At 57.7% G+C, this 57,167-nt stretch carries 57 protein-coding genes, 1 tRNA gene and 1 pseudogene (2 of these 59 cut by a window edge); 37 read left to right on the forward strand and 22 right to left on the reverse strand.

The features are described from left to right. Together pepN and D3791_RS16030 are read right to left on the reverse strand one after the other, a co-directional pair. Positions 1-1,029, reverse strand: the start of a protein-coding gene (gene pepN, locus D3791_RS16025; protein WP_246242207.1) for an aminopeptidase N. It extends 1,620 nt beyond the left edge of the window; 1,029 of the gene's 2,649 nt are visible here — the first part of the coding sequence; it begins with the start codon at positions 1,027-1,029; its stop codon lies beyond the left edge, outside the window. A 45-nt stretch (positions 1,030-1,074) separates the two neighbouring features. Further along, the gene (locus D3791_RS16030; RefSeq protein WP_246242217.1) at positions 1,075-1,398 is read right to left on the reverse strand and encodes a FadR/GntR family transcriptional regulator; all 324 of its coding nucleotides are present in this window, start codon (positions 1,396-1,398) and stop codon (positions 1,075-1,077) included. A gap of 21 nt (positions 1,399-1,419) precedes the next feature. Between D3791_RS16030 and D3791_RS16035 the strand changes: the two are divergent. Continuing rightward, a pseudogene (locus D3791_RS16035) lies at positions 1,420-1,830 on the forward strand (N-acetylmannosamine-6-phosphate 2-epimerase); the annotation flags it as partial. Between the two features lie 75 nt (positions 1,831-1,905). Next, positions 1,906-2,469 carry a hypothetical protein gene (locus tag D3791_RS16040; RefSeq protein WP_061952195.1) on the forward strand — a complete coding sequence of 188 codons (564 nt, stop codon included), beginning with the start codon at positions 1,906-1,908 and terminating at the stop codon, positions 2,467-2,469. On the opposite strand, the gene D3791_RS16045 is transcribed toward D3791_RS16040, so the two are convergent. Continuing rightward, positions 2,466-3,878, reverse strand: a complete 1,413-nt coding sequence (locus D3791_RS16045; protein ID WP_172512794.1) for an aminotransferase-like domain-containing protein — start codon at positions 3,876-3,878, stop codon at positions 2,466-2,468. The genes D3791_RS16040 and D3791_RS16045 overlap by 4 nt on opposite strands. On the opposite strand from D3791_RS16045, the gene D3791_RS16050 reads away from it, so the two are divergent. The 3 genes from D3791_RS16050 (at position 3,877) to D3791_RS16060 (ending at position 6,401) form a co-directional block, all read left to right on the forward strand. After that, a complete protein-coding gene (locus D3791_RS16050; protein ID WP_172512795.1) occupies positions 3,877-4,842 on the forward strand; it encodes a DMT family transporter in 966 nt (321 codons plus the stop codon). The two genes, D3791_RS16045 and D3791_RS16050, sit on opposite strands and share 2 nt — an antisense overlap. 47 nt (positions 4,843-4,889) lie before the next feature. Then, positions 4,890-5,804 (forward strand): dihydrodipicolinate synthase family protein, encoded by a 915-nt coding sequence (locus D3791_RS16055; RefSeq protein ID WP_172512796.1) that lies wholly within the window; start codon positions 4,890-4,892, stop codon positions 5,802-5,804. Positions 5,805-5,960: 156 nt separating this feature from the next. Then, entirely contained in the window at positions 5,961-6,401 is a 441-nt protein-coding gene (locus D3791_RS16060; protein ID WP_172512797.1) for a VOC family protein, read from the forward strand. Between the two features lie 64 nt (positions 6,402-6,465). Here the strand turns inward: D3791_RS16060 and D3791_RS16065 are convergent, their stop codons facing one another. Then, entirely contained in the window at positions 6,466-8,481 is a 2,016-nt protein-coding gene (locus D3791_RS16065) for an acyl-CoA dehydrogenase family protein (RefSeq protein WP_172512798.1), read from the reverse strand. 47 nt (positions 8,482-8,528) lie between these two features. Then, positions 8,529-9,197 (reverse strand): TetR/AcrR family transcriptional regulator, encoded by a 669-nt coding sequence (locus tag D3791_RS16070; RefSeq protein ID WP_246242219.1) that lies wholly within the window; start codon positions 9,195-9,197, stop codon positions 8,529-8,531. 63 nt (positions 9,198-9,260) lie between these two features. On the opposite strand from D3791_RS16070, the gene D3791_RS16075 reads away from it, so the two are divergent. Genes D3791_RS16075 through D3791_RS16085 form a run of 3 tightly spaced genes read left to right on the forward strand, consistent with a single transcriptional unit; the run spans position 9,261 to position 12,754 of the window. Then, positions 9,261-10,556: an acetyl-CoA C-acetyltransferase gene (locus D3791_RS16075; RefSeq protein WP_172512799.1), complete on the forward strand. Its 1,296-nt coding sequence runs from the start codon at positions 9,261-9,263 to the stop codon at positions 10,554-10,556. Beyond that, positions 10,556-11,893 (forward strand): 3-oxoacyl-ACP reductase, encoded by a 1,338-nt coding sequence (locus D3791_RS16080; protein ID WP_172512800.1) that lies wholly within the window; start codon positions 10,556-10,558, stop codon positions 11,891-11,893. Before D3791_RS16075 ends, D3791_RS16080 begins: the two co-directional genes overlap by 1 nt. Then, positions 11,894-12,754, forward strand: a complete 861-nt coding sequence (locus D3791_RS16085) for a MaoC family dehydratase (protein ID WP_172512801.1) — start codon at positions 11,894-11,896, stop codon at positions 12,752-12,754. It begins immediately after the preceding gene. Positions 12,755-12,807: 53 nt separating this feature from the next. On the opposite strand, the gene D3791_RS16090 is transcribed toward D3791_RS16085, so the two are convergent. The 5 genes from D3791_RS16090 to D3791_RS16110 all read right to left on the reverse strand — a co-directional run bounded on the left by D3791_RS16090 (position 12,808) and on the right by D3791_RS16110 (position 17,468). Beyond that, entirely contained in the window at positions 12,808-13,998 is a 1,191-nt protein-coding gene (locus tag D3791_RS16090; protein WP_172512802.1) for a glycosyltransferase, read from the reverse strand. 66 nt (positions 13,999-14,064) lie between these two features. Further along, positions 14,065-15,042, reverse strand: a complete 978-nt coding sequence (locus D3791_RS16095) for an alpha/beta fold hydrolase (protein WP_172512803.1) — start codon at positions 15,040-15,042, stop codon at positions 14,065-14,067. 100 nt (positions 15,043-15,142) lie between these two features. Next, positions 15,143-15,227: transfer RNA gene (locus tag D3791_RS16100), tRNA-Leu, on the reverse strand. 230 nt (positions 15,228-15,457) lie between these two features. Further along, a complete protein-coding gene (locus D3791_RS16105; RefSeq protein WP_172512804.1) occupies positions 15,458-16,105 on the reverse strand; it encodes an NADPH-dependent F420 reductase in 648 nt (215 codons plus the stop codon). A gap of 79 nt (positions 16,106-16,184) precedes the next feature. Next, positions 16,185-17,468, reverse strand: coding sequence for an Nramp family divalent metal transporter (locus D3791_RS16110; RefSeq protein WP_172512805.1), 1,284 nt, complete (start codon positions 17,466-17,468; stop codon positions 16,185-16,187). A gap of 242 nt (positions 17,469-17,710) precedes the next feature. On the opposite strand from D3791_RS16110, the gene D3791_RS16115 reads away from it, so the two are divergent. From D3791_RS16115 to D3791_RS16135, 5 genes are all read left to right on the forward strand, one after another. After that, positions 17,711-18,379 (forward strand): response regulator transcription factor, encoded by a 669-nt coding sequence (locus D3791_RS16115; protein WP_172512806.1) that lies wholly within the window; start codon positions 17,711-17,713, stop codon positions 18,377-18,379. Further along, the gene (locus tag D3791_RS16120; RefSeq protein ID WP_172512807.1) at positions 18,376-19,809 is read left to right on the forward strand and encodes a sensor histidine kinase; all 1,434 of its coding nucleotides are present in this window, start codon (positions 18,376-18,378) and stop codon (positions 19,807-19,809) included. The genes D3791_RS16115 and D3791_RS16120 overlap by 4 nt, the downstream gene beginning before the upstream one ends. Then, positions 19,802-20,776, forward strand: a complete 975-nt coding sequence (locus D3791_RS16125; RefSeq protein ID WP_172512808.1) for a TAXI family TRAP transporter solute-binding subunit — start codon at positions 19,802-19,804, stop codon at positions 20,774-20,776. Before D3791_RS16120 ends, D3791_RS16125 begins: the two co-directional genes overlap by 8 nt. Before the next feature lie 87 nt (positions 20,777-20,863). Beyond that, on the forward strand, positions 20,864-22,174 hold the full coding sequence (locus D3791_RS16130) for a M20/M25/M40 family metallo-hydrolase (RefSeq protein ID WP_172512809.1): 1,311 nt from the start codon (positions 20,864-20,866) through the stop codon (positions 22,172-22,174). Positions 22,175-22,214: 40 nt separating this feature from the next. Then, positions 22,215-23,354, forward strand: a complete 1,140-nt coding sequence (locus tag D3791_RS16135; protein ID WP_172512810.1) for an acyl-CoA dehydrogenase family protein — start codon at positions 22,215-22,217, stop codon at positions 23,352-23,354. Between the two features lie 10 nt (positions 23,355-23,364). Here D3791_RS16135 and D3791_RS16140 read toward each other — a convergent pair whose 3' ends face one another. After that, entirely contained in the window at positions 23,365-23,604 is a 240-nt protein-coding gene (locus D3791_RS16140) for a DUF5703 family protein (RefSeq protein WP_172512811.1), read from the reverse strand. 44 nt (positions 23,605-23,648) lie between these two features. Between D3791_RS16140 and D3791_RS16145 the strand changes: the two genes are divergently transcribed. From D3791_RS16145 to mshC, 3 genes are all read left to right on the forward strand, one after another. Then, positions 23,649-23,858, forward strand: coding sequence for a hypothetical protein (locus tag D3791_RS16145; RefSeq protein ID WP_022875100.1), 210 nt, complete (start codon positions 23,649-23,651; stop codon positions 23,856-23,858). A gap of 78 nt (positions 23,859-23,936) precedes the next feature. Next, the gene (locus tag D3791_RS16150; RefSeq protein ID WP_022875101.1) at positions 23,937-24,761 is read left to right on the forward strand and encodes an undecaprenyl-diphosphate phosphatase; all 825 of its coding nucleotides are present in this window, start codon (positions 23,937-23,939) and stop codon (positions 24,759-24,761) included. 128 nt (positions 24,762-24,889) lie between these two features. After that, the gene (gene mshC / locus D3791_RS16155) at positions 24,890-26,152 is read left to right on the forward strand and encodes a cysteine--1-D-myo-inosityl 2-amino-2-deoxy-alpha-D-glucopyranoside ligase (RefSeq protein WP_172512812.1); all 1,263 of its coding nucleotides are present in this window, start codon (positions 24,890-24,892) and stop codon (positions 26,150-26,152) included. A 48-nt stretch (positions 26,153-26,200) separates the two neighbouring features. On the opposite strand, the gene D3791_RS16160 is transcribed toward mshC, so the two are convergent. Beyond that, positions 26,201-27,109, reverse strand: a complete 909-nt coding sequence (locus tag D3791_RS16160) for a proteasome assembly chaperone family protein (protein ID WP_172512813.1) — start codon at positions 27,107-27,109, stop codon at positions 26,201-26,203. Between the two features lie 82 nt (positions 27,110-27,191). Here D3791_RS16160 and D3791_RS16165 point away from each other — a divergent pair, with 82 nt between their 5' ends. The 16 genes from D3791_RS16165 (at position 27,192) to D3791_RS16240 (ending at position 45,979) form a co-directional block, all read left to right on the forward strand. Further along, positions 27,192-27,905, forward strand: coding sequence for an HAD family hydrolase (locus tag D3791_RS16165; protein WP_061952162.1), 714 nt, complete (start codon positions 27,192-27,194; stop codon positions 27,903-27,905). Beyond that, a complete protein-coding gene (locus D3791_RS16170; protein WP_172512814.1) occupies positions 27,902-29,029 on the forward strand; it encodes a site-2 protease family protein in 1,128 nt (375 codons plus the stop codon). Before D3791_RS16165 ends, D3791_RS16170 begins: the two co-directional genes overlap by 4 nt. A 43-nt stretch (positions 29,030-29,072) precedes the next feature. After that, the gene (locus tag D3791_RS16175) at positions 29,073-30,128 is read left to right on the forward strand and encodes a tRNA (adenine-N1)-methyltransferase (protein ID WP_172512815.1); all 1,056 of its coding nucleotides are present in this window, start codon (positions 29,073-29,075) and stop codon (positions 30,126-30,128) included. A 222-nt stretch (positions 30,129-30,350) separates the two neighbouring features. After that, the gene (gene arc, locus D3791_RS16180) at positions 30,351-31,988 is read left to right on the forward strand and encodes a proteasome ATPase (protein WP_081638093.1); all 1,638 of its coding nucleotides are present in this window, start codon (positions 30,351-30,353) and stop codon (positions 31,986-31,988) included. Then, entirely contained in the window at positions 31,985-33,601 is a 1,617-nt protein-coding gene (gene dop / locus D3791_RS16185) for a depupylase/deamidase Dop (protein WP_172512816.1), read from the forward strand. The genes arc and dop overlap by 4 nt, the downstream gene beginning before the upstream one ends. Before the next feature lie 66 nt (positions 33,602-33,667). After that, positions 33,668-33,853: a ubiquitin-like protein Pup gene (locus D3791_RS16190; protein WP_022875110.1), complete on the forward strand. Its 186-nt coding sequence runs from the start codon at positions 33,668-33,670 to the stop codon at positions 33,851-33,853. Positions 33,854-33,929: 76 nt separating this feature from the next. Beyond that, a complete protein-coding gene (pafA, locus tag D3791_RS16195; RefSeq protein WP_061952153.1) occupies positions 33,930-35,303 on the forward strand; it encodes a Pup--protein ligase in 1,374 nt (457 codons plus the stop codon). Positions 35,304-35,421: 118 nt separating this feature from the next. After that, complete coding sequence (locus tag D3791_RS16200; protein WP_028268513.1) at positions 35,422-36,360, forward strand: FKBP-type peptidyl-prolyl cis-trans isomerase; 939 nt, start codon at positions 35,422-35,424, stop codon at positions 36,358-36,360. Positions 36,361-36,393: 33 nt separating this feature from the next. Further along, positions 36,394-36,789, forward strand: coding sequence for an FKBP-type peptidyl-prolyl cis-trans isomerase (locus tag D3791_RS16205; protein WP_022875113.1), 396 nt, complete (start codon positions 36,394-36,396; stop codon positions 36,787-36,789). A gap of 93 nt (positions 36,790-36,882) precedes the next feature. Then, positions 36,883-38,880: a helix-turn-helix transcriptional regulator gene (locus tag D3791_RS16210; RefSeq protein WP_172512817.1), complete on the forward strand. Its 1,998-nt coding sequence runs from the start codon at positions 36,883-36,885 to the stop codon at positions 38,878-38,880. 3 nt (positions 38,881-38,883) lie between these two features. Next, on the forward strand, positions 38,884-39,243 hold the full coding sequence (locus tag D3791_RS16215; RefSeq protein WP_172512818.1) for a hypothetical protein: 360 nt from the start codon (positions 38,884-38,886) through the stop codon (positions 39,241-39,243). Positions 39,244-39,275: 32 nt separating this feature from the next. After that, entirely contained in the window at positions 39,276-39,491 is a 216-nt protein-coding gene (tatA, locus tag D3791_RS16220; protein ID WP_022875116.1) for a Sec-independent protein translocase subunit TatA, read from the forward strand. Positions 39,492-39,565: 74 nt separating this feature from the next. Continuing rightward, complete coding sequence (tatC, locus tag D3791_RS16225; RefSeq protein WP_052165213.1) at positions 39,566-40,366, forward strand: twin-arginine translocase subunit TatC; 801 nt, start codon at positions 39,566-39,568, stop codon at positions 40,364-40,366. Between the two features lie 29 nt (positions 40,367-40,395). Continuing rightward, positions 40,396-43,179: a DEAD/DEAH box helicase gene (locus D3791_RS16230; protein WP_172512819.1), complete on the forward strand. Its 2,784-nt coding sequence runs from the start codon at positions 40,396-40,398 to the stop codon at positions 43,177-43,179. A gap of 63 nt (positions 43,180-43,242) precedes the next feature. After that, a complete protein-coding gene (locus D3791_RS16235) occupies positions 43,243-44,841 on the forward strand; it encodes an amidohydrolase (protein ID WP_172512820.1) in 1,599 nt (532 codons plus the stop codon). 409 nt (positions 44,842-45,250) lie between these two features. Then, the gene (locus D3791_RS16240) at positions 45,251-45,979 is read left to right on the forward strand and encodes a polyprenol monophosphomannose synthase (RefSeq protein WP_022875120.1); all 729 of its coding nucleotides are present in this window, start codon (positions 45,251-45,253) and stop codon (positions 45,977-45,979) included. A 179-nt stretch (positions 45,980-46,158) separates the two neighbouring features. Here D3791_RS16240 and D3791_RS16245 read toward each other — a convergent pair whose 3' ends face one another. From D3791_RS16245 to zapE, 6 genes are all read right to left on the reverse strand, one after another. Beyond that, positions 46,159-46,506, reverse strand: a complete 348-nt coding sequence (locus D3791_RS16245) for an RNA polymerase-binding protein RbpA (protein WP_022875121.1) — start codon at positions 46,504-46,506, stop codon at positions 46,159-46,161. Positions 46,507-46,688: 182 nt separating this feature from the next. Continuing rightward, the gene (locus D3791_RS16250) at positions 46,689-47,630 is read right to left on the reverse strand and encodes an SPFH domain-containing protein (protein WP_022875122.1); all 942 of its coding nucleotides are present in this window, start codon (positions 47,628-47,630) and stop codon (positions 46,689-46,691) included. A 54-nt stretch (positions 47,631-47,684) separates the two neighbouring features. Beyond that, a complete protein-coding gene (locus D3791_RS16255; RefSeq protein WP_172512821.1) occupies positions 47,685-48,161 on the reverse strand; it encodes an NfeD family protein in 477 nt (158 codons plus the stop codon). Positions 48,162-48,264: 103 nt separating this feature from the next. After that, on the reverse strand, positions 48,265-49,116 hold the full coding sequence (locus D3791_RS16260) for a putative RNA methyltransferase (RefSeq protein ID WP_022875124.1): 852 nt from the start codon (positions 49,114-49,116) through the stop codon (positions 48,265-48,267). Then, on the reverse strand, positions 49,116-49,757 hold the full coding sequence (gene def / locus D3791_RS16265; protein WP_172512822.1) for a peptide deformylase: 642 nt from the start codon (positions 49,755-49,757) through the stop codon (positions 49,116-49,118). The genes D3791_RS16260 and def overlap by 1 nt, the downstream gene beginning before the upstream one ends. Further along, positions 49,754-50,803, reverse strand: coding sequence for a cell division protein ZapE (gene zapE, locus D3791_RS16270; RefSeq protein ID WP_172512823.1), 1,050 nt, complete (start codon positions 50,801-50,803; stop codon positions 49,754-49,756). The genes def and zapE overlap by 4 nt, the downstream gene beginning before the upstream one ends. 318 nt (positions 50,804-51,121) lie before the next feature. On the opposite strand from zapE, the gene D3791_RS16275 reads away from it, so the two are divergent. Beyond that, positions 51,122-51,484, forward strand: coding sequence for an ArsR/SmtB family transcription factor (locus D3791_RS16275; RefSeq protein ID WP_172512824.1), 363 nt, complete (start codon positions 51,122-51,124; stop codon positions 51,482-51,484). A 567-nt stretch (positions 51,485-52,051) separates the two neighbouring features. Next, positions 52,052-52,513 carry a DUF3817 domain-containing protein gene (locus tag D3791_RS16280; RefSeq protein ID WP_172512825.1) on the forward strand — a complete coding sequence of 154 codons (462 nt, stop codon included), beginning with the start codon at positions 52,052-52,054 and terminating at the stop codon, positions 52,511-52,513. A gap of 134 nt (positions 52,514-52,647) precedes the next feature. Here the strand turns inward: D3791_RS16280 and D3791_RS16285 are convergent, their stop codons facing one another. Beyond that, positions 52,648-53,595 carry an arsenic resistance protein gene (locus tag D3791_RS16285; RefSeq protein WP_172512826.1) on the reverse strand — a complete coding sequence of 316 codons (948 nt, stop codon included), beginning with the start codon at positions 53,593-53,595 and terminating at the stop codon, positions 52,648-52,650. A 99-nt stretch (positions 53,596-53,694) separates the two neighbouring features. Here D3791_RS16285 and D3791_RS16290 point away from each other — a divergent pair, with 99 nt between their 5' ends. Beyond that, entirely contained in the window at positions 53,695-54,150 is a 456-nt protein-coding gene (locus D3791_RS16290; RefSeq protein ID WP_246242229.1) for a DUF3054 domain-containing protein, read from the forward strand. Here the strand turns inward: D3791_RS16290 and D3791_RS16295 are convergent. Both D3791_RS16295 and D3791_RS16300 read right to left on the reverse strand, forming a co-directional pair. Further along, positions 54,130-54,561, reverse strand: coding sequence for a hypothetical protein (locus D3791_RS16295; protein ID WP_172512827.1), 432 nt, complete (start codon positions 54,559-54,561; stop codon positions 54,130-54,132). The two genes, D3791_RS16290 and D3791_RS16295, sit on opposite strands and share 21 nt — an antisense overlap. A gap of 111 nt (positions 54,562-54,672) precedes the next feature. Then, positions 54,673-55,269, reverse strand: coding sequence for a sigma factor-like helix-turn-helix DNA-binding protein (locus D3791_RS16300; RefSeq protein WP_028268521.1), 597 nt, complete (start codon positions 55,267-55,269; stop codon positions 54,673-54,675). 161 nt (positions 55,270-55,430) lie between these two features. Between D3791_RS16300 and D3791_RS16305 the strand changes: the two genes are divergently transcribed. Then, positions 55,431-55,712, forward strand: coding sequence for an Lrp/AsnC family transcriptional regulator (locus D3791_RS16305; RefSeq protein ID WP_022875133.1), 282 nt, complete (start codon positions 55,431-55,433; stop codon positions 55,710-55,712). Between the two features lie 82 nt (positions 55,713-55,794). On the opposite strand, the gene trpD is transcribed toward D3791_RS16305, so the two are convergent. Beyond that, positions 55,795-56,862: an anthranilate phosphoribosyltransferase gene (gene trpD, locus D3791_RS16310; protein ID WP_281350614.1), complete on the reverse strand. Its 1,068-nt coding sequence runs from the start codon at positions 56,860-56,862 to the stop codon at positions 55,795-55,797. 286 nt (positions 56,863-57,148) lie between these two features. On the opposite strand from trpD, the gene ctaE reads away from it, so the two are divergent. Next, positions 57,149-57,167, forward strand: the beginning of a protein-coding gene (gene ctaE / locus D3791_RS16315; protein ID WP_022875135.1) for an aa3-type cytochrome oxidase subunit III. It continues 620 nt past the right edge of the window; the window shows 19 of its 639 coding nt (coding positions 1-19); the start codon lies at positions 57,149-57,151; the stop codon falls past the right edge of the window.

Here is a 57,167-nt window from a genome sequence, read left to right on the forward strand (position 1 = left end):
GGCGAAGGATTCCTTCAGCCACAGGTCGTCCCACCACTTCATGGTGACCAGGTCGCCAAACCACATATGCGCCATCTCGTGCATGATGGTGTTGCCGCGCTGCTCGTACTGGCCTTCGGTGGCATGGGAAGTGAATACGTAGCGTTCGGTGAAGGTCACCAGGCCAGGGTTCTCCATGGCGCCGAGGTTGTATTCAGGCACGAATGCCGAGTCGTACTTGCCCCAAGGGTAGGGGTAGTCGAAGAGTTCGTGGAAGTAGTTCAGGCCTCGGCTGGTGAGATCGAGGATCTCCTGGCCGTCGAAGTGCTCAGCCAGGGAAGCGCGGCAGGTGGCGGCCAATTCGATGACCAGCTCTTCGCCGTCGGGAAGTTCCTGGACGTGCTCGCCGCGCTCTACATGGTACGGGCCAGCCAGCACCGCGGTGATGTAGCTGGAGATCGGCGGAGTGGGGGAGCAGGCCACCGTTTTGGTTCCGTCATCGTGGAAGACTTCGTCCACGATGGGCTGGTTGCTGGCAAGGTGCCAGGCTGAGGGGCCGGTCAGGGTGAAGCGGAAGCTGGTTTTCAGATCCGGCTGCTCAAAGCAGGCGAAAACCCGTCGAGCCTCGGAAGGTTCGAACTGGGTGTAGAGGTAAGTTTCGCCGTCCTGCGGGTCGACAAAACGGTGCAGTCCTTCGCCCGAGCGGGAGTACAGGGCCTGGCCGGTGACCTTGACGGTATTGGGCACGTCGGTGCGCAAGTTCTCGAGATAGATGCGCGAGTCCAGCACTGCGGCCGACAAGTCGATGGCTGTGCCGTTGACCAATACTTCCTCAACGGATTCGTGGATGAAGTCGATGAAGGTTTCGGAGCGCGCGGAGGAAAAATTGAGCGTCGTGACCGAGCCGAAGCTGGTGGCCGAGGGCTGCGGGGCATTGCCCAGATCCAATTGCACTTCGGCGAAGTGCCACGTGATATTTTCGGCGCGCCAAGCCGCTTCATCGCGTCTCAGATTTTCATTTGGTGCATAGCGTTCTAGAGTGTCCACCATCCCAGCTTAGCTGTGAAATGAATGTTTGAGACCTTGAAGCGATAATTAATTCGCTCTCCCGTCCTGCTCAACTTGGCGGTTGGCCAGCAGCGCGCGGATCCCGTGGAAGTGCTCCGAAATCAGTTCGCTGGCTTTCTCGATGTCGCGATCGCGCACGGCGTTGAGGATATCGCGATGATCCTGCGCGGTCTTCACCGGCTGCGTGATGGCCAGATCGGTGTCGATGGCGTCGTAGATGGTCCGGTAGACATCCCAGAAGACCCCGAGAAGATTGGTCAGCAGCTGGTTGCCCAGCGGTTCGAAGAGGATGCGGTGGAAAGCCTTGTCCTGCTCGACGAAGGTCTCATCACGTGAGGCATGGTCTTCCATTTCGCCAACGACTTTTTCCAGGCAGGGGCGCATATTGTCGCTTTGGACGGCACCCGGCGACAGCGACCCGATCAAAAGAGCCTGGCCGAAACGATCAGCGCCGTTCACGAACGCAGCAGCGCGCTGGTCATGGCTGACTGCGGCTCCCTGGATGATGCCTTAGCGGCGGCCGAGGCGGGAGCCGATTTGATCGGGACCACTCTGGCCGGATATACGGGCGAGCGGAATAAGACCGAGGGGCCGGACCTGGAACTGATCGAGCAGATCGCCGCGGCCAACCTGGGCCTTCCGCTGATTGCTGAAGGCAGGATCCACACCCCGGCGCAAGCCCGTGCCGCGATGGATGCCGGAGCCTTTGCCGTAGTGGTGGAGACCGCGATCACCCACCCGGCGAGCATCACCGGGTGGTTCGATGCGGCCTTGCGAGGTTAGCGTTTTTCCTTGGCCGGGCAATCTGACCTAGGGTTAAGGCTGAATCCAGCAAATCCTTAGCATCGGAGAAAGCCAATGGACACCTTCATCAAGGGCCCTTCCAAGCGTGACGTCGCCGGCATGAAAGCCGCCTTTGGCGCCATTGAAGCTTCCGAAGTCATTTCGGTGTTGTACAAGACCGAACGCTTCGGAAATTTCCTCGTGACCGGCGCTGCCCACACCACGGTCCTGGATGATGTGATGGTTGGCGGGCTGAACGCGGCGGCGGCCAAGAAGAAGGCCAAGGCCTCAGATGGTTCAGAGGTGATGCAGCGGCAACCGGATAAGGACGTGCGAGCATTCCCGGCCCAGTTCGAAGGCGAATTCTCGCCTGAGGATGTCGAAGTCTCGCAGCTGGGCCACGGCGATCTGGTGGTGGCTTCCTTCAGCCAGGAACCCTACGGCGACTTTGTGATCACCGGGGTGGTGACCGAAGCCGAAAACGACCGCTCCTACCTGATGGTGGGCCCGTGGATCCTGCAGACCGCCCAGGGCAATGCTCCGCGCCTGCTCAATGTCCAGCTCGTTGCCGGTAACGGGACCCACATTGCGCCGGTGCCTACCCGCCGCGGCTTGGTGGAAGTCGACGGCCTGGCCTAGCGGCTGATGGCCTGCAAGGCCTCAGCCAAGATCCGTCCTGCCTCGTCGAAAGCGCCCGGATTCGGTCCGGAGTAGTTCAGCCGCAGGTATTGACCGGATTCCTCGGCAGGGAACCAGGTGGCACCCGGCGCAATCGCCAGGCGGCGCGCCTCGCACTCCCGTTCTAAACGGCGAAGATCAGTCCCATCGGGAAGCTGAACCCACAGGTTCAAACCTCCCGGTGGGATTTGTTGCAGATGGGCTTCGGGGACATGGCGCGCCAGGGCATCAATGAGCAGATCACGGCGGTTTTCCAGCTGTTGGCGCAGCGATCGCAGGTGGGTTCGCCAGCCGGGCTGGCTGACTACATCCAAGGCCACTGCCTGTAGCGGGCCGCTGACATACATCGATTGCGCCTGGTTGTCCGCCAAGATCCGCTCGCGCGCCGGCCCGCGGACGATGAGCCCGGCGACTCGCACCGCAGGGGAGACGCTTTTGGTCAGCGACCGCAGGTAGATCACGTGCCCGCTATCCTCTCGCGCCGCGAGCGCAGATGAATCGGCGTTGACCCCGAAGTCCTTGGCCCAGTCATCTTCAATAAGGAATGCGCCGCGTTTCTTGACGATTTCAAGCACCCGTTCGGAGACTTCCGGACTCCACTGAACCCCAGTGGGATTGGCGAAGTTCGGATGGGCATAAAACGCCCTGGCTCCGGTGCGTTCAAAGGCACGATCAAGTTCTTGGGTATCAGGACCGTGGGGTCCTGCCGGAATGGGAATCAGGTTTACGCCGACCTGCGCGGCGGCGAGAATGGCTCCCCAGTAGGTCGGCGATTCGATGAGCATCGGGTGCCCTTCGCCAACCAGCGCTCTGAAGATTGATCCAAGTCCGCTTTGGCTGCCCGGCAGGACAATGACGTCCCTTGCGGTTGGCGCGCTGAGGCCCGGAAGTGTTTGTTCTGCGAGCTCCTGGGCAAACCATGACTGGAGTTCTGGCAGTCCTGCCGGTTCTGTCCTTTGGAGCACGGATTCACTGCGTGCTACCCGGCTGAAAGCGGCCTTGACCAGTCTTTCGGGCAGCAGTTCGCGATCCGGATATCCCGAATGGAGCGTGATGAAGTCGTTGGGCAGCGTGCGTTGGCTGGCGTGTACCTGCGGGAGCTTTTGCCGGGGGATTCCCAACGCGGCAGTTTGCCATCCGTAGTCGTACGGTCTGGCGATCGGCGCGGCGCGGACAAAAGTTCCGATGCCGGGGCGCGACTCGATCAGACCTTGGGCGATCAGTGTCCGCAGGGCTTTTTGCACGGTCACCGGACTGAGCGAATGTTGCGCAACCAGTTGTCGAGTCGATGGCAGCTGGGTCCCCGCAGGAGCCTGCGTGATCCAGTCCCGCAGTATCAAAACGAGGTTTTCACTGCTACTGTTAATCATGAAGCATCATAGTACCGCTACTCTCACTTTGTGGCAACCGCTACTGAATACTCCAGCCGGGTTGCTCTGGGGTTCGCTCGGGGTTCTCGCCTTTTCATTCACGGTTCCCATGACCCGCGTTGCCGTGGCGAATGAGGGCATGGACCCGATATTTGTCGGCGCCGGACGGGCGGTCATCGCCGCCATCCTTGCCGCGATCGCACTTTGGACTGCGAAACAAGAACGCCCGAATACCTCTCAATGGCTGCGCCTGTCGGTGGTTGCTTTCGGAGTGGTGCTTGGCTTCCCGCTGCTGACTTCGTTTGCCATGGCCAGCGTGGCAGCGAACCATGGAGCCGTGGTCATCGCCATCCTTCCGGCAGCTACAGCGGTGGCCGCGGTAATTCGCACGAAGGAACGTACCAAGGCATCTTTCTGGTGCGCAGCAGCTATCGGGGCGCTGGCAGCCATAGTCTTCGCAGTGATCAGTGGCGGGGGACTGGCAGGACTCCAACCCGCGGATCTTCTGCTCTTGGCTGCGGTGGTGGTGTGCGGCATCGGTTATGCCGAAGGCGGACTGCTCGCCCGTGAACTAGGTGCATGGCAGACGATTTCCTGGGCCTTGGTCCTTGCCTCACCACTGATGCTGGTCCTGAGTTTGATCGGTCTTCATCACCAAGCTCCTTCCAGCGGTCCAGCTGGATGGGGTGCCTTCGCCTATTTGGGTTTCGTCAGCATGTACTTGGGTTTTGTCGCCTGGTACCGCGGATTGGCCATCGGACCGATGTCGCGGGTCAGCCAGGTGCAACTGGTGCAGCCGGTGCTGACAATCCTTTGGGCCGCGTTGCTGCTGGGTGAAAACATCGGCTGGAGCACAATAGCTGGAGGCGCTGTGGTCATCTGTTGCGCACTGCTCGCTATCCGTTCAAGGGCCACGAGTGCCAGCACCGATACGTCCGACACCATGCCCGCTTCGGCAAAGTAGACATGTGCATCTGCCACGATAAGAACATCCGAACTTGAGAGGTGCCCATGAACACTTTTACCGGCTTGAGCGCATTTCCGCTCACTCCTTTGCATGATGACCAAGTGGATGAGCCTTCGTTCATCGCCATGGTCCAGCGGCTTTGCGCCGCTGGAGTCGATTCGATCACTGCTCTTGGTTCAACTGGCTCCTACATGTATCTGAGCCGAGAAGAACGAGCACGAGTTGCAGAACTCGCGGTAGAACATTCGACCAATGTTCCAGTGATCATCGGCGTAGGCGCAATGCGTACCTCTCAAGTGCTGGCGAATATCGACGATGCCAAGGCCGCAGGAGCCGAAGGCGTCTTGCTTGCTCCTGTGGGCTATCAGAAGATGAGTGATTCAGAAGTTCTCGACTTGTATCGTGCTGCTACTGACCACAGCGAGTTGCCGGTGATCGTCTATGACAATCCGGGGACTACGCACTTTGCTTTCACCAAGGACCTTTATGCGCGAATTGCCGCGCTGCCGGGAATCGCGTCAATCAAGGTTCCAGGAGTGCCCGATGATCCCGGGAAAGCCAAGGACCATATTGCGGCGATTCGCAGCGTCTTGCCCGCGCACGTCACCATTGGTGTTTCCGGTGATGCCTTAGGCGCCGCGGGACTGATTGCCGGATGCGATGCCTGGTATACCGCGGTCGGCGGGATACTTCCACAACCCATGATGGCGATTACCCGTGCAGCTCAATCGGGTGATCACCACAGAGCTCTGGCGGCATCCCGTGATCTTCAGCCGTTGTGGTCGCTATTCACTGAATTCGGCGGAAGCCTGAGGGTCAGGGCGGCGATAGCAGAGCACTTCGGCTTGGCGCAATTCGACTGCTTGCCCAAGCCTATTCGAGGCTTGGATGATGCCCAACGCCAGAAGCTGATCAAGGTTCTGCTGGACCTGGGATTGGATGAGACGGTCCCCGGATAGGGACATAAGCCGATCGTTGAGGCTAAGTTGTCCGATCATAGTCTTTTCCGTGCCCGGCAACTATTAGTGGAGCGTCGCCTATAGCAGGAACGCAGACACGCTCGTAGCATGAGAACGGATGAATGAGACAACGATCCGAGGCGCAAGGAGTTGGGCATGGGACGGATCAAGAGGTTTGATCACATCGGTGTTACCGTGGCGAATCTCGACGAAGCCACCAGATTCTTCGTCGCATTGGGCCTGCACGTCGATGGGCAAGCCGATGGCCTTGAAGGCGAATTCCTGGAAACCGTTTGCGGCATCCCGGACTCCCGCACGAACATCGTGATGTTGAAAGCCCCGGATAGCGATGTGGGAATCGAGCTTTCCAGTTTTGAAAGGCCCGTGCATGGTCCCGGGCAGCCCGAGGCCATGGCCAACGAACCGGGATTGCGATCCCTGGCCTTCGAAGTGGACAACCTGAGGGCTGCGGTGGCCGAACTGGAAAGCCAAGGTTATGGACTGATCGGCGGGATTGGCGAATACGAAGAGGTCTGGGCCATGGCTTATATCCGTGGCCCTGAAGGGCTCATCGTCGCACTGGCGCAGCGCAGGTGATAAGTCGTTAAAGAATACTGGCGTCCGATGCCTTTCAAGGGACATCGGACGCCAAAGTTTTTGGTTAGGCGGAGGCTTTCTTCAGCGATTTCTCACTGATGGGAGCATTGTCGCTGGCGCGCAGCTTCCGGAAGTACTCCATGGCTTCGTCCTGGCGTTCTGCTTCACCGCCGGAGGAAATGTCGGCCCGCAGGTGGTCCTGGGTATAGCCGAAAGCATCAACCAGGTCCTGCGCGTGTGGACGCAGGCGGGCGAGCAAGCGGTTGATATAGCCAGGAAGCGTCCGTGCACGCTGCATCGACAGGTGGCCGTTGGCCAGGAACCAGCCGAGGTCCTCTTCAATGAGGGTCAGCGTGAACACGTCGCGCAGCCAAGTCAGCACTTCTGCGGTTACCGGGTCCGAGATCTTCTCCAGCGCAGCGGTAAATGCTTCCCACCGCAAAAGCTGGCCGTGGTCGCGAGCCGCGGAAATCAGCAGTTCCTGGTTGTCGTTGAAGGCCTGTGCGGACTTGACTGGATTCTTTCCAGCGGCGCGAAGCGCGTTGGCCACTTCGGCGACCTTGGCATTGATCCGGTCGGTGAGCAATGCGCGCTGATTGGCTGGATCCTTGAAGAAGTTCGCGCTCTTTCGTTCATCTGAGATATCGACCAGTGCTTGGCCGACACTGCGCAGACCCGAACGGTGCAAGGCGGTGTTGCCAACCTGCTTTGCTGCATAAAGGGCCATGGCTCCGGTATCCAGCTTGCGGAATTCGGAAGCGTAGTCGGTGAGCAGGCGCTTTCCCACGAGCTGCAACAGCACATTGTTGTCGCCTTCGAAGGTGACGTAGACATCCAGATCCTGGTAGAGCTGGGTGAAACGGTTCTTGGCTATGAAACCGGAGCCGCCGCAGGCTTCACGGCATTCCTGCAACGTATCCAGGGCATCCCACGTGCTCAATGGCTTCAAGGCAGCCGCAAGAGTTTCCAAATCCTGGCGGTCGTCATCGCTATCGGCGCGTCCCGAGAAGACGGCGTCAAATTTATCCAGCAGTCCGTCATGGGCGAAGGAGGAAGCGTAGGTGCGAGCCAGACGGGTGATCAAGCGCCGCTGGTGACGCTGGTAATCCAGGAGCGTGGTTTCCTCGGTGTCCGACGTCGAGTTGAACTGCCGACGCTGATTGCCATAGGTCACAGCAATCTGCAGGCCGATCTTCGAAGCGCTGGTTGCGGCACCATCCAGGGAAACTCGACCCTGCACCAATGTGCCGAGCATGGTGAAGAAGCGGCGGCCTGGCGAAGGGATAGGCGAGCTGTAGGAACCGTCAGCGGTGACATTGCCGTAGCGGTTGAGCAGGTTGGTGCGTGGAACACGCACATTGGTGAAGTGCAGGCGTCCGTTGTCAATGCCGTTCAGCCCGCCTTTGAGGCCATCGTCTTCGCCGCCGACGCCTTCCAGGAAGTTGCCGTCCTCGTCGCGGATCGGCACGTAGAAGCAGTGCACGCCATGGTTCACGCCCTTGGTGATCAGCTGGGCGAAGACGGTTGCTGCCTTGCCGTGCAGCGCGGCGTTGCCCAGATAGTCCTTCCAGGCGGCCTTGAACGGGGTGTGGATGACGAATTCTTCGGTTTCCTCGTCGTAGGTTGCGGTGGTGGCCACCGAAGCAACATCCGACCCGTGGCCGATCTCGGTCATGGCGAAAGCGCCAGGGGTCTCCAGGCTCATGGCATCTGGAAGCCACTTGGCGTGGTGCTCTTCGGTGCCCAGGTGCAGGATGGCTCCGGCGAAGAGTCCCCATTGGACACCGGCTTTGATCTGAAGGGAAGGGTCGGCGGCAACTAGCTCCTCGAAAGAGGCGATGGACCCGCCGTGGTCGTCATAGCCACCGAATTTTGTCGGGAATGCCCGCTGAACGGCTTCTTCTTCAACTAGGAGGCCGAGCTGGCCTAAGACACGTTCGCGGTGCTCGTCCATGCCCAGCAGCGGATCACGCTGAAGCTCCGGTCGGGCGGCGCGAGCACGGGAGGCCTTGCGGATTTCGGCGTAAGGGCCGAGCAGCTGTTCGGCCAGATCGGTGACGTTGATGCGGTTCTCGCTCATGACGTGCCTTTCATTCTGTGTTGAGTCGGATGTTGATGCGTTGTTTTTCATGCGTTTTTCACATCGGAAGTCGATGCGATGCCGTAGGCCAACCAATTGGTCAATTCCTGGGCCATGGTTTCGAGGCTCGGCTTTGAGTCTGATTCCGGTTGGCGCAGCCATTGTTCTCCAGCCGCTCGGACCATGCCGAGGGCAGCTCGTGGCCAAAAGCTGAGGGCGGCAGCCGTGGCTTTTTGGTCGTAGAGTTTCAGCAGCCGGACACTGATCAGTTCCGAGGCTTCATCGAAAAAATCGTTGAGTGCCCCTGCGGATTCGTCATCGGCCGAGCGCTGAGCACCGGTGACGAAGTAGTAGAGGTTGGGGCTGTTGGTAGCCAGTTCAAGGTAGGCCGTGACCATCGCGTGCAAGGAACTGAGTTCCTGGTCCTTGGCCAGTGCCGCGGCGATGACGCGGTCGCGGAAATCGTTGATGACCTTGGCGCTCAGAGCCTGGCGCAGTCCTTCTTTGTCTCCGAAGTACCGGTAGTAGACGGGTTTGGATGTTTTCGCGTGGCTGGCGATGTCCTCCATGGATACCTGAGGCCCCAGCTTGTGCACGGCCTTGCGTGCGAGCTTGAGCAGTTCCTCGTGGCGGGCAGTGCGATGCGCGTGCCAGCGCACGGCTCGGCCGTCAGTTTCACCGTCTATAACTTCCGTGATCTTGTTCACGTTACTCACAGTATCATGTACTCTTGGTTACAGTAATAGGAGTCACAACAATCCATGTAGGAGTTTTTGAACATGACCCAGCAGTCCGTGCGCAATGCCGTGATTATCGGTGGCAATCGCATCCCCTTTGCTCGTTCCAACACCGCCTACGTCAACGCGTCGAACCAAGACATGTTCACCGCCGCACTTGAAGGCCTCGTCGCCCGTTTCGGATTGCAAGGCGAGCGCATGGGCGCTGTCAGCGGCGGCGCCGTGCTGAAGCATTCCAAGGATTTCAACCTCATGCGCGAATCCGTGCTCGGCTCTTCACTGGACCCGGCAACTCCCGCCTACGATGTGCAGATGGCCTGCGCCACCGGCATGGAGGCCATTGGCTCGCTGGCCAATAAGATCAAGCTGGGCCAGCTGGAGTCGGCTATTGGCGGCGGCGTTGATACCACGTCAGATGCGCCGATCGCAGTTTCAGAATCCCTGCGTGCAATCCTGCTGGAACTTTCACGCGCACGCAGCACGAAGGATAAGTTGAAGGCGCTGGCTAAGATCCGCCCTGCGCACTTGGCCCCTTCGGCCCCTGGTACCGGCGAGCCGCGCACAGGATTGTCAATGGGCGACCACCAGGCGTTGACCACCAAGGCTTGGGGAATCACCCGCGAAGCACAGGACGAACTGGCCCTGGCCAGCCACAAGAACCTCGCGGCGGCCTATGACCGCGGCTTCTTCAACGATCTTGTCACTCCTTTTAATGGCCTGGCCAAGGACAACAACCTTCGTGCGGATTCAACCCTGGAGAAGCTGGGCAAGCTGAAGCCAGCGTTCGGCAAGAACCTTGGCGATGAAGCAACAATGACTGCCGGCAACTCGACCCCGCTGACCGATGGCGCCTCGGCGGTCCTTCTGGGCAGCGAAGACTACGCGCGCAGCCACGACCTTCCGATGCTCGCCAACTTTGTTGATTTTGAGGCTGCGGCCGTGGATTTTGTCCATGGCGCCGAAGGGCTGCTAATGGCACCGGCCTATGCCACGGCCCGGATGCTGCAACGCAATAACCTCACCTTGCAGGACTTCGATTTCTACGAGATCCATGAAGCCTTCGCAGGGACTGTGCTTTCAACGCTCAAGGCATGGGAAGACGAAGAATTCTGCCGTGAAAAGCTTGGACTCGACGCTCCGCTGGGAGCAATCGACCGGGCCAAGCTGAACGTCAACGGTTCATCGCTGGCCGCGGGACACCCATTCGCCGCCACCGGTGGACGCATCATCGCCAGCACCGCAAAGATGCTTCATGAGAAGGGTTCGGGCCGTGCGCTCATTTCTGTTTGCGCGGCAGGCGGACAGGGCGTTGTCGCAATCTTGGAGGCTCGTAGCTAATGGCTGATAAGTACATGGAGATAGTGAACTCCGGAGCCACGAAAAAACTGGCCAAGCTCTTGGGCCTTCCTCGTCCGCCACGCCTGCGGCGCTATGCGCCAGGAAGCCCGTTGCTGCCTGGCCCGTTGCTGGTGCTTGGAGCGTCGACCCACGCACAAGAATTAAGCGACGTCCTGGTCTCTTGGGGGCTGGATGTTCGTCGTCATGACGCGGGAGATGCGAAACTCGGCGGCATCTTATTGCTGCTTGATGAGATGGACCATCCGCAGTCGCTGTCGCCAGTGATGCTCAGCGCTGGTCGTGCGCTTCGCCAGCTCTTGCCAGGAGCGCGAGTGGTTTCCATTTCGCGTCCGGCCAAGGCTCAAGACGCTCCGGAGGTCGCCGCCGTGCGACAGGGCATCGATGGAGCCATCCGTTCGCTCGGTCGTGAAATGCGCGGTGGTTCCACCGCAAATGGCATCGTGCTTGAAGAATCCACCACGCCGGTCAGCCCCAGTGCGTTGGCAGCGTTGCACTTCTTCTTCTCGGGGCGCAGCGCCTATATCGATGGCCAGTTCCTGACGGTCCGCACCGAGGACGGGGCACTGCCGTCAGACGTCGCGCAGCCGTTGGCAGGGAAAGTCGCAGTGGTCACCGGTGCGGCGCGTGGAATCGGCGCTGCAATCGCCCGCACCCTGGCCCGTGATGGCGCCCAGGTTGTTGTAGTGGACATGCCGCAGGCCGGAGACTCGCTGGCCAAGGTCGCGAACACCATCGGCGCCACAACCCTCCAATTGGATGTCACCGCACCAGATGCGGCGCAACAGATCATGGATCACGCAATCGGGCGTCACGGTTCGCTGGACATCGTGGTGCATAACGCAGGCATCACCCGGGATAAGTTGCTGGCCAATATGGACGCTGGGCGGTGGGACTCGGTGATCGCCGTGAACATCACCTCGCAATTGCGCATGAATGAAGCGTTCCTGGCAGCCAAGCTGCCTAACTTGCGCATTGTCTCGCTGGCATCCACCTCCGGCATCGCAGGCAACCGAGGACAGGCGAACTATGCCGCTTCCAAGGGCGGCGTCATCGGAATGGTGCGATCAAGCGCCAAGCTGTTCGCTGAACAGGGCGGGTCCATTGCCGCAGTGGCACCAGGATTCATCGAAACCGAGATGACAGCCAAGATTCCATTGGGCACCCGCACGGTGGCACGCATGGTCCTTCCATCGCTGATGCAGGGCGGCCTGCCGGAAGACGTGGCCGAGGCGATTAGCTTCCTCGGTTCAGATGCAGCTGCAGGCCTGAATGGGCAGGTGCTTCGAGTGTGTGGCCAGTCGCTGGTTGGTGCGTAAATGAGCGCGCTGATCGTTTCCGAAATCCCTTCGATGGCCTCGGTTTACGCCAAGGCGGCCAAAACGCTGGGACGCAAGCCTAAGAACCCGGTGCTGCCTGAAACAGTGTTGGTATTCCAAGGCGCGCAGGCGCAGCATGGCAAGCTCAACGAGTTCCGCAGGGCCGTGGGAGCACCGATGAATGCGGTGCTGCCCAGCCTCTATGTGCACTCCTTGGCATTCCCGCTGGCCATGTCCTTGATGCTGCGTGATGATTTTCCGTTGCCGCTATTGGGCATGATCCATTTGGGCAACCAGGTGGACGTGGCTCAGCCTCTGAGTGAGGACGAGGTCTTTGACATCGAGGTCCACAGCGAGAATCTGAGTGCACACGCAAAAGGCGTCACCTGCGATCTGGTGATCCGCATTGTCGTCGACGGCCAGGACCGCATGGTCCTGCGCAGCACATTCCTGGCCAAGGGCGTGAAGCTCCCGGGTGAAGAGCCGATCCGAAGCGAACGCACAGTCTTCGACGCTCCGGTTCGCACCGCCCACTGGAAACTTGATGCGGGCACCGGTCGGCGGTGGGCCAACGTTGCAGGGGACTATAACCCGATCCACTTGTCGGCTTTGAGTGCCAAGGCACTTGGAATGCCTGCCGCGATTGCCCACGGCATTTACCTGGCAGCGCGCGCCTTGGCCGGTATCGAGCCCGCGCAGCAGAGCTACTCGTGGACAGTTGAATTCAAGACGCCGGTGGTCTTGCCGGCTGCCGTCGACTTGGCCTTTGAACCAACCGCGGATGGTTTCCTCGTGAATGCGTGGCATGCGCGCAAGGGCAAGCCGCATTTCGAATTGGAGCTCACTCGCACCGGTTCGTAGAGTGATCGGTTCTGGTCTTCAATCAGCGATGGTTGAAGGCCAGAACTTTTTAATCAGTGCTGGAGCTGCGACTGGGCAATCCGGTAGCTGGCGAGAGTGGCTACCGCAGCGCGCTCCCACGTGAACAGCCCAGAATGCTCCAAGGCTCCATGGCCAGCGCTCGTTACCTCATCAGGATTCTGGGCAAGCTCGACAAGCCTGCGAGCCCACAGGGAAGCATCCGGTTCGGGCATCAGCCACCCGGATTCTCCGTCGTTAACGGCGTAGGCGAGCCCGCCGACTGCGTTGGCCAGTACTGGTGTACCGCAGGCCTGGGCCTCTGCCGCCACCAGGCCGAACGTCTCGGACAATGAAGGAACAGCGACAATGTCAGCGTTGGCAAAGACCAGGGCGAGCTTGGCCGGTTCCAAGGGCTCGTAGAATCGGACGACGTCGCTCAGATCCTGCTTCTTGGCGAGGGATTCCAAGTCGTAGTCGGCAGATCCCGACATCGCACCGAACAGCGAAGCGGTAATGCGCAATTCCGGATGGCTGCGCCGGGCGATCCCCATTGCTTCAAGCAGCAAGTGTGCTCCCTTCAGCGGCTGCATGCGACCTGCATAAACCAGATGCAGGTCATCCTCGCCAAGGGGCCTGCGCAATTTGTCCTGGTCCGGGTGGAAAATCCGGTGATTCACCCCTGGCAGTACGACATCCAATTTGTTGGACTCCACGTCGTAAAAGCGTGCCAATTGCTTGGCTTCAACGGGAGTATTGGCGATGATGCGTGCGCAGTCAGCAAGCAGCAGCTTCTCGGCCTCTTTGCGATTACCAGGCTCGGCGATACCCGACTCATGTTCCTTGGCGGCGGCCGAGGTATGCATCGAAACCAACAGGGGCGCGGACCACCGCTCAGCGAGCTGGAGCCCGACCATTCCCGACAGCCAATAATGAGCGTGAACGATATCGAACTCCAGCCCCTGCAGATGTGCGGAGACTTCTTGCACAGCAGGGGCAATGATCTCCGGGAGCTGTTCCTTCGACAAGGCCTGACCAGCGGCGACCTGGACCTCATGCATCCACACGCCTTCGCCGACTTGAAGAGACTGTGATTCCGAAGCGGTCCGCGTAATCATGTGCACTTCGTGGCCCAAAGCCCCCAACGCGTAGGAGAGGTTCTGAATGTAGACGTTCATGCCGCCGGCATCGCCTGAGCCTGGTTGCTGCATCGGTGAAGTATGCAGGGAAAGCATGGCAATGCGCATGTGTTTGGCTCCAGGAAATGTCGGGGGAGACGGGTTACTCGGCATGGATATCCAGAATTGATGCTATCAAGACGCAAGCCCTAGCACCGTAGAATTTGCAGCCGTCCACCGCTCAACCATCGTTGCGCCGCCATGCGCGTCGTTTTCGCAAATCTGCAGTTGCGATCCAGGCCAGGCCCGGTGCAGCTTCCACGCGGTCGCCACCGGGCTGGAAACGTCATGTCGCCCATGGATGAAGATGGCCGGCAGGTGCTTCACGCGGTCGATCTGCTGCAAGATCGGCGGATCGCAGAAGCCTGCGTTAGACCAGAAGTGCGTCGTGAGACGGTTCATCGAATGCCGGAAATCCTGGTCATTCCAGCGTGGATCGCGAATCACTGACTCGCTGCCCAGGGAGATATGCGTATCTTCCCAAAGTGCCCACTCCAATGATGCGGCATCACGAAGGCCAGGATCTGAATTCGCCAGTAACCGCGCATAGGAATCGATCAGGCTTTCTGCGCCAGATTCGTATTCCGGAACGTGGTCGCGAGCAAATTTATCAAGGCGTTCCCAGGCCTCGGGGAAAATCGCGCCGACGGTTTCGGTGATCCATCGGACTTCTTCCCGGCTGGTGGTAGTAACGGCAAAGAGCACGAGGCCGTGAACCCGTTCTGGATGTGCTTGGGCGTAAGCCAAAGCCAGAGTTGATCCCCATGACACACCGTTCAGGATCCATTTGTCGACGCCGCGGGCGATGCGCAGGGCTTCAATGTCTTGGATCATTTTCTGCGTCGTGAAGTGATCTGAGGGAACCCCGAGGTCGGCTGCCGATGGTGTCGATCGTCCGCAACCTCGTTGTTCAAACCCAATCAGCCTGGTGCGGGGCAGATCCCATCGCTGGCGATACCCGGAGTTCCCGAGAGTTCCACCCGGTCCACCGTGTAAATGCAAAGCAGGGATTCCATCGGGAGAGCCAAATTCTTCCCAATACAACCTGTGGCCGTCGCTCACCGGGAGAAAGCCCTGCTCGCGGGGATGATTGAAATGAACCGAGGAATCCATATCTGAACCTTATGGGAAGCACACGTGATTGGCGGTATTTTTTGGGTGGCTAATAAAAAGAAATTCCCGGTTGACCAAAGTCAACCGGGAATTCTACCTGTGCGCGAAAGGGGACTTGAACCCCTACCCTCTTATCGAGGACTAGCACCTCAAGCTAGCGCGTCTACCTATTCCGCCACCCGCGCAGGTTACTTGTTGTTCGCGTTGTTATCGCTGGCAACGAAGTAAAACTTTACCATCCCTTTCGAGTGAATTCCAATCGGGCGGCTCTGGGGTGGCGGGACCGAAAATTCCCGGAAACTCGGGGAAAAATCGGGTTTGAGTAGTAATTTAAGGAGAAAATTTCATCATTCAGTGGCAAGGGTCACATGAATTATCTGCGATTTGCCTAGTGAAGAGTTGGTTTCGCACATGTTCAACGTGCCGTTTCCTCGCTAATCCTCTGGATCAGATCCTCTGCCCCGAGTACCTCGTTGAAGATTCTTCCCGAGGGCTCCAAACTCCGTCCTTGGGCCAAATCGGCAAGTTGGACCGGAGTGAAACCCAGCTGGCTAATCAAGCACGCCACGACTGCAGTATCGCCAGGACTATCTGTCGCTATCGCTAGGGCGCGCTGGGCTTCAGCCTTGACGGCCCGATCTGCATCAAGATCCCAATGGCTGATGTGGTTTAAGGCCTTGGCCACGCGCGACTGGCTGAAATGCTCGGCGATCGCCTCGGAGCTGGACAGGCCACGATCCAACGAGTCCTGGAACCAGGCAGGCAAGGGTTCGTCCTCCCAGCGATTTGTCGCGTCAATCAGCAGAACTCCAGCCAAGGAATCCGTATCAACGTCATCCAAATCCTCTTGGGGAACCATGAGCGCTACGAGCTCGACATCTTCGGCGATTTCGCCAGCGCCCACCGCGAGCGCGTGCGGCGCGTACTGCATCAGATGGTATTTCATTTGGCGCGCAGGACGGGTGCCCGCGATCTTCACTTGAATGCCGGCGGATGCCGCTGCCCTCGCCAGCGCGGTGCCTGCCCGGCCTGCTCCGAGGATGCCGATCTTCTTGATTCTCATGACACCAGCGTAAACGCCAGGGCCGCCGCCTCGAGCGCAAATTGCGCACAAGGCAGCGGCCCTGAAATTCAGCTAATTACTATCCAGCCCACAATGGCGAGAGTGCCTTATAAAGCTGCTGCACGCCAAGGATGATGAACAGGATTGCGGTGATGGCCAGGGCCGTGTTGGTGTGCCAGCGGTTGGCCCACTGCTTCGGGATTCGATGGCCATTGAGCAGCCCAAGCAGGGTCACGGCGAGGAAAGGCATGAATAGCGCGCCCAGCACGCCGTAGGCCAGGATGAGCGCAATCGGCTTGTCCAGGAGGAACAGCAGCATCGGCGGGAATGTCAGCCACAGGACATAGAACTTGAAGTACTTGCCACCGGTCATGGTGTCCGGGTGGTTCGCTGGACGCTTGCGCATATGTCCCCAGAAGTCGGCGAACATCAATGACACGCCGTTCCACACGCCGATGATGGAGGAGAAGGAAGCAGCCCAGAAGCCCACGAGGAAACCGTTGCCGACGACGGCACCGTACTTTTCCTTGAGAACGTCAGAGAGCTCCAACAAGCCCTCGTCGCCACCGGAAATTGCCACGCCTGCAGAGCGGACAACCTCGGCACCGACAATCAGCATGGCGATCACGAAGATGCCAGTCATCACGTAGGCCATTGAGTTGTCGATACGCATCACGCGCATCCACTTAGGGGAGTACCAGCCTTTTTCACGCAACCAGTATCCGTAGGCCGCCAAGGTGATCGTGCCGCCCACGCCGCCGGCCAGAGCTAGGGTGTAGACCACGCCACCGGAAGGGATCATTGGGATCAGGCCCTTGAGCATTTCAGGAACATTGGGCACTGCAATGACTGCAAGTCCGACGACGGTGACGAACATGATGCCAACGAGTACCGCAGTGATCTTTTCAAAGACCTGATAGCGGCCGAACCAGACCATGACGAAGCCCAAGAGCCCCATGATGACTGCCCAGATCTTCAGATCAACGCCAGGAATCAAGGCTGCCAGGGGTAGGGCCGCCGAGCTCATTGCCGTGGCTCCGTAAACGAAGCCCCAGATGATGATGTACGGGCCGAAGTACCAGGTTGTCCACTTGCCTAGGGACTTCCATCCTTCGAAGATGGTCTTGCCCGTGGCCAGCGTGTAGCGGCCGGCGCCTTCGACGAGGACGATCTTCAGGATCACGCCCAGGATCACGGCCCAAAGAAGGGCGTAGCCATATTGGCTGCCGGCCACCAAGGTTGCCACCATATCCGCGGCGCCAACGCCGGTCGCGGCGACAACAAGACCTGGGCCGATAATTTTCCAGCGTGGCGGCCCGGAGGCCTCTAGACCGGCATCGGGTGCCTGCGTGCTTTCACTCATTGAGTTATTCCTTTGTCACAGTGCGGTTCGCCGCGGCCTCGATCCTCGGTGATGTGGGCCACAAGCGTGTGAGATCGTATTCAATATTGGTAGTGATTCAGGTTACTCGCAAACTGAGTCGGAAGTACTAACACTTTCTTAGGACAACAGCGCACCTTCACCGCTGCGGTGCCGGGATATTGCTAGAATTGATTAGTTATCCCGGGCCAAGTGCCCCTCAAGGAATCACCGAGGATGGTGCCGTGCAGCTATTGATCGTCGAAGACGACCAATCCGTGGCAGACGCGCTGATCGATGCCGTTAGCGCAGCCGGCCACCATGCGGTGCACGCGTGCCGGGGATCCGATGCCTTGTTGCGCCACCATGATGTACAGCTGATCCTGCTGGATCTCGGTTTGCCTGACATGGACGGGTTGGAGGTCTTGCGCAAGCTGCGCCAAGTCAGCGATGTGCCAGTGATTATCCTCAGCGCCAGGGATGACGAGCGGAGCGTTGTGCGCGGCCTGCGCCAGGGCGCCGACGATTACCTGGTCAAGCCCATAGGGCTGACGATCCTGCTGGCCAGGATCGACGCCGTGGCCCGACGTGCCGGCGCGAAATCCACGGCCAGCAGGAATCAGATCATTGCCGGAACCCTGTCCATGGATCTTGATAAGCATGAAGCTGTTTTGGCGGGGAAGAGGCTGGGACTGACGGCTAAGGAATTCGAGCTTCTGACTCTGCTGGCAAGGCACGCAGGTTCGGTCGTCACTCGCGAACAGATCCTCGATCGGCTCTGGGGTGACGCTTTTTTGGCCGTATCCCGTTCCCTGGATGTGCACTTGACCGGCCTGCGAGCGAAGCTTGCTACCCCCGGGATGATCGTGAATGTTCGTGGCGTCGGGTATCGGCTTGAGGCGCCGAGCTCGTGAGGATCCGCGTCCTGTCAGTCCTTGGTTCCCTGCTGCTGGTGATCGTGGCTCTGGTCAGCACGGTTTTGATGCAGAGTGTCAGCCGCGATGCCACAGCGGATCTCCAAGTGAACCGGCTCTCGGCTCTGAACCGTTTTGTGCAACTCGCCTCCCATGCCAACGGTGGCGACGACTTGGAAATGCTGCAGCTGGAAATGGACACCTATTCCCAGCTCTATGGCGAGGGGCTGTTGATCGTGGCGGACGGACGCCAACTGGCATCCGGTGAAATCCAGCCGGAGGACGCAGCGGTTGCTCAGGCGCTGCGAGCGGCAGCATTGAACTTGGAACATACGGAAATTCCCGCCGTCAACCCATTTTCCGACGGCGCTGCGCTGATCACCCGTCCTTTCGGCAATACTGCCCAAGTGCTAGGTTCCGTGACCATGAAGGTCAACCTCGAGCCCGCTCGCATGAGGGTGCTCCAGGCATCGAGCATGGTCCTGATAATCAGCCTCGCCGTCGGAGCGATCTTCTTGCTCTTGGCGGATCGGCTGGCGACGTGGGTCATCCGGCCGCTTCACCGCCTGGACGATTCCGTGCAGTTGCTGACCCGGACTCAACGCCCCATCCCGCTCGTTGATCAAGGGCCTCCAGAGTTGCAGGCCCTGTCCCGGTCCGTCAGCAATATGGCCCAAACCATGGCGACGAGCCTTCAGCAGCAACAAGAGCTGATTGCTGAGACTTCTCATCAATTGCGTAATCCGGTGGCGGCGCTCAGACTGCGAGTGGATCTGCTGAAGATGCGAGGCGGAGATGATTCGAGTTCGGATGCCCTGCGTGCGGTGGAAGATGAATTGGCCCGCGTGGAGACACTGCTGGACGGTGTATTGCGTCTAGCAAGTGCGGAGCATCGATTGACCGAGCAGAATTCCGAGGAATCCGCTGTCGAGGCAGGGACTCGAAGAGAATCCATTAACGCCTTGGAAGTCCTCGCAGAGGAAATCGAGCGTCAGTCTGCCGTTGCGCAAGCGTCAGGCAACACCCTGATGCTGGACAGGGCGTCGGAACCCATGGTCGATGCGCTGGTCTGGTGCAATGGTTTTGACCTCCAGCAGATGGTCTCAGAGCTCCTGGAAAACGCCATTAAATATGCTCCTGGAACACAAGTTGAGCTAGGCGTCAGAAGTTCAGGCGCCATGCTCGACATCGTGGTTAGTGATCACGGCCCTGGACTGAGCACAGCGGAACTATCTAGGGCAGTGGAGCGCTTCTGGCGATCTGTACGTGCCCGCGGCACTGCGGGCACGGGACTGGGATTGGCAATCGTAGACAGATTGGCCCGTGCCAATGCAGGCCAAATCATAGTGGCTGCCAACGATGGGACAGGACTTAAGATCATCATCAGGCTGCCCCGGGCCTCGTCAGGACAGGAGGGAACTGATGGCTGAACGGTACTCGCCAGAACGACGCACACTGCTCAAAGCTTTATTGGCCGCGCCGGCAGTTGCGATGCTTCCCGCCTTGAACGCCTGTAGCCAACGAGCCGACCAGCCGCGTCTGGACATAGCGTCCGGTGAAGAAGGCGGAATGTACTTCGAATTTGCACAGTTGCTTTCGGCGGCACTGGTCGAGAATGGAATCGCAGATACCTCGGCAGCGTTCAAAACCGAGGCAAGCGCACAGAACCTCGACCTGCTGGTTCAGGGCCGCGCACATCTGGCATTGGCACTAGCAGACACCGTCGCCGTGTTCCGGGCGAATAATGCGAAACAGGCCGGCATCACAGCTTTAGGGCGGGTGTACCAAAACTATTTTCATTGCATCGTTAAAGCCAACAGCGGAATTCAAAACTTGCGTGATTTCCCGGGCCGCACCATCGGCACGGGAGCCGCTGGCTCCGGGACCTGGGTCACCGGACAACGGATTTTGCAGGTTGCGGGACTCAAAAAACATCGCCAGGCGCCTGTCGAGCGGATGCTTGGCTACGCCTCAGGGCTTGAGGCACTTGGGCAAGGCGATATCGACGTGCTCTTCCTCTTCGGCGGGATGCCAGTACGGCCCCTCGCCGATTTGGCCAGAGGCGAGAACCTCCGTCTCCTGGATGTCACCGAAGTCCTGCCGAACCTGCGTGATGCCTACCCAGGTCTTTATGACCGGGTGGTTATTCCAGGCAACACGTATCCAGGGATAACTGGCGTCGATGCAATCGGAGTCAGCAACCTGCTCATGGCCCGGCCCGATCTGCCGGGCAAAACCGCCACGGCCATCGTCAAGCTCCTGGCGGCCAAAGCCCACCAACTCGTGCCTGAATCCAGCGCGGGGATCCAGCATTTGACTCCCGAGACTTTGATCAGCACGGCAGGGCAACCGTTGCACCCCGGAGCCAGGGATGCCTACCTTGAGCTACACGGCTAAGAGCCAAAGCGGCAAGACTCAGCGACGATTCGAGCATTGCCTATTAGGGTGGAACTCAGAACAATCTTGTCGAAAGGTAATTCCCTGATGACCACCGCAATCGAACGCATGGAAAATGACGCAGTAGAAATTTGCCGCGGCTTGATCCGCATTGACACAACAAATTTTGGTGGCAATCGGGGCGCAGGGGAGCTGCAGGCCGCACGCTATGTCAGCGGGCTTTTCGCCGAGGTCGGCTTGGACGCGAGGATTTACGAGTCGGCACCGGGACGCGCCAATGTGGCGGTGCGGATTCCGGGCACTGACCCATCGCTGCCGGCGCTGATCGTGCATGGCCACCTTGACGTAGTGCCAGCGATTGCCGATGACTGGAGCGTTGACCCATTTGGGGCGGAGATCAAGGATGGCATGATCTGGGGCCGCGGAGCCGTCGATATGAAAAACATGGATGCCATGATCATCGCCGCCATCCGTCATATGCAACGTGAAAAAATCTCTCCACGGCGTGATCTGATCATCGCGTTCTTCGCTGACGAAGAAGCTGGAGGAGATTATGGGGCGGGCTGGATGGTAGAAAACCATCCAGAGGTTTTTGCCGGAGCAGAAGAAGCGATCAGCGAAGTTGGCGGATTCTCCGTGGATATCAACGGACGCCGTGCTTACATGCTGCAAACGGCTGAAAAAGGGATCGCATGGCTCAAACTCACCGCTCAGGGAATGGCAGGACATGGCTCGCAGATTAATACTGATAATGCGGTGACCGCCCTGGCTGGAGCCGTTTACCGCATCGGCGAGCACCAATGGCCTTTGTCCTATACAAAAACCACCCAGTCCCTCATGGAGCAAGTCGCCGAATTGTCTGGCCTGGAGTTTGACCGCGAGAACCCCCAACCGCTGCTTGAAGCGATGGGCAACGTATCGCGGTTTGTCGGAGCAACTCTTCAAAACACCGCTAATCCCTCCGCTTTGCAAGCTGGCTATAAGCACAACGTCATTCCAGGGCAGGCCGAGGCGTTGATTGATTGCCGCACTTTGCCTGACGAACACGAAGCCACGCTTGAGAAGCTGCGCGAACTGGCTGGGGAGGGGGTCGAGCTTTCCATGGTGCATGAACAGGATTCCCTGGAAGTTCCTTTCGCCGGTGCCTTGGTGGACTCCATGGTGAAGTCCCTGTTGGATGAAGACCCCGAAGCGATCGTCCTGCCCTATATGCTCTCCGGGGGTACCGATAACAAGTGGCTGGCCACTATCGGGATTACCGGATACGGATTCGCGCCCCTTCAACTGCCCGCAGAGCTGGACTTCACAGGAATGTTCCACGGAGTTGATGAGCGGGTCCCTGTGGACGCGGTCAAATTCGGTGTGCGAGTCCTCGAAAACTTGATGCGCAGCTACTAATCGGCCAGCGACAGCACAGACCTAGTATTCAGGAGTAAAAGTGTCCATCGAGTCAATCCTTACTGATCAGCTTCTCGAGCGGTTCCGCGAACGCGCCGCTCGGTACGATAGTGAAAATTCTTTCGCTGTCCAAGACTTTGACGAGCTGGTCTCGCTGGATTATCTGAAAGCGCTGATCCCCGAAGACAAAGGCGGGCTCGGCTGGAGTGTGGAACAGGTTGCCCTGGCCCAGCGGCGCTTGGCAACAGCTGCGCCTGCTACCGCCTTGGCAGTGAACATGCATCATGTTTGGGCTTCCGTTGCCAGGGTGCTTCAGGCCAGGGGCGATAGCCGCCTTCAGATGGTCACCGACTGGATTGCGCAGGGCGAGGTGATGGCCTTCGGAATCTCGGAACCCGGCAATGATTCCGTTCTTTTTGATTCGAAAACTTCAGCATCAACCGGGCCGGATGGATCCGTGACCTTCAACGGGGTCAAGATATTCACTTCGCTCTCACCGGCATTCACCCGGCTGGGTGTTTTCGGGAAGGACGAATCAACGGGAGAACTCGTTCATGCCTTCGTTTCCAAGGGTGATGGCGTTGAATCCATGGGGGACTGGAACACATTGGGAATGCGGGCCAGCCAATCGCACACCACCAAACTAGTCAATGCGGTGTCCCCGGCTCAATGGGTACACAGTCGGCTTCCGGCGGGACCGAATCCCGATCTGCTGATCTTCGGGATCTTCGCATCGTTCCTCACCCTCACCGCCAGCGTTTATGTGGGCATCGCCGATCGGGCAGTGAGCTTAGGGCAGGCGACGTTGAACAAGAGGAAGCATCATGACGGGACCAGCTACTCCCAGGACATACGCGCACGCGGCTTGCTGTCCCAGGCTGCGATGAGGCTCATCTCGCTTGATGCGCTCCAGCGCTCGGTAGCCAAGGACATTGATGATCTAGTAGACCATCAGGATGCATGGTTCCCGAAGCTAGTCACGCTGCGCACCCTTGCCGGCGACACAGCGCGTGAGAATGTCCAGGTGGTGGGACAGCTGCTCGGAGGCGGCGGGTACTTCCGCGGTTCCGAATTCGAGAGGCTGTACCGCGACGTGCAGGCCAGCTGGTACCACCCGTCCAACGCGGCATCCGCAGAAAATACCGTCGCCTCCTGGCTGGTTGGGCCACTGGAAGGGTGAAGCCGGTAGCCTAATCCAGCGGCGGCAGGGTACTGCGGATTCGCATGACCCTGCGGCGCAGCCAATATTTGTAGACGCCGCCTTCGTACCTGCAGGTACGCATCAGTTCCCATTTGCCGTTGTCCGCGTGTTCACGCAAGGCCGCGCGGGCAACATGAACAGGTTCGCTGGGAAACGACGTGATCACCAGATATTCAAAGCGCTGTTCATCGGAGTGATGCACGGGCGGTTTAATTCGTTCTTGAAGCATCGTGCCCCCTATCTAAAGAACCCTATGCGTTGTAGCTTAAGACCATGAGTACTGATCCAAGTTTTGCCCTGCAATCATTGATTGCCCGACTTGAGCAGCACCTGGCCGTAGTTTCGCAAAGCCGTGGTGCGGCCGAGGCGTCTGTCGACGCTGCCTTCGGTGCCCTGGCGGATGCCTTCGAGGACTATGAAGACGCGCTGTACGATCAGTATTCCGAACTTTTGCCTTTCACCATACCCGTAGACGATGCGTGAGTACGACCACGGGGTGATTTTTGGCCCAATCGTGTTTTTGAGCCTCGATCCATGCCGGCGGTGAAGTAATGTCGAGGGGTGAATTGGTTTGAAGCAGCTTTCCTTGGATTGATCCAGGGCCTGACCGAGTTCCTCCCGATCTCGTCCTCGGCCCACCTGCGTATCGTTGGCGAACTTTTGCCCAATGCCCAGGACCCCGGCGCCGCCTTTACGGCCATTACCCAGCTCGGCACCGAGACCGCGGTGATCGTCTTCTTCTGGCGTGACATCGTCAGGATCATTGGCGCATGGTGCAAGGCACTGACGGGCAAGATTCCGCACTCGGATCCCGATGCGAAAATGGGTTGGCTGATCATTGTCGGCTCCATCCCCATCGCGATCCTTGGCCTCCTGCTCGAAGACTACATTGACACCAACTTCCGATCATTGTGGATCGTCGCGACCACCTTGGTGGTCTTCGGCCTATTCCTTGCGCTGGCCGACCACTACGGCAAGCAGCAGCGTGGACTGGAAAAGCTCACCGTAAAGCACGGCATCTTGTACGGTTTGGCGCAGGCCATGGCGCTGATTCCTGGCGTCTCCCGCTCAGGCGGCACGATCACCGCAGGTTTGCTCATGGGGTACACCCGCGAAGCTGCCGCGCGGTACTCTTTCCTGCTGGCCATTCCAGCCGTCTACGCTTCCGGCCTGTACAAGCTGGTCAAGAGCTTTGACGAGCCAGGCGTGTACAGCTTGGCGCAGACCGGCCTGGCTACCGCGATCGCCTTCATCGTCGGATTCTTCATCGTCGGCTGGTTCCTGAAGTTCGTCTCCACCCACTCTTACCGGTTCTTCGTTTGGTACCGTATTCTGCTGGGCTTCGTGCTCTTTGTCGCTTTGGGCTTTGGTCTGATCAACGCCTAAATTGAATGTTGCCAAGGTGTCCGTGAAGCGTTTCACGGACATCTCGGCGTTAACGGGAATAAACCTCGTCCTGCTTGACTTGGACTTAGAGGAAGAAAATCGTCGCATCTGCGAAAGGATGTTCATCAGTGCACGCGTGGAATAACCCTGAGGTACCTCAGGTGGCTGGTTCAGCACCAATTTTGGAACTCTTCAACACCGCCACCGGTAACCTGCAGGCCACCGCACCTGCGGATGCGGCCAATGCAGCCGCCAGCATGTACGTCTGCGGGATCACCCCGTACGACGCCACCCATATGGGGCATGCGTCCACCTACGTGACCTTCGACCTCGTGCACCGCACCTGGCTGGACAGCGGTCGCACCGTCGCCTATTCGCAAAATATCACCGATGTCGACGACCCACTGCTTGAACGCGCAGAGGCCACCGGCGTGGATTGGCGTGACCTCGCTGAGCAGCAGGTCCAGCTGTTCCGCGACGACATGGAAGCACTGAACGTGATTCCGCCACAGAACTACATTGGCGCTGTCGAGTCCATCGAATGGCTGGTTCCGGTCGTTGAACAGCTGCTTGACGCAGGACTGGCCTACCGTGTTCCAGCTGGCGCCGACGGCGTTGAAGGCGACATCTACTTTGACACCTATGCAGCCGAGAACGACGCATGGAAACTGGGTTCTGTCTCCAACTATGACCGTGAAACCATGCTGGGATTCTTTGCCGAACGCGGCGGTGATCCCCAGCGCGAGGGCAAGCGCGATGCGCTGGATCCGTTGCTGTGGCGCGCGGCCCGTGCAGGCGAGCCATCGTGGGACGGCGGCAAGCTGGGCACCGGCCGCCCGGGATGGCATATCGAGTGTTCGGTGATCGCCCGCAAGACCTTGCCAGCGCCGTTCACTGTCCAAGGCGGCGGGTCCGATCTGATCTTCCCGCACCACGAATTCTCCGCAGCGCATGCGGCCGCTGGCGATCACCAGCAGCTGGCGCAAACATACGTGCATACCGGCATGGTGGGCCTGGACGGCGAGAAGATGAGCAAGTCACTGGGCAACCTGGTCTTGGTCTCCAAGCTGCGTGCCGCTGGGGTCGAGCCGGTGGCGATTCGCGCCGTGTTGCTCTCCCAGCACTACCGCACCAACTGGTTCTGGACCGAGGAATTGCTGGCCGAGGCTCAGCAGCGTGTTGCCTCGTGGCGCGAACGCCTCGTCGGCACCGGACTGGCCGAAGCCACCGCGCTCCTGACTCGCATCCGCTCGCGGATGGCTAATGACCTTGACGCGCCGGGCGCGTTGGACGCCGTTGACCAGTGGGCGGCGCGGCCGGCTGAAGGCAGCGGCGATGGCGAGCAGCTGTTGCGTGACGGGTTGGACGCGTTGCTGGGTCTCAAGCTGTAGGATCCGCGTTTGAACCGGGCGAATCGGTGTAACTTTCAGGGGTCGACTTCAAATTTCGAAGTCGGCCCCTGATCCGTCTGGGCGGAACTTCCCGCGACGGCGAAGATAGCGTTCGAACTCACGGGCAATGGACTCGCCGCTGGCCTCAGGCAAATCGCTGGTATCCGTCGCCTCTTCGAGCTGCTTGACGTACTTGGCCACATCCGGGTCCGCCGCCGCCAGTTCGTCAACGCCGTGCTTCCACGCCAGGGCATCATCGCGCAGCTGCTGATCTGACACGGTGATCGGCAGGAGCTCTTCGAGCATCTCGATGAAGGCTAGCTGGACCCGCGGGCTGGGGGACTGGGCCACGTAATGCGAGAGCTGCGCCCACAGCGACATGCTGGCAATCTCGCGGCGTTCGAACTCGATTCCCAAGATGGTCGGGATGCCGGAGGGGCCCTCGTAGTTCGAGGCTTCGATTTTGAAGTGTTCTTGAAGGCGCGGGTCGTCACTGGATAATGAGGTTGGCACCGGTCGGGTGTGCGGGACATCCGCCAGCAATGCGCCCAGGGTCAAGACGGCTTGCGCGTTATGTTCCTGCGCCACGTCGATGATTTGGGCGCAGAAGCTCTGCCATTTGAAGGTGGGCTCGACGCCAAGGACCACCAATAGGTCCGCGGCGGAGTGGGGGAGAGCCATCTTGTAGATTTCTGTGCGTGGCCAATCGACCATGCGTCCTTGGGCGGTGCGACGCGTCTTGGGGCGGGAGAACTGGTAGTCGTAGAAGTCGTCTTCGCCGATGGTGGCGATATGCTCGTAGGTGTTTTCTTCCAGAAGCAGTCGAACGGCGTCAGTTGCCGCAGAACCGGCGTCATTCCACCCCTCAAAGGCCGCCACGACGATAGTGGGGCGAATCTCATGGTGGGACTCGGCGATATAAGTATTCAGCGTTGGGGTGTGGAAATCCTTGTTCATTGAAAACTCCTATGCAGCATTCTGGCCGTTGGCGTGGCTTGCCGAAGCGGCTTAGCCCCACTCTTCCATCTAGAATGGACTCATGCCAAGCACCAGTTTTGACTTTAATTCCGGCTCAGAGCCCAGAACACCGCAAGCGGTCCTCTGGGATATGGACGGCACCCTGATCGACACCGAACCCTACTGGATCGTTGCCGAGGCGGAACTGGTGGCAGCTCATGGGGGAACGTGGACCGAAGAACAGGGGCTATCCCTGGTCGGAAGCGCACTGCCAAATTCGGCGAAGATTTTGCAAGAAGCCGGGGTCAAATTGCCGGCGCGTGAAATCATCGACCTGCTGAGCTCCCAGGTCGTAGCCGGGCTGCGCAAGGAAATCCCTTGGCGCCCAGGAGCCCGCGAACTGCTGGCAGCCTGCCATGCAGCGGGCATTCCCCAGGCTCTGGTGACGATGTCTGAACGCAGCATCGTCAACGAGCTCTTGGATCAGCTGCCGGAAGGCACCTTCCAGGCTTCGGTCACAGGGGAAGAAGTCAGCCAAGGCAAACCGCATCCTGAACCGTATCTGACCGGATTGCGTTTGCTTCAGGAAGTCTCAGGCAAAGAACTCAGCGCGGAAAAGTGCATTGGGTTTGAAGACTCGGTACCGGGCATTGCTTCGGCCTCGGCGGCGGGATTGCATGCTGTACTGGTGCCAAACGCCACGGATCCAGGCGATGGAAACTGGCGTCGGATAGATAGTTTAGACGGGGTTGATGTGGAAGAAATGACTCGATGGTTGGTGCAGGTTAGCGCGTGAGCGATACTCAAGAAAAAGCTCCCGGAATCAAGCTAGGTCGTATTGGCGGCGTTCCGGTTTACCTGTCGAGCTCGTGGTTCATCATCACCGCGGTCATCACTATTTCGGTGGGGCTTCAGCTATCACGTAGCCAATGGATTCCGGCGCTCAACGCCTACTTCATGGGTTTCGCTTGCGCCGTGGTGATTGCCATTGCGGTGCTGGTCCACGAGGTCGCGCACGCCATGACTGCTCGTGCCTTCAAATGGCCTGATGCGCACATCGTCTTGACGCTGATGGGCGGGCACACCCAGTTCGGCTCCTTCAAGGCCAAGCCGGGAGCCTCGCTTTGGGTCGCGCTTTCGGGGCCGGTGTCGAACTTTGTTCTTGCCGGCCTTGGCTGGCTGATCATCCAGAACCTTGAACTCGGCATCTACTCGAAGCTTCTCCTGGACTTCTTCGTATATGCCAACCTCCTGCTGGGTGCCTTTAACGCATTGCCAGGCTTGCCGCTGGACGGTGGCCGGCTGGTCGAATCAATCGTTTGGAAGGCGACCGGCTCCCAGTTCAAGGGGACTATCGCCTCCAGCTGGGTTGGCCGCGTTATCGCGGTGGGCGTCGTCTTCTTCTTTGTTGTCTATCCATATTTACGCGGCGAAGAGATCCAGATCATCACCGCCGTAGTCGGGCTGATGGTTGCTGTGTTCATGTGGCAGGCAACCACCGGTCTGATTGCGCATTCGAAAATGATGCTGAACTTACCCACCGTGATCGCATCGGACTTGATGAAGCCGGCCTCGGCCATGCTGTCCCAGGTTACGGTTGCCGATGTCTTCGCGCGCCAGAGCCAGCGCGGAGGCGAAATCATTCTTGTTGACGGCAAGGGAATGCCAGTTGGCGTTGTAGACGCGCAGGCTATTTCCCGTGTGGATCGCGACCGTGCCGCGGAAGTGCCGGCATTGGCCGTTGCCCGTGCCCTGGGCCAAGGAGCGATCGTGGCCGCAAGTTCAGACGGGCGAGCGCTGATCGATTATCTTGCCAGCGTCAGTTCGGTCGAATACGCAGTGATCAGCGATCAAGGACATGTTGTTGGCCTGTTGCATCAGCGGGATATCGTCCAAGCCGTCACCGGACGACGCAAGTAAACTTTCAAAGACTGTATAGAGCATTAAGAAAAGGATCACACCAGTGAGCGAAGCCAACAGCCAGGCACCCCACGGTGCGGCAGCCCGTCGTGGACCATTCCGCGTGGGCGACCGCGTACAGCTGACCGACGAAAAGCGCCGGATCAACACCATCACCTTGCAAAACGGCGGTGAGTTCCATACCCACAAGGGCGTCCTGCCGCATGAGGCCATCATTGGCCTGCCTGAAGGCTCTGTCATCGAGAACATCGATGGCTTCCGGTACCAGGCGCTTCGCCCGCTAGCCAAGGACTTCGTGCTCTCGATGCCTCGTGGCGCAACCGTGGTGTATCCAAAGGATGCGGCTCAGATCGTCCAGTTCGGCGACATCTTCCCGGGCGCACGCGTAGTCGAAGCCGGTGTTGGCTCCGGCGCGCTGTCAATTTCCCTGCTTCGCGCTGTTGGCGATGAAGGATTCCTGCACTCCTTCGAACGCCGCGAAGAGTTCGCTGACATTGCTCGAGGCAACGTGTCCACCGTTTTCGGCGGCGATCACCCTTCATGGAAGATCTCCATCGGTGATTTCCAGGACAAGGTCGTCGAACTTGAAGAGCCAGGCAGCGTGGATCGAGTAGTACTCGATATGCTCAGCCCTTGGGAGTGCCTTGACGCTGTGGCCACCGTTCTTGCGCCCGGCGGCGTGTGGACCAATTACGTCTCCTCGGTGACGCAGATGTCGCGTGTAGTTGAAGCCATTCGAGCTTCCGGGCAGTTCACTGAGCCAGAGTGCTTCGAGACCTTGGTACGTGGCTGGCACGTTGATGGATTGGCTGTGCGCCCGGACCACCGCATGGTGGCTCATACTGCCTTCTTGATTACCTGCCGTCGTTTGGCTGATTCAGCGGATGGAATTCCCAAGGCCAAGCGCATCAAGGAGCATTCGTACTCAGCCGAAGACTTGAGCGCGTGGACTCGCGACCATGACGAGCAGGAGTGGAGCGCCGAAGCATTGGGCGAACGAGGCATTTCGGATAAGAAGCTCCGGCGTGCTGCTCGGGATGCTCATCAGGCTGTTCGAGTGCGTGATGCCCAGGACCCCGAGGCGGACTCCAACGAGTAATTGATAATATTGACCACATAATGAGATGGTTTGTCTCATTATGTGACTACAGGCCCTGAGTGTTCTGCACTCGGGGCCTGAAGTTCTTAGGATGGGACTAAGACGGTGCGCTGAGCATCGCAAAAACCTCGCTGGAATCAATAAAGTCCAGTGACGTTGAATGTGGGGAGTTGGAACGTGAACGAAAATCACGAGGCAGAGCAATTGGCTGAACGGCTTCAGATGACCGAACGCCAGGTCAATGTGCTGCGCGACAAGAATCGCAACCTCGACAAGCAACTTGCCGGGCTCAGCGGAAACAACCAGCGGTTGGTCGCGTTGCTTGAAACGACGCGCGAACAGATCATCACTTTGAAAGCCGCCTTGGAAAAGGACGGCGACACTCCCTTCAGCTACGGCACCGTTGTTGCCAAGCACCCGCGCCAGCACCCGGAACCTGGATCAGGTATCGAGTCCACTGGAGCCCAAGCCGTTGACGTGATCTATTCCGGCCGCAAAATGCGCGTCGCCGTCAGCCCGCTGATGGATTTCGACTCGGTGCTGGTCGGGCAGCAGGTTCTGCTGAACGAAGCATTGGTCGTTGTTGCCGCCTTGGGGTTCGAGGAAACCGGCGAATTGGTCACCGTCAAGGAGCTGCTGGAGAACAACCTGGCAGTGGTGATGGCACGCGCAGACGACCAGCGGGTCATCGAACTGGCGGATCCGCTGCGCAAGACCCACTTGCGGGTGGGCGACCAGCTGACCGTTGATTCCCGCAGCGGCATGGCGGTCAGCCGCGTCCAGCTGACCGATATGCAGTCCCTGGTCTTGGAAGAAGTTCCTGAAATCTCCTATTCGGACATCGGCGGGTTGAACTCGCAGATCGAAGCCATCAAGGACTCGGTGGAACTGCCTTTCACCCATCCCGAGCTCTACCGCGAACATGGGCTGAGCGCCCCCAAAGGCATCTTGCTCTACGGTCCTCCGGGCTGCGGCAAGACGCTGATTGCCAAGGCCGTCGCCCATTCCTTGGCCCAACGAGTTGTCGAACGCAAAGAAGGCACCAGCACCCGGAGCTATTTCCTGAACATCAAAGGGCCGGAGCTGCTGGACAAGTACGTCGGCGAGACCGAACGACACATTCGCCTGATTTTCGCCCGCGCTCGGGAAAAGGCGCTGCACGGCGATCCAGTCGTCGTGTTCTTTGACGAGATGGAAGCCCTGTTCCGCACCCGCGGCACCGGCGTATCTTCCGACGTGGAGACCACGATCGTTCCGCAGCTGCTGGCAGAAATCGATGGCGTGGAGCGGCTGGACAATGTCATTGTCATCGGCGCATCAAACCGTGAAGACATGATTGATCCTGCCATCCTGCGACCAGGTCGCCTGGATGTGAAGATCAAGATTCGCCGGCCAGACGCCCAGGGTGCCACCGAGATCTTCAGCAAGTACCTGACCACGGACCTGCCATTGCACGAAACCGAGCTGGCTGCCGATCACAACAACAGCGACGCCACGATCCGCCGGATGATCGATTCCACCGTTGCTGAAATGTACTCCACCGAGCGGATCAACGAATTCCTGGAAGTCACCTACGTCACCGGGCAGAGCGAGATTCTGTACTTCAAAGATTTTGCCTCGGGAGCTGTCATCCACAACATCGTCGACCGCGCGAAGAAGCACGCAATCAAAGCACTGATCACCTCGGGCGAGCGTGGCTTGAAGCAGGAATACCTCCTGCGCGCCGTTCGAGAAGAATTCGCCGAGCACGAAGACATGCCAAACACCACCAACCCGGATGACTGGGCACGAATCTCCGGACGAAAGGGCGAGCGCATCAGCAATATCCGTTCGCTGGTCAACCGCCAGGCCGCCTCATGAGCGCGCGCCGCCTCGTCGGGCTTGAAACCGAATACGGCATCATCCGACCGCAAATGCCCAAGGCCAATGCGACCGTGCTTTCGGCGCAAATTGTTGATGCCTATGCGCAACTGGTCGCCGAACAGAGTTCGTCTGCGGCCGCGGCGCGCTGGGACTATGCCGATGAAACTCCCTTGCAGGATGCCCGCGGTTTCGCGATGGACCGAGATCAAGCCCATCCGAGCCAACTGACAGATGCTGAACCGGAGCTCGAAGAACAAGGGGTCTGGACCGCGGAGTCCATCGCCCTGGACGGTAATGACGCGCGAGTGGGTTCAACCCTTTACCAGGAGAAGGACTCCACTGATGTCGTGATGAACATGGTGCTGGGCAACGGGGCACGCCTCTATGTCGACCATGCACATCCTGAATATTCCAGTCCCGAATCATTGACTCCCCGCGCTGCCGTCCTGTGGGACCAAGCCGGCGATGAGGTCATGCGCCGCGCTGCTCAAACGGCCCGGCGGTTGGGCAGCGGCGAGTTATTGCTCTATAAGAACAACACCGACAACAAGTCGGTATCCTACGGGGCACACGAAAACTATTTGATTCCCCGGGCCGTTGAATTCCCCTCGATCGTCCAGGGGCTGACACCATTCTTCGTCAGCCGCCAGATCTATTGCGGCGCCGGACGGGTGGGGCAAGGCATGCTCAACGAGAAGCCTGCATTCCAGATTTCGCAGCGTGCAGATTTTTTTGAAGCTGAAGTTGGATTGGAAACCACGATTAATCGTCCAATCATCAACACCCGCGATGAGCCGCATGCGAACTGGGATAAGTACCGCCGCCTCCATGTGATCATTGGCGACGCCAACCTGGGCCAGATCTCAACGCTGCTCAGGGTGGGGACCACCAATTTGGTGCTCTCGCTTATCGAAGCGAATATGGCGCCAGATCTGGAACTAGTCGACCCGGTCCAAGCGCTCCAGCAAATCAGCCACGACCCGAGCCTCAAGACCCGGGTCAAATTCCGCGGGGGACTGGAGCTCTCGGCCGTGGAAATCCAGAGGCTCTACCTTGAAGCCAGCGAGAAGTACTGTGCAGAAAGGGGCATCGAGGATCCCGATACCACGGAGATCCTGACTCGGTGGGCCCAGATCCTTGACATCCTTGAGCATGATCCGATGCAAGCGGCCGACCAAATTGACTGGATTGCCAAGTACAAGCTCATCAGCGGATTCACCCAGCGGCACCAGCTCTCACTCGCGGATCCGCGAGTCGCGATGATGGATTTGCAGTGGGCCGACCTGCGCACCGACAAGGGCTTGTATTACCGCCTGGCTGCGCGAGGCGCGATCCAGACGTTGTTCAGTCAGGATGAAATCAATCAGGCAGTTGAAACGCCGCCCCAGGACACCCGCGCGTACCTTCGCGGCATGGCACTTCAGCGTTATGCGCCATATGTGGTTGCCGCCAACTGGGACGCCTTGTCCTTCGCGGTGCCGGGAGCCCGGAAGATCAGCCGATTCCACATGTCCGAACCATTGCAGGGGACCCGCCAGAGCGTTGGCGATCTGTTCGACGCCGAATTGGAAATTTCGGAATTTATCGACGAATTGGCTCGACGCAGATAAACGGCGCAGAATAGGTGTGAGTCTCGGGACCTAATTCCGGGATTCACCAATTTTTAGGAGAATAAGATGACTCAGGAAAGCTTCTCAGCTCGCCGCAACACGCAGAACCAGGCGGCGGAAAACGAACAGGTGCAGGTCAACACCACCGGCCAATCAGCAGGCGTTGATGACTTGCTCGACGAAATCGATTCCGTCCTTGAATCCAATGCCGAGGAATTCGTCCGCGGTTTCGTCCAAAAGGGCGGCCAGTAAAACACCTGCGTGAATAACGCAGCCGAGATCTGGCATCACATTAGGCAACGCCGCAGGCGAGGGGAAGTAACTACGCGTGGATCGCAGAATTTACGGGCTGGAAACCGAATTTGGACTAACCTATGTTCCGTCTGACGGACGCCGGCTGACTCCTGAAGATGCCGCACGGCATCTGTTCAAACCAGTGGTCAACTGGGGGCGAAGCTCCAACGTCTTCCTGGAGAACGGATCACGGCTCTATCTGGATGTTGGCTCTCATCCTGAATACGCCACCGCCGAATGCGATCAGGTGAAGCAACTCATCGCACATGACCGCGCCGGTGAAGCCTTCATGCTTGATCTCGTTGACCAGGCCGAAGACCAGTTGTTGGAAGAAGGCCATGAAGGCCGAATCTACATGTTCAAAAACAATGTGGACTCGGCAGGCAACTCCTATGGCTGCCATGAAAACTATTTGATTCCCCGCAAGATCGAATTCAAACGGCTTGCTGACATGCTCATCCCGTTCTTGGTCACCCGGCAATTGCTCTGCGGTGCCGGGCATCTGATCACCGAGGACGATCAAACCAAGTTCGTCTTTTCCCAGCGCGCCGATCACATGTGGGAAGGCGTGTCGTCGGCCACGACCCGCTCGCGTCCGATCATCAATACCCGCGACGAACCGCACGCTGACGCGGAATACCATCGACGCCTGCATGTTATCGTGGGCGATTCCACCATGAGCGAGACGACCCAGCTGCTCAAGATCGGCGCCACCGACCTGGTTCTGCGCTTGATCGAATCCGGGGAGATCTACCATGATCTGCGGCTGGAAAATCCGATTCGTTCCATCCGCCAGATCTCGCATGACTTTAATGGCCAGACCGTGGTCCGACTGATGGGCGGCGACGAGCCGACGGCATTGCAGATCCAATGGATCCTGTTCGAATCCGTGACCGAGTTCGTTAAACGCCACGGCGCACATCACGATCAAGTCGATCGAGTGCTTGAACTGTGGGAACGGACCTTGACCGCGATCGAAAGCGAAAATTATTCGCTTATCGACCAGGACATCGACTGGGCCATCAAGCATAAGCTGCTGCACGGCTACGCGCAGAAGAACTCGCTGGAGCTGTCTTCGCCGCGCCTGGCGCAGCTGAACTTGACCTATCACGATATCGACCCGGCACGTGGCCTTTTCCATGTGCTGAAACGGCGTGGACTGGTTTCGAGCGTTGTCAGCGATGCGGACATCCGCGACGCCGTGGAGAATCCACCGGCTACGACACGCGCAGCGATCCGAAGCAAGTTCATCCGTGCCGCTCGTGCCAATGGCCGGCGCTACAGTGCAGACTGGGTTCATATGAAATATGAGGACGAGCCGGGCGGAATCGTGCTCTGCAAGGACCCATTTGCAATCAACGACCCCGAAGTCGATAAGCTCATTGACCTCATGGGTCAGCGTCCCTGACCAGCGGGCGGAAAGACTTTTCACAGCTACGAACCCTAGGGTGGTAGCAGTGAGTTTGATACCCGCTTGCTGGGTATCTGTATAAATTTTCATTTTTGACTTCAACGAAAGTAGATTCGTGCGAAAAGTATTGGCATTGTGCGCTACTGCCTCGGTTCTAGCCCTGGCAGCTTGCGGATCAGGTTCCTCCTCAGATCTGTCGTCGATCTCGGTCAAGCCTGCGTCGGATGACAAGACCGCTCCAGAAGTTTCCTTCGACACTCCCTTCGTCACTGACAAGGACGAAGCTGTCACCTTGGAACAGGGTGATGGCGCCGAGATTAATGCCGGCGATACTATCTCGATCAAGTCCGGCCTCTACAAGGCTATTGACGGCTTGTCGGCCGGCGAGAACTTCACAGGCCAGGCTACGGACATGACCGTCGATGACACCATGAAGCAGCAGATGCCGGAGCTCTACGACCGCTTGGTGGATTCCAAGGTCGGCGATTGGATCGCCTACTCCACCGTTGAAGGCACACAGCAGGCCGATGGCACCGTGGCGGAGCCTGAAGAAGGCGCACGCGCCGAACGCATCATCGTTCTTCACGTTGAAAACAGCACTGCTGCCAGTGGAACCATGAGCAAGGACGAAGTGGCCAAGCAGAAGAAGGAAGGCAAGCTTCCTACGGTGAAGGTCACCGATGGCAAGCCAGCTATCACCATCCCCAAGGACACCGAGGCTCCTAAGGACCTTGCTGTAGATGTTCTGGAAGAGGGCAAGGGCGAAGCCGCCACTGCCACGTCGAAGGTCAAGGCCAAGTACTCCGGCGTTACCTGGGCTGATGGCAAGGAATTCGATGGCAACTTCGACAAGGGCGAAGCCACCGAGTTCGGCCTGGACCAGGTCATCAAGGGCTGGACTGAAGGCATGACTGGCCTGAAGGCCGGTTCCAAGGTCCTGCTGACCATCCCTGCCGATAAGGCCTACGGAAATTCTTCTACGAGCGGATCGCCAACCGGCACTTTGGTCTTCTACGTAGAATTGGAATCTGTAACTGCTGGTGACAGCAAGTAAAGACCTCACCTACGACTGAGAAAGGCCGTGACTATGTCGTTCGGAGAACGCAACTACGACCGCACCAAGCCTGAGATTGATTTCCCAGGGACCGACGCACCTGAAGAACTGGTCATTACCGACCTGATCGAAGGCACCGGCGCCGAGGTAACCCCGGGCACCACCGTACAGGCCCACTATGTTGGTGTTGCTTGGTCAACCGGCGAAGAATTCGATTCTTCCTGGAACCGTGGACAGACCCTCGACTTCCCAGTGGGCGTCGGAATGGTCATCCAGGGCTGGGATCAGGGCCTGCTGGGCATGAAGGTCGGCGGCCGCCGCCGTCTGGACATTCCTTCTGAACTTGCCTACGGCGAGCGTGGCGCACCAGGCGCTATTGGCCCGAACGAAGCATTGATCTTCGTTGTCGATCTCGTTGGCACCAAGTAAATAGCAGATGAAGGTTGGGCCCCGATATAACAATCGGGGCCTTACCTGTCTTAAAAGTCATGCTTAATGGTGAAAGTTGGTTAGTCTAAACACGTGAGCATAAAGCAATCCAGTGGCCCTAGCAAAGCAGAACGCCTAACCAGCCTGATCTATGCATTGGCAACCAAATCACGGAAGTTCAACGCCGAGCTGATCGGCGAATATCTTGTTCCAGACGGTTCTGCCGATACCCGTGAAAAAGCGCTTGATCGTCTCAAAGATGACATTCGAAATGACTTCGGATTGCAGCTGGACAAGGAAACCATCGACGGTGTTCCTTACTACAGCATCGACACGACCGACTGGTTCCTGCCGCCGGTCACGTTCAGCCCTTCTGAGGCCGGCGTGGTCGCCTTGGCTGCCAGTTTGTGGAAGGACACGAAGCTCCAGTCCTTGGGCCTGAACGCGGCAGCGCGCGTCACGGGACACGCCGATTCAGTGTCACCGGTTTCGCTGTTGGCAGGCTCCCTGGTTCCGCGGCTGTCCATGGATGAGCCGAACTTTCGGGACTGCGCGCTGGCAGTTTTCAACCGCAAAGCCTTGAAGTTCACATATGTTTCGTCACAGGGCTCAAAAACCGAACGCACCGTTGATGTGTGGGGGATTGGGCAGCGTTACGGCAACTGGTACTTCACCGGATACGACCACACCCGCAATGATTCCCGGGTCTTCCGCCTCTCGCGCGTACAGGGCAAGTTCAGCAACCATCGCCATAACAGCACCGACAGCGTTTACCACCCGCGCCCGGAAAACTTCCAGATGAACCAGGTGCTCTTGGACTTTGATCTCAAGCACCCCGGATATATCGCCACCGTCAAGCTGCACAGCGACGAAGCCATTCCGTTGCGAGCCCAATCGCTGAACGGAAGAAGCTCGAACGCCGAACTCCAAATCGGTTATTCGGACCCGCACTCCTTCGCTGCGGAGCTCGCTGCCTACGGGCCAGCTGTGCAGGTCCTGGAGCCCGCCGATTTGGCGGATCAGGTTCGCCGCCTGCTGATTGACGCCAAGACCGCGCAACTTGCCCAGCACGATCTAGAGCACTATGCGCAGGTCAAATTCCGCCCGAGCAGGGCTACAGGCCGTGGAACCACAACCACACAGGTGATGCGCAACATCGACATGATCCAATATGTCGTGGCGCATGGCGCGGTGGAGATCCAGGAGCTAGCAGAACGCTATTCCATGAGCGTGTCCAAGGTCCGCGAGGAGCTGGCCATGATCATGATGTGCGGCGTGCCGAACGGGCAGCATGACGAGCTGATCAACGTCAATGACGGCGATCTTGAATCCGATACGGTCACCATCTCCAATGCGGCTCTCTTGGCCGAACCCCAGAAGCTTGCCCCGCTGGAGGCGGTCGCAGTCCTGGGCGGCCTGAACGCGTTGGCGAGCATTCCCGAGTTCGAGCATCAAGACGTCCTCAATTCAGCCCTGGCCAAGGTGAACTCGGCCGTGGCTCGCTTTGAAGGGTGGAATGGGGCCCTGGGGTTTGCGCTGTCCAAGGCTCGCGAGAGCGACATCCCGCGCCAGCTGGTCCAGGCGGTTCGGCAGCATGAAGTTGTACGCATCGATTACTACTCTGCAAGTTCCCGGACCCATCAGCTGCGCGATATAGAACCTGTCCGGATGATCGAAGACGGCTCAATTCAGTACCTTCGCGCTTGGTGCCGAAAACGGGAAAATATGCTGACATTCCGTGTCGATCGAATTTTAAGTGCGGAAACGCTTGATGAACATTTTGTTCCCGCGCACAGGCATGAGGACCAGCAAGATGTCCAGATTCGATACGAGTCCAGTTCGGACGATCTTGAGGTTGTCCTGTACGTGGATGCCGAGTTCTTGCCTGTAGTCGAGGCATTCCATCCGACATCTTGGTCAACTGGAAAAGTGGATGGCGGCTATTTGGCTACGGTACGTTTCTCAGACCATCAAGTGGCAGCGCCATTGGTAGCTCGGCATAGCGGTAAACTGGCTGTGGTCAGTCCTGACGCTACGCGCGAACAAGTTGCGCTGTGGTTGGACGAGGCTATCCGAATGTATGAGGATTAGTAGATGCTTCCTTGGTGGTTTTGGGTCTTGTTATGGACCGTGCTCGTATTGGCGACGTTGCTTGTAGCTGTGCTTGCCGGATTCCGCTTGTTCAAGCGGGGGATGGCAGTAGTTGAGGGTCTAGGCGATGCCGCGGACCACATCAGTGCCGGCCTGAGCCAGCCGGGAACCGTCGTGGAATACGCGCAGAACCCGCGTCGCTACCCTCACGGGACCGATGCAACGCACGCCGATCCCGAGAAGATTCGCAAATTGCGCGACAAGGGGAAAGCAGAACGCATCGAAGCGCGTCGCTTGCGCAGAATTGCACGTCGCTCCGAACGCGGCCAAGCTCAAAACATGCGTGATCTTCGCCTGTTCTGACGTAGACTTTAGATAGAGAGAAGGGAAATCACATGGGTGGTTTGCAGGGATGGCATCTAGTCATCATTATCGTATTGGCACTGTTGCTTTTCGGTGCACCAAAGCTTCCAGGCCTGGCTCGTTCGATGGGCCAGTCGTTGCGTATTTTCAAGTCTGAAGTACGCCAGATGAAGGATGACGATCCTAAATCGGAGACTGTTGATGGCACAGTCAATGAACCGAATCCTAACGAAAAGAACAACTCGTAACCTCTTCTGTGGCAACAAATAAAGACAAGACACCGCGCAATAAGAAAAAGCGGGTCAAAGACGACGAAGGTCGGATGTCTCTTAAAGAGCATCTGATTGAAGCTCGAAACCGACTGTTCAAATCGCTCATAGCGTTGACTCTGGGAACTGTCGCCGGTTTCTTCCTCTATGACTGGTTGCTGGAGCTGATCATTGCTCCAGTCCAGGCAGCTGGCGGATCGGTGAACTTCACGGCAGTGATGTCGCCATTCGACATCATGATCAAGGTCGCGCTATTTGTCGGAATTCTCGTTTCGTCCCCTGTGTGGCTCTATCAGTTGTGGGCATTTATTGTCCCAGGGCTGAAGAAGAATGAACGTCGGCTCAGCTATAGCTTCGTTGCTGTTTCCGTTCCGCTGTTTATTGGCGGCGTCGCCATGGCTTACTTTGTGTTGCCATTTGCCCTGCAGTTCTTCATCAGCTTGGCCCCGGAAAATTCCGAGAACCTGATCAACATCAACGAGTATCTGCCGTTCATCATCCGGTTGCTGCTCGCATTCGGCTTGGCCATGCTCGTGCCGGTGCTGATGGTTGGACTGAACATGGTGGGCGTGCTGCCTGCCAAGGTGATTTTGAAGAACTGGCGAATCACCGTCTTCCTCATTGCGGTTGTGGCTGCAATGGCTGCACCTGGTGGTGACGCGATTACGATGTTTGCGTTGGCCGGTCCTCTGTTCCTGACCTTCGCTGCCGCCACAGTCTTCTGCTACTTCAATGACAAGAAACGCGCCAAGAAGCAAGCTGTGCAGGACGCCGAAAACGAACGACTAGCCAGTGGCGAGTCGACGACGATTGATGCTCCGGGCACAATCGACGAACCTAATTCACAGCTGTAGATTACCGTCAAGAAAGCGAACGACCACAAGTGACTTCACCCGCGGAAAGCTACGCGAATTCCAAGGCACGACAGGTCGAACACGGCACTGCGCTTCCTGATTTCCGTGCAAGTATCTCCTTCGATCTGGACCCATTCCAGGCGGAGGCTTGTAAAAAAGTCACCGAAGGGCATAGCGTTCTTGTCGCGGCGCCTACGGGCGCCGGAAAAACAGTTGTTGGCGAATTCGCGATCTTCCAGGCGCTGCGCGAGAACCGGAAAGCTTTCTACACCACTCCGATCAAGGCGCTGAGCAATCAGAAGTACTCGGAACTGGTTAACCGCTACGGTGCCAAGAGCGTTGGCCTGCTGACCGGTGACACGTCGATAAACTCTGAAGCGCAGATCGTCGTGATGACCACCGAGGTCTTGCGGAATATGCTTTACGCGGATTCACAAACCCTTGATGGGCTCGGCTACGTCATCATGGATGAAGTCCACTACCTCGCCGACAAGTTCCGTGGAGCAGTGTGGGAAGAAGTCATCATCCACCTGCCGTCCAACGTCCAGATCATTTCCCTCTCGGCTACCGTTTCCAACGCTGAAGAGTTCGGCGGTTGGCTCGACACCGTACGCGGCCAGACCGACATCATCGTCTCCGAGCATCGTCCTGTGCCGCTTTTCCAGCACGTGATGGTGGGCCCAAACGTCGTTGACCTCTTTGCAGAGGACGTCGCTTTCGACAAGGTGGCCGAAGGCGATTCAAAAGCCAGTGTCAATCCCGAGTTGCGCAAGCTCGTTCGCACCCACAATGCAGGCGGTCGCGTCCAGCGTGGACGAGGCAAGGGCAGCCGCGGGCCTCAGCGAGGGTCCGGGTTCGGCGAACGGGTCAATCGGCCGTCGGTGATCGGCAAGCTGGACCGCGCGGGCTTGCTTCCTGCCATCTTCTTCATCTTCTCCCGCAAGGGCTGCGACATGGCTGTCCAGCAGTGCGCCATGGCTGATCTCCGATTGACCACCAATGAGGAAGCCGCCGAAATTGCGCAGGCACTGGACGAAGTCTCCTATCGGATTCCCAGCGAGGATCTGGACGTACTGGAGTTCTGGGCCTGGCGCGACGGGCTGATTCGAGGATTCGCCTCGCATCATGCCGGACTTCTGCCGATCTTCAAAGAGATCGTCGAAGATCTGTTCGCGCGGAACCTGATCAAAGTCGTTTTTGCTACCGAGACACTGGCGCTGGGCGTCAACATGCCAGCACGCTCTGTCGTGCTGGAAAAACTCGTCAAGTTCAACGGCGAGTCGCATGTACAGATCTCTTCCGGCGAATACACCCAGCTGACTGGTCGCGCCGGACGTCGTGGCATCGACGTGGAAGGGCACTCCATTGTCGTGTGGAACCCGGAGCTCGAGCCAGAAGCGTTAGCTGGCCTTGCCTCCAAGCGTACGTACCCGCTGAACTCTTCCTTCCGGCCGACCTACAACATGTCGACCAACTTGCTGGCCCAATTTGGCCGCGAGCAGACTCGCCAAATCCTCGAATCCTCGTTTGCACAGTATCAGGCCGACCGTTCAGTGGTCGGCATGGCACGGCAGGTGCGGTCCAAGGAGGAATCCCTGGCCGGCTACGCGAAGTCCATGCAATGCCATCTGGGGGATTTCACCGAGTACCTCAAGCTGCAGCGCAATCTGTCCGCGTTGGAGAAGAATGCGGCCAAGAGCCGACGCACTGAACGCCGCTCGGCCGCAGAACGCTCACTGCAGGCAGTCATCCGTGGCGATGTCGTCGACCTTCCCGGCGGACGCCGTTTCGGCCGCGCTGTCGTCGTTGAGCTCGATACCGCCATGTACAACCCGCGCCATACCGTCTTGACCGAGGAAGGCCAGCTGCGCCGGTTGTCAGCTGACGACCTCAACGGGCCGGTGGAAATTGTTTCGCGGATCAGAATCCCCAAGGGGTTCACTGGCCGGGCGCCGAAGGAACGCAGGGATTTGGCCTCATCGCTGCGTAACGCCATCTATGATCAGCGTCCGCCACGCCAGGATGCGCAGAGCTTCAATTACGAAGGCGCGGATTCATTTGAGCGTGAAATCGCCCAGATGCGATTGGAACTCAAGGACCACCCGTGCCATGCCTGTTCCGAAAAGGACCAGCATATGCGCTGGGCCGATCGGTACTGGAAGCTGAAGAAGGACACCGATAAGGCGCGACGCGCCATACGCGGTCGCACCAATACCATCGCCACGCAGTTCGACAAGGTCTGCAAGGTCCTAGAGCAATTCGAATACTTGGTGCCTTCTGGCGAGGGCGATGACTTCGCTCTGACTGACTCCGGCAGGCGCCTGCGCAGGATCTATGGGGAGCGCGACCTTCTTACGAGCCAGATTCTGGAGACCGGTAAACTCAGCAAGCTCAATGCGGAGGAATTGTGCGCCGTCGTAGCCAGCTTGGTTTACCAGGCCCGCCGCGATGGCGATCGTCCTGATCCGAAGATGCCCACCGATAAGGTCGCCGACATCTGGAACACTACTATCAAGATCTGGGGTGCCCTTTCAGACGCTGAAGAGGCCCTGAACCTTGATCCCACCGCGCCGCCTGAATCTGGCCTGATCTGGCCAATGTACAAGTGGGCTCGCGGGTCGAGCCTGAACAGCGCACTTCGCGGCACGGATATGGCACCGGGCGACTTCGTTCGCTGGGCCAAACAGGTCATCGACACCTTGGACCAGTTCGCCAAGAATTCCGAACTTCCGCCCATGCTGGTGCGCAATGCCTATAAGGCGGTCGACCAGGTCAAACGCGGGGTCGTGGCCTACTCGAACGTCCTGGCCTGACCTTTTGCGTCGAGGCTCAGAGCAATACTTATTAATCGGTGCACGAGAAAAGGGAGCACGCTGATGGCAAAAACACTGTACCGAAACGGGGCAGTTTATTCCGCCGCAGATCCGTTTGCGACCGCCATGGTTGTAGATGGCGATACGATTTCCTGGTTGGGCGGTGAGGATGCCGCTGATCGACACGCCGAGACCGCAGATCAGGTGATTGATTTGCGTGGCGGGTTGGTGACACCGGCATTTGTCGAGTCGCATACCCACCTTGCGGCGCTGGGCCGGAACCTTGCCGGGGGAGACCTGAGCAAAGCCACCTCGGCCAGTTCCCTGCTTTCCTTGGTGGCAGCGCAGGGGCAGAAATCCAGCAAAGTGGTCCTGGCCCAGGGCTGGGATAATTCCAACTGGGAACAGGCCGAGCTTCCTGCAGAACATGACCTGACCAGCGCTGCCGACGGCAGAGCCTACTACCTGTCCCGCCGAGACGTGCACAGCGCCTTGGTTAATCAGGAGCTGCTGGACTTCCTGGGTCTTGGAGATCTGAAGCCGGGCCTGGTCTCCGGCAGTGATCATGATGATGTACGCGTCGCACTGGCCAAGGCCCAGAAAGCGGATCACGACTTCCAGCGCCTGGCCTTGGAACACTATGCCTCGAGAGGCTTCGCCACGGTAGTGGAAATGGCAGCGCCACAGCTTGAAGGCCGGGCCGCCCTCGACCAGCTTCTGGCCGACGATCAGCCCAAGCTGCCCAAGGTCTACGCCTACTGGGGCGAGCTGGTGAACGACGCAGAGGCAGCCGACGAGCTCTTCGCTTCATTCCCTGCTGGACGGATCCTGGGCCTTGGCGGCGATCTGAAAGTTGATGGCTCCCTCGGAAGCCACACCGCCTACCTCCGCGAGGAGTACAGCGATCGCCCCGGTGAACGCGGCACCCTGTACCTAGGCAGGGAAGAAATCGCAGCTCACCTCGTCGCGTGCAGCAGCCGCGGAATCCAGGCCTCGTTCCATGTCATTGGCGACGGCGCTTTGGATGTTGTGCTGGATGGATTCGATCTGGCCGCCGAGCAGATTGGCGTGTCCAAGGTGCAGATGGGCCGCCACCGCTTGGAGCATGTGGAAATGGTTGATGAAGCAACCCGCTCACGCCTCTTGCAGTACGCCGTGACCGTGTCGATGCAGCCGGTATTCGATAAGGCTTGGGGCGGTTCGAACGGAATGTATGCTCAGCGGTTGGGCGATCGCGCGCAGGGAATGAACAACCTCTCGGCTATGCTTTCCGCAGGTGTGCCGATGGTTCTCGGATCCGATGCGCCCGTCACCGAGGTCGACGGGTGGGAGGTAGTTCGCGCGGCGATGAACATGTCCAATCCGCAGGCGCGTATTTCCGCTCGCGCCGCCTTCCTGGCGCAGACCCGTTCGACCTACCGGGCCATGGGGGAGATGAATCCGCTGGCCGGTCAGTTGGCCATTGGGGCGCAGGCGACGTTCGCCGTGTGGACTGCCTCTGAACTTGCTGTGCAGACGCCGGACGTTCGCATCAGCTCTTGGAGCACCGATGCTCGAGCTGGCACTCCGATGCTGCCCGTAGTGGATGAGGAAATTCCGCAGTGCTTGCGCACCGTTCGCGCCGGAATCACCATCTTTGACGAGCTTGAGCAGGTCAATTAGCTTAAAGCGAAACCATTGGCTTCTGCCTAGATATATTCGTCAAGATCGCTCTGACTAGTGGCATCTAGATAAAGATTGAAGTCATTAGATGGTTGACAGCCTAGGTGGGTTACCCACTAGGCTGAGGTAAGCGCCTCTTCGTGATGCACAAGCATTGCGTTCGAAACGACGCAATACAAACAACGATCCTCAGTGACCTTAGATAACATTTTGCGTGCTTTTCGCGGGCAAAATAGGGCCGAAGTCACTGAGGATCGTTAGTTTATCCAGTGTCTTCAATGACCTGGCGAACATTTGATGACTATAATTTGAGTTTGGACTATCTCTTCCCGCATCAAAGGTTCTAGGTTTCTAGGCTTTGATTGACGGGAGGAACTTTTATGTTGCATACCCAGAAAGGTGTCGCCGAGTGCGCGTCATTACCATCATCCCGACCTATAACGAGCTGGAGTCGCTCCCGCTAACCGTAGGGCGGTTGCGGTCCGCAGTTCCGGATTCGGATGTATTGATCGTTGATGACAATTCACCAGACGGCACCGGCGAACTGGCTGACAAGATGTCGGCTGATGATTCGAACATCCACGTACTGCACCGCACCGGCAAGGACGGCTTGGGCGCCGCGTATATTGCTGGCTTCGAGTGGGCTTTGGCTCGGGATTACGACGTCCTGGTTGAAATGGATGCTGACGGCTCGCACATGCCAGAGCAGCTGCCACGCCTTCTGGAAGCCAGCGAGGCCGGCGCCGACCTGGTAATCGGCTCGCGGTGGGTCAAGGGCGGCGAGGTCGTCAACTGGCCATTGCTGCGAAAGATCATTTCTCGCGGTGGCAGCTTCTACTCCCGTACCATGCTTGGTCTGCCATTGCGCGACATCACCGCTGGATACCGCGCCTTCAAGCGCGAGACGCTGGAAGCCATCGATTTTGATGCAGTTGAGTCGCGCGGTTACGGCTTCCAGGTGGATATGACCTTCCGCGTGGCCATGCTACGCAAGAAAATTGTTGAAGTGCCCGTTACGTTTGTTGAGCGTGAGCTAGGCGCTTCGAAGATGAGTGGAAATATCGTCTTCGAAGCCATGTGGAATGTCACTCGCTGGGGCTTGGGTGCTCGCTGGAAGAAACTGACGTCCAAGAAGTAGATTTCCTGCGCTGGCACGTACCGAGACATGTCCCGGTACGTGCCAACGCTGTTTAACGAGGTTATTCGGATCTGTCGCATGCAAGTGAGGCCTGGCTGCACAACCATTAGTTGTGCAGCCAGGCCTCATTTAATCCTCTAAGCCGATACTGGGCTTACCAGCGGCTTATTGGGGGAGTGCTAGACAGCTTCCCCGCGTGCAGCGCGCAACTGCGTCAGGCGGTCAGCCAGAGTCTTTTCCAGCTCTTCTTCGCTGCGACGCTCAAGGAGCATGTCCCAGTGGGTACGAACTGGCTTTTCGTTGCTAGCTTCTTCCACCTGGGCTTCGCCGTGGACGAGCTTGGCTTCCTTGCCGGTCTTGGTGTGCCAGACCGCTGGAATTTCAGCTTCGGCTGCAAAGACAACAAAGACGGTCTCGCCGTCTTCGGTACGGTATTCGACGCGCTGACGGGCAGCCGGCTCCACACCTGCCTCAGATTCCATGCTCTGTGCACCCAGGCGCATGCCTCGTAGGCTGCGATCGCTCATGATTTCCCTCCGCGATGTTAAAAGAATTCGCTACACGTACCAACGTTTGGCACCGGATAATAATTCCACCGAACAAGCGGTTTGGAAATCTTCAGGTACCAAAACATCCATTATACGCGTTAGCGGCGAGGTGCATGGCCTGCACCTCGCCGCTAACTGTTATCTAGTTATGAAACCAGTCTCTACTGGACGTCGCTGCTTGGAGCAGGCGAAGCTGGCGGAGCCGGAGGTGCCGCTGGGGAGCCATTGCCGCCCAATGCGCCGCCGATGCCCTTCAATGCTTCCGTCAGTTCACTTGGGATCACCCAAAGGGTGTTGGAAGTTCCTTCAGCAAGCTTTGGCAGTGTCTGCAGGTACTGGTAAGCCAGCAGCTCGTGATCCGGACGGCCGGCATGGATTGCGTCGAAGACCTTCTGGATAGCCTGAGCTTCACCATCGGCTCGCAGGATCGAGGACTGGGCGTCACCTTCAGCCTTCAAAATTTCTGCCTGGCGCTGGCCCTCGGCGGTCAGAATAGCTGACTGCTTCGTACCTTCAGCGGTCAAGATGGCTGCACGGCGGTCACGCTCGGCGCGCATCTGCTTCTCCATGGAGTCCTGGATGGACAGCGGTGGATCGATGGCCTTCAGCTCAACGCGGGAGACGCGAATGCCCCACTTGCCGGTTGCCTCGTCCAGTACACCGCGAAGCTGTCCGTTGATCTGGTCGCGGCTGGTCAGAGCCTCTTCCAGGTTCAGGCCACCAACGACGTTACGTAAGGTGGTCGTGGTCAGCTGCTCAACAGCTTGGATGTAGTTGGCGATTTCGTAGGTTGCAGCACGAGGCTCAGTGATCTGGAAGTACACAACGGTGTCAATTGAGACCACCAGGTTGTCTTCGGTGATGACTGGCTGCGGTGGGAAGGAAACCACCTGTTCGCGCAGGTCAAGCAATGGCAGCAAGCGATCCACAAATGGGATCAACAATGTCAGGCCAGGATTCAAGGTGCGATTGTACTTGCCGAGGCGTTCAACAATGCCTGCACGTGCCTGGGGCACGATGCGCACGCTGCGCAGTAGTACGACGATCACGAAGATCGCCAGAACGACAAGCACAACAGTTACGCCAAAACCATTTGAATTCATGGTTCATACTCACTTTCATTGTGCGGGGTGATGAAAATTAACGTCGAGAAGTTATCAGCTGTCAGCTGGGTCTTCGGGTTTCGGGGAAAGGTAGGCGGTAGCTCCGTCAATTCGTGAAACCACAGCATAGGTGCCTGGTGGCATCGTCGGAACATTCGACTCTGCACGAACCGTCCATATTTCGCCTTGAATCTTGGCCGAACCAGAAATCCGCGAAGTAGGTTCAAGGATCAAGGCATCAGCGCCGATCAGCCGTTCAATATTCGAACGGAACCCTACCGGGGATTTCTTCAGATGCCTGACGGCAATGGGACGAACCAGCAGAATCATGAGCAGGGAGACGACGCAGAAGACAACTACCTGCAACCACAATGGGCCATTTAGCAGGGCCACCGTGACCCCTCCGAGAGCTCCGATGCCCAACATGATGAAGTAAAGGTCGAGTGACAGCATCTCGATGATGGCCAACAATAAGAACAGCGCGAGCCAAATTACCCAGGCGTTACTTATGATCCATTCCGCGGTAGTCATGGAATCCACCTAATTTCTCATAGGACAAGGGCCAGAAGCTTTGGCCTTTCCTATATTCTGCCGTATCCGGGGCTGGATAGGCGTAGTCAATTAGGGGTATTTTCTATCTCTTAGGGATGAATACGTGCACTCCAAAGGATGCGGTTACAAGCTGTTGGCCGAGGGACTGCACTTTGCCTCGAAGCGTCTCGGGGGAGAGGTGGTGGCCCGCTGGGCCCATGAAAGCAAGGTTGTAAAGATCCTCGGAGCCCAACTCCATTTGATAGGTCAGGTATTCAGTCTCGATGTGCATCAGGTCTTCCGCGGCAAACTTCTCTTGCAGGGCTGCCAATTTTCCTTCGGCAACTGAGAGCATGTCTAACGGTTCGATGACCTCATTGAGGTGATTTGGTTCCCCGGTAACTACGATGCAGGCGCCGCTCGGGCGCAGGACCCGGTGAAATTCGGACGGATTGTGCGGAGCGAAGCAATTCAGCACGATATCCCGTGAGGCGTCGGCAGTCGGCAGTTTTCGCCAAACGTCCCACACAAGGGCAACAGTATTCGGCAGCTTTGCGGCACGGCGCATGGCGTATCGAGAAATATCCAGTGCTAGAGCGTCATGGCTCGCCGGCATCGTGAGATCAAGGATTTCCTTGAGATAGTAGCCGGTCCCGGCACCTGCATCGAGAACGTCCAATGTAGTTCCTGCGTGGTATCTCTGGACAAGTTCCGATAGCTTCCTTGCTAAAGGGGCGTAGTGGCCACGGGATTGAAACGCGTCTCGTGCCTGGACCATGGCGGATGTGTCTTCCAGGAAGTTGGTTCCCTTGCCTGTCAGAAAATTGAAGTACCCTTGCTTAGCGGCGTCGAATCGATGCCCGGAATCGCAGAGAAGCGTCTTACTAGCCTCGTCCTTGTACCCAAGAGGTTGATCGCAGACGGGGCAGATGACCGTTGTTTTTCTCATAGGCATTAGAAGTTCAGAACCTTTTTCGCGGTGGCGACATCCATGCTTTCGTGGCGCCAGAGTTCGGTCTCGCTAATGAGCGAACGAGTTTCAGCTTTGTCGACGTATACGGTGCCGCTGAGATGGTCCGTTTCGTGCTGGACGATTCGTGCCTGCCATCCGCTAAATTCGCGCGTGTGTTTTTGTCCTGCGCGATCCTCATAAGTTGCCGTGATGTCAGCGGGACGTGTCACGACTCCTTGGAAGCCATCGAAGGACAGGCAGCCTTCGTAAAAGACTGCCTCACGGTCAGAGATGCTGGCGTAGGCAGGATTGAAAATCTCCAAGTATTCGAGGGGTTCTCGTTCGCGCTCGGCCGCGATGGAGTCTGGAATCGGGTACAAGTCCTCAAGCACAGCGATCTGCAGCGGGATACCGATTTGAGGCGCTGCCAGGCCCACGCCTGGAGCCTCGTACATGGTCTGACGCATGGCCTCCAGCAATTGATCAAGTACCGGCTTTTCTAGTTGCCCGGTATATTCGATGGCCTGTTGCCGAAGCACCGGGTGCCCAAGCTGAACGATAGGAACGACCAGGTTCTCATCCGCAGTGGCTAAAACTGAAAGAACTAGTTCTTGGATCTCGTGGTTGGTGTATTCGGGATTCATTGAGAAGCGGCGGTCCGTTCTAGATCGTGGCGGGTGAGCTGTGCTAATCGCGAAGCCAATCTTGCCTTCTCGGTGGCGTGGAGCATGTGCCCCAAGGCGGCTAAGTCGTCCTCTGCGTACAAATGAACTTCGACGTCCTTGTCATAGAACACGTCAATGAGGTTTGCCAGGCGACGTTCTTCGTCCATTGGCATTGTTTCACTCGATGGTATTTCAGTGATGTGCCATCGCGAATAGCGGGTCGCAAGTTCGAGGTAGTCAGCGGTATTGCGCCGGGTTCTGCAGATCTGGTCGAAGGTTATCCAGATGCAGCCGTCGGTCAGATGGGCTGGGCCGATGCGGTCATAGCCGATTTCAATCCATGTTTCTGTCGCGGTGACAGGAATTGTCCGGGGGACCAGGTTCAGCGTGCCCTTGGCGAAGCCTTGCGCGTCGTTGGGCGAGCCGCTGATAAGACGATAGTCCTGCTCATGGTCGAGCTTGAAGATCTCGAAGCCATGACGAATTATCTCAATGATCGGTTTGACCAGGTGGTGAAAGGTATCGTCGTCGAGCAGATTTTCAGGCTCATAGTTGGAGGTGGTCACTAATTGGATCTCGTGCTGTTGGCAGAACTTGATCAGCTTTCCCATCAACATGGCATCGCCAGGTTCAGTGCAGTGGAATTCGTCGAAGATGAGTACCTGGATGCCGGCTAGTTCCCGTTCGAGGCCTTGGGAAAAAATTGCACCAAGTGGCTGGCCTGGTTCGCGGTTTTTGGGGGAGTTCAATTGGTGAAAGAACTCGTGGAAATGAAAGCGGCGGGTACGCGACGACGGCAGATGTGTCATCAATGCATTGGTGATGATAGTTTTCCCGCGACCCGGTGGTCCATAGATATATACGCCTTGTCGGCTGTTGCGGGCAGATGCACCGAGTGATTCGCCTAGAACGTTGATGAGCTGTTGCTGGGTTGGATCGGCGTTGATTCCATCCATGGAAAGTGAATCCAGGATCTGTCCGGCCAGGACGTTGCTAGCCAATTTACGTGACGACGGGGTGGGCATAGCTAAATTTTGCCATTCTCCGGTGTGCCATCCAATTCAAGCGGTTGTAGATCAACGCTAAATCCGTACTCAGCCGGTTGGTTAGATTCAAGTTGGATTCAATAATGACTAGTCAGCTCTTGAATCAGTCAACTCCAAATGGATGATTTATTTAGGGGAGTGATATCAAAGCTAAGTGCCAAGTGGTCCAACCTGGTGATTTTTGTGACTACCTATCGCTTTTGCTGCCGGTGAGTTCATAATGGACACACTCACCAAACCGGCCATTGGCGACCGGTGGTTTGCGGAGTTGGGCAAGTCGTTCAGGAAGTGATTGCGATGACTAGTGAATATGGCGTCCCGAGGGCGCAAGCGGGAATCATATCGAGTGATTTGCTGGATATGACCGTCGTAGTGCTCAAGACCTTATCTGACCCATTGCGCCTTCAGATGCTTTGGGCTTTGTGTGACGATGACCTGACGCTGTCCGAGTTATCGCAGTTGATTGGCGTTAGCCCATCGGTTGCTAGTCAGCTGCTGGCGCGGATGAGAACCGCTGGGGTTCTGCAAACGAAAAAGACCGGACGCCACGTAATCTATTCAATGCACGACGAGCTGTCCCGCCAATTCATCCGGCAGATGCTGGACTTTGCGGCCCATCGGCTGGAACTCCAGGATGGCCCGGTGGCCAGTCAGGATTGATGCCACTTAACTTAATGCTTGGTGACCAGATCTGACTGCTTCCGCAGCCATTATCAGTAAGCCGATAATCTACATTATGTAAAGTAGTGGAGATCTGACCCTTCCCCAACTGGCTGATTTGGTGCCTTCCTTGCGCACCAAAGCATGGTAGATCGTTACCAAGGCTGGCCGTTCACTGGCTTATGTATTGCTTGGTCGATAGCCGGAAGGCGATGCGCCAACTTGCCGTATGAGGATTGAACTTCATGAACTTTCGGATTCGAACCCGAGCGACTGGGCCAAGACGGCGATACAGATGTCAGACGCTTCGAGCCTTTTCTGGGCTTTGAGCATTCGCCAATTAGTGAGGTCGGTAATTGGTGGTGTGCCAGCTGCCTCTCAAAATCGTTGTGCACGGATCGTTTGTGGCATATTTGATGCCCATGCCAGTTCTCGCATTTCTGGGGGTCTACTCTGGCGTTTCGTGCATGAGGTCAACGACCGAGTTACCGCAAGTTCTCGGATAGGCTGGAATGGACTCGTATTTGAGTCGCTCTCCCCCGAATTTTTAAGGACTGACTCCAACACATGTCTCCAAGCTCCCTTTACCGAACGATCGCGCGTGCAGAAGCTGTCACTTGGACATTATTGATTGTGGCGATGATTCTGAAATATGGAATCAAAGTAGGCGACTGGCCGGTTTCCATCGCAGGGTTCATCCATGGGTTCGTGTTCCTGACCTACATCGTGGCTGCCATTTTGGTTGGAATGAATCAGCGTTGGAGCAAGGTACTCATACTTGGAGCGGCCGCGACATCGGTAATTCCGTTCTTGACGATCCCCTTTGACAAGTGGCTTGAGCGCAAGGGAAAGCTTGTTGGCCCTTGGCGCAAGGAAGCTAGCGACCATCCAGCCGATCAGCGATGGACCGATTCGACGATGCGTTGGCTTGTTGCCCGGCCGATGCTGACATCGATTACCCTCTTTGTCGTGATCGTTGCTGTCTTCTCGACCATGCTCGTCATGGGTCCTCCTGGCGGTCGCGGGTAAGCATTCTGCTCGAACTATTCCAGGGCGGTCCAGACGTAACGGACTGAGCTGGGCAATGTTTCGTGAACGACCTATCCAGTCAATCCCAAGGATTCCGGGTAGGTTGTTTTCTATTTCGTCAGCTGTTCAGCCTGTTAGGTCGACGTCGATTTGATCAAGATGGGGATCGCCTTGATCATCACGAGCATAGCCAAGAGTTCCACTAGGGTCTGTGTGACTACAACAGACGATGCCAGCGAAAACTCTGGTGGCAAAGCCAACGCAATGGGAAGCACGACCAAGGAATTGCGTGTAACGCCACTGAAGGCGAGCGCCCGCAGAGCCGGGGCAGGAAGTCTATAGGATCTGCCAACGATGTAGGCGAAGAATGCCGCTAACGGTACGAAGGCACCGAAGAGGATTGCTGCTCCTACCAGTGCTTCGAAATGTGTCGATACCGAATGGATCTGGGAGCCGACGACACAAAACAGTGTCCCCATCATGGCCGGAACCATGCACAACTCTGCGCTGTGGGAGACGTATCTGATAACTGAATGCTTCTTGGCGAACACTTGTGTTGACCACGCAAGCGCCAACGGGATGAGAATAAGCAGTATCAGGGCTTCGATAAACGGCTCGGGTGAAAATATCTCCATCGGTGACTTCCCCGCAATGAAGTACATGTAGACGGGGATCAACATCATTTGAACCACCAGCAGCAGTGGAGTTGCCGCAAGAAGTTTCTGGTTCGCTCCCCCAGCCAGACCTGAAAAGACAATGACATAGTCAACACAGGGTGCTAGCAGAACGAGCGCGACTCCGATAAGAACAGCTTGACCAGCCACGAGTAATCTAGACAAAGCGAACACCAGAGCTGGGACGGCAATGAAGTTGGTGACCATCAAGGCAAAGATGAATCTGAGATCCTTGAGACCCTGAAGAGCCGTGGTCAGAGGCATGCTCAAGAACGTGATGTAAAGCAAAAGGCCCAAGAACGGAGTGATGAGAAAGCCCAGCTGGTCACTTAGCGATGGCAGGGCGATGCCAAGTGCGCTGCCGGCTGCGATGGACACCAAATAGAGCAAGATCTGTTGTCTGTTCATCCACTCCGTGAACGATGGCAAGAACGTCACGCTCCAATATCGGTGCTATTAATAACGGTAGTTCGCGGGCCAAAGTCTCGGAAGCTCCCCCAAGAAGCTGTGTTGGAAGCAACAGAGTCTTTGGCCCGTTGGACGCAATTAGTTCTATGTCTGCTTCTCTATCATGAGTACATGAAGCAAAGTTTGAGCAAGTGGCCGTGGCTGGCAGTTATAGACGCAGTCCTCATCATCCTTTTCGCCCTACTGGGTCGCAGGGAACACGAGCACGGGCTTGGGATAGGTGGAATTTTCGTTACCGCCCTTCCATTCCTCGTTGCTTATGTACTCATGACAGTGCTCTCGCGCCCCTGGCTGACGATTAATAAGATCTGGCCTACAGGCTTACTTGTCTGGCTAGGCACGGTTGTCCTCGGGATGGCGCTGAGACTTCTGATGGGCAAAACTGCGGCCATCTCGTTCGTCATCGTCACCTTGATTGTTCTCGGAGTGTTCCTGCTAGGCCGACGTGGCATCAGCTTGTTGATCGCCAAGCGATCACAGCAGCAAAAGGCCTAGCCCGTACGATGCGGCAGCGACCAGGCCGCTGGAGAAGGTACCCAAGATAAATTGTTCGGCAGCGCGGTGGTCTTTCAATTCGGAGAACCGTCCGAGACCCTTTATGGCCAGAACGACCGCGATGCCTTCTGGCCAGCCGGCCCATAATGTGCTGACAATAGCTGCTCGCTCCAAGAGTCCGATCCATAGCCCGCCTCGAAGCGGAGATGGATCGGACTCTTCTTTGTTAAGCTCAGAATCATTCTTGGCGGCAAGCCGGAAGACGAGTTCGGTGAATGGTCCGCCAAAACTTACTGCGAAGATGCCTGAGAGCATCACAACGTGGAACGCCGGACCTTGGGCAGGCAGGCCAGTTGAGCCAGACGCCGCCGAGAGTACTGCAGAAGAAGCGGCCAAGAGGCCGGAGATCACGATGAGAACTTCGCGCCACCGTGCTCGATTGCCTATTGCATAACCAAGGTATGCGGCGAGGCAAGACAATACCGTAGCTAGGCTCAGGCACCCCCAGGCAATCCAGAACATCTATGACTCCCCTAGCATTTTGAGCTGGCGAGTCAGTGACTTTGCTGCCTCGTCCATCATTCGATTCGCCTCAAACCATAGCGCGGCGGACAGACGAGATGAGACTGCCTGCTGCGTGATACCCAATTCCTTTGCGATCTGCTGCTGAGTCAATCCTTCATCTGCCAAAGTGCCAGCCTCCCAGGCAGTAGCCCTGCGCTTGGAGACTATGCAGGCGGTTAATTGAAGCTCAGCTTCCAGCCTTGTGGCTTCGTGGGATGGACCATGAACAGCAAGATGGGCGTTGGTGTTCTTGGAACGCTCTACTGCAACCCGTGCGTATTCGAAGGCAGGCCCGCGGCCTGCCCTTGTCTCTTTGGGCAGCGGCGTTTCAACCTGCCCAAATCCTAGACCGACGCTCCAATCCCCTGATGCCGCCATCATGACGGCCAAACGAATCGCTTCCGAAGCATCGTCCAAGACCGCTTGAACCTCATCACCAGCGGTACGCTGGAAGGGACGGACGACCGGAACAGTCGCGTTGGCCTGCTCAATGAGCGTTTGTACTTTGTCTTCCGATGATCGGGAGCGACGCTGGTCGATGGTCAGAACAATCATGGAACAAGTATAAAACATAGTAGAGATAAATACTAATTTTAAAGCTTGTATAACTGTAGTTGTGATTATTGCTCGGACTCGCTCGGGCCGCATTTTCGACTAGAGTTGAAACTAAGTTATTGGTCTTCAGTTCGGGGACTCACGTAGTGAAAGGCTCAGCAATGGTTACTGCATTTGTCATGATTCAGACGGCAACGGACAGCATTCCGGAGTGCGCTCAGCAGATATCCGCAATTTCCGGCATTAGCGAGGTCTATTCCGTCGCCGGCGATTGGGACCTGATCGCAGTAGCCCGCGTGCACAAGCATGAGGACCTGGCGGAAGTTATCGCCAATAAGCTTTCCAAGATTCCAGGCATCCGTGGAACGCAGACGCATATCGCATTCCGGGCTTATTCGGATCATGACCTTGAAGCGGCCTTTTCCCTGGGGCTGGACGACTAGCCTTCCCTCACTTGCAAGGACGGGTTCTGGTTGCAGCTTGTATGAGCTGCAACCAGAACCCGTCCTTGTTTAATCCGGAGTGCTACTCCCCCACGATTTGCTGCGTCGTTTTCGCCCAATTCTCAAGGACGGTCTTAGCTGCGCCGGAATCTATCGAGTTGGCGGCCTTTTGGAACGCGATCTTCATGCGCTCATCGAAACTACCCTCGCTGGATTCGTCGTAGGCAACCATTCCTGCCGCGGCGTTGAGCAATACGGCATCGCGAACCGGACCTTCTGCTCCCGAAACGATCTGCCTGACAACCTCAGCGTTATGTAGAGCGTCTGCTCCGCGCAACTGCTCGATGGTTGCCCGCGAGATTCCTAGATCCTGAGCATCGAAAGTGAACTCGTTGACACGCCCATCGCGGACTTCCCATACGCGATTGGCGGAGGTTGTTGTGAGCTCGTCCAAGCCGTCATCTCCGCGGAATACCAGGCCACGGGAGTCGCGGCTGGCCAGGACGCCAGCCATGATCGGAGCCATGACCAAGTCCGAGCAGCCGATGGCGGATGAACTGGGCAATGCCGGGTTGGTCAGCGGCCCCATGAAGTTGAATGCAGTGGGCACGCGAAGCTGACGCCGAGCGACGGCGACGTGACGCATTGACGGGTGGAAGACATTGGCGAAGCAGAACGCAATTCCAACCTTGTTATAGACCTCTACAAGCCTCTCGATTGGTACATCCAGTCGCACGCCCAGAGCTTCGAGAACATCCGCTGACCCCGAAGAGGACGATGAGGCCCGGTTACCGTGTTTAACTATGTTGATGCCGGCGCCCGCGCACACCAGAGTGGCCATCGTCGAGATATTCACGGTGTTCTGTCGGTCACCACCAGTTCCCACAATGTCCAGTGTTTGTGCCTGGATGCTCAGCGGCTTGGCGTTGGCAACCATGGAATCAACGAGACCGGTGAGCTCGGCAACGGTTTCGCCCTTCGAGCGCAAGGCAACAAGGAACCCAGCGATTTGTACATCGCTCGCCTCGCCACTCATGATCTCATTCATGGCCCACGCTGCCTGAACGCGGCTGAGATCGCCACCGCCGATCAGGGTGGCCAAGAGATCTGGCCAGGTTGGGAACTTTTCGTTTTCAAGGCTCGTTGACACAAATGAAAGCCTATCGAGCAAGCAGTCGCAGACCCAATTCATGTCATCGATTGATGTGTCACAAGTCGCTAGAAACCTAGTATTTCTGGGGATAAATAGGGCACATGAGCGTTGCATAAATGAATGTTTCACGAGACTCGCCGAATCAAGCTCTACGAATTGTAGAAAGAGTTTTCTACGTACTTCCGCGTGTTTCCGCGGTTGTTGTCGATGTGTGGCGCAAAAAACCTCCGACAACGCCTTTCTGCATTGGTATCTGAGGGGCATTTAGAGACATAATGTCAGTGTGACAACTGCGACTCATG

The organism is Glutamicibacter mishrai (assembly GCF_012221945.1).
Classification (GTDB): Bacteria; Actinomycetota; Actinomycetes; order Actinomycetales; family Micrococcaceae; genus Glutamicibacter; species Glutamicibacter mishrai.

What these genes read in the sequence shown, in the direction of transcription:
- D3791_RS16030 (WP_246242217.1), bottom strand. Translation starts at nt 1,398, where the DNA reads ATGGAAGACCATGCCTCACGTGATGAGACCTTCGTCGAGCAGGACAAG.
- D3791_RS16040 (WP_061952195.1), top strand. Translation starts at nt 1,906, where the DNA reads ATGGACACCTTCATCAAGGGCCCTTCCAAGCGTGACGTCGCCGGCATG.
- D3791_RS16050 (WP_172512795.1), top strand. Translation starts at nt 3,877, where the DNA reads ATGAAGCATCATAGTACCGCTACTCTCACTTTGTGGCAACCGCTACTG.
- D3791_RS16045 (WP_172512794.1), bottom strand. Translation starts at nt 3,878, where the DNA reads ATGATTAACAGTAGCAGTGAAAACCTCGTTTTGATACTGCGGGACTGG.
- D3791_RS16055 (WP_172512796.1), top strand. Translation starts at nt 4,890, where the DNA reads ATGAACACTTTTACCGGCTTGAGCGCATTTCCGCTCACTCCTTTGCAT.
- D3791_RS16060 (WP_172512797.1), top strand. Translation starts at nt 5,961, where the DNA reads ATGGGACGGATCAAGAGGTTTGATCACATCGGTGTTACCGTGGCGAAT.
- D3791_RS16065 (WP_172512798.1), bottom strand. Translation starts at nt 8,481, where the DNA reads ATGAGCGAGAACCGCATCAACGTCACCGATCTGGCCGAACAGCTGCTC.
- D3791_RS16075 (WP_172512799.1), top strand. Translation starts at nt 9,261, where the DNA reads ATGACCCAGCAGTCCGTGCGCAATGCCGTGATTATCGGTGGCAATCGC.
- D3791_RS16080 (WP_172512800.1), top strand. Translation starts at nt 10,556, where the DNA reads ATGGCTGATAAGTACATGGAGATAGTGAACTCCGGAGCCACGAAAAAA.
- D3791_RS16085 (WP_172512801.1), top strand. Translation starts at nt 11,894, where the DNA reads ATGAGCGCGCTGATCGTTTCCGAAATCCCTTCGATGGCCTCGGTTTAC.
- D3791_RS16090 (WP_172512802.1), bottom strand. Translation starts at nt 13,998, where the DNA reads ATGCGCATTGCCATGCTTTCCCTGCATACTTCACCGATGCAGCAACCA.
- D3791_RS16095 (WP_172512803.1), bottom strand. Translation starts at nt 15,042, where the DNA reads ATGGATTCCTCGGTTCATTTCAATCATCCCCGCGAGCAGGGCTTTCTC.
- D3791_RS16105 (WP_172512804.1), bottom strand. Translation starts at nt 16,105, where the DNA reads ATGAGAATCAAGAAGATCGGCATCCTCGGAGCAGGCCGGGCAGGCACC.
- D3791_RS16110 (WP_172512805.1), bottom strand. Translation starts at nt 17,468, where the DNA reads ATGAGTGAAAGCACGCAGGCACCCGATGCCGGTCTAGAGGCCTCCGGG.
- D3791_RS16125 (WP_172512808.1), top strand. Translation starts at nt 19,802, where the DNA reads ATGGCTGAACGGTACTCGCCAGAACGACGCACACTGCTCAAAGCTTTA.
- D3791_RS16130 (WP_172512809.1), top strand. Translation starts at nt 20,864, where the DNA reads ATGACCACCGCAATCGAACGCATGGAAAATGACGCAGTAGAAATTTGC.
- D3791_RS16140 (WP_172512811.1), bottom strand. Translation starts at nt 23,604, where the DNA reads ATGCTTCAAGAACGAATTAAACCGCCCGTGCATCACTCCGATGAACAG.
- D3791_RS16145 (WP_022875100.1), top strand. Translation starts at nt 23,649, where the DNA reads ATGAGTACTGATCCAAGTTTTGCCCTGCAATCATTGATTGCCCGACTT.
- D3791_RS16160 (WP_172512813.1), bottom strand. Translation starts at nt 27,109, where the DNA reads ATGAACAAGGATTTCCACACCCCAACGCTGAATACTTATATCGCCGAG.
- D3791_RS16165 (WP_061952162.1), top strand. Translation starts at nt 27,192, where the DNA reads ATGCCAAGCACCAGTTTTGACTTTAATTCCGGCTCAGAGCCCAGAACA.
- arc (WP_081638093.1), top strand. Translation starts at nt 30,351, where the DNA reads ATGACCGAACGCCAGGTCAATGTGCTGCGCGACAAGAATCGCAACCTC.
- dop (WP_172512816.1), top strand. Translation starts at nt 31,985, where the DNA reads ATGAGCGCGCGCCGCCTCGTCGGGCTTGAAACCGAATACGGCATCATC.
- D3791_RS16190 (WP_022875110.1), top strand. Translation starts at nt 33,668, where the DNA reads ATGACTCAGGAAAGCTTCTCAGCTCGCCGCAACACGCAGAACCAGGCG.
- D3791_RS16205 (WP_022875113.1), top strand. Translation starts at nt 36,394, where the DNA reads ATGTCGTTCGGAGAACGCAACTACGACCGCACCAAGCCTGAGATTGAT.
- D3791_RS16215 (WP_172512818.1), top strand. Translation starts at nt 38,884, where the DNA reads ATGCTTCCTTGGTGGTTTTGGGTCTTGTTATGGACCGTGCTCGTATTG.
- tatA (WP_022875116.1), top strand. Translation starts at nt 39,276, where the DNA reads ATGGGTGGTTTGCAGGGATGGCATCTAGTCATCATTATCGTATTGGCA.
- tatC (WP_052165213.1), top strand. Translation starts at nt 39,566, where the DNA reads ATGTCTCTTAAAGAGCATCTGATTGAAGCTCGAAACCGACTGTTCAAA.
- D3791_RS16235 (WP_172512820.1), top strand. Translation starts at nt 43,243, where the DNA reads ATGGCAAAAACACTGTACCGAAACGGGGCAGTTTATTCCGCCGCAGAT.
- D3791_RS16245 (WP_022875121.1), bottom strand. Translation starts at nt 46,506, where the DNA reads ATGAGCGATCGCAGCCTACGAGGCATGCGCCTGGGTGCACAGAGCATG.
- D3791_RS16250 (WP_022875122.1), bottom strand. Translation starts at nt 47,630, where the DNA reads ATGAATTCAAATGGTTTTGGCGTAACTGTTGTGCTTGTCGTTCTGGCG.
- D3791_RS16255 (WP_172512821.1), bottom strand. Translation starts at nt 48,161, where the DNA reads ATGACTACCGCGGAATGGATCATAAGTAACGCCTGGGTAATTTGGCTC.
- D3791_RS16260 (WP_022875124.1), bottom strand. Translation starts at nt 49,116, where the DNA reads ATGCCTATGAGAAAAACAACGGTCATCTGCCCCGTCTGCGATCAACCT.
- def (WP_172512822.1), bottom strand. Translation starts at nt 49,757, where the DNA reads ATGAATCCCGAATACACCAACCACGAGATCCAAGAACTAGTTCTTTCA.
- zapE (WP_172512823.1), bottom strand. Translation starts at nt 50,803, where the DNA reads ATGCCCACCCCGTCGTCACGTAAATTGGCTAGCAACGTCCTGGCCGGA.
- D3791_RS16275 (WP_172512824.1), top strand. Translation starts at nt 51,122, where the DNA reads ATGACTAGTGAATATGGCGTCCCGAGGGCGCAAGCGGGAATCATATCG.
- D3791_RS16280 (WP_172512825.1), top strand. Translation starts at nt 52,052, where the DNA reads ATGTCTCCAAGCTCCCTTTACCGAACGATCGCGCGTGCAGAAGCTGTC.
- D3791_RS16285 (WP_172512826.1), bottom strand. Translation starts at nt 53,595, where the DNA reads ATGAACAGACAACAGATCTTGCTCTATTTGGTGTCCATCGCAGCCGGC.
- D3791_RS16300 (WP_028268521.1), bottom strand. Translation starts at nt 55,269, where the DNA reads ATGATTGTTCTGACCATCGACCAGCGTCGCTCCCGATCATCGGAAGAC.
- D3791_RS16305 (WP_022875133.1), top strand. Translation starts at nt 55,431, where the DNA reads ATGGTTACTGCATTTGTCATGATTCAGACGGCAACGGACAGCATTCCG.